Source organism: Helicobacter pylori, from assembly GCF_015904775.1.
In the GTDB taxonomy this organism is placed as follows: domain Bacteria; phylum Campylobacterota; class Campylobacteria; order Campylobacterales; family Helicobacteraceae; genus Helicobacter; species Helicobacter pylori_DM.
Genome location: NZ_JADZNC010000003.1, coordinates 1 through 54,785 on the forward strand (window position 1 = coordinate 1; position 54,785 = coordinate 54,785).

At 40.1% G+C, this 54,785-nt stretch carries 63 protein-coding genes and 1 pseudogene (1 of these 64 running past the window's edge); 33 read left to right on the forward strand and 31 right to left on the reverse strand.

What is annotated here, in order from left to right; translation table 11 throughout:
* Positions 1-677: 677 nt before the first annotated feature.
* The 3 genes from rpsR to rpsF are packed head-to-tail and all read right to left on the reverse strand — an operon-like array spanning position 678 to position 1,942.
* Positions 678-935, reverse strand: a complete 258-nt coding sequence (rpsR, locus tag I6852_RS02400) for a 30S ribosomal protein S18 (RefSeq protein ID WP_000440196.1) — start codon at positions 933-935, stop codon at positions 678-680.
* A gap of 23 nt (positions 936-958) precedes the next feature.
* A complete protein-coding gene (locus I6852_RS02405; protein WP_000482439.1) occupies positions 959-1,504 on the reverse strand; it encodes a single-stranded DNA-binding protein in 546 nt (181 codons plus the stop codon).
* Positions 1,505-1,513: 9 nt separating this feature from the next.
* Positions 1,514-1,942: a 30S ribosomal protein S6 gene (gene rpsF, locus I6852_RS02410; protein WP_001216725.1), complete on the reverse strand. Its 429-nt coding sequence runs from the start codon at positions 1,940-1,942 to the stop codon at positions 1,514-1,516.
* Here rpsF and I6852_RS08165 point away from each other — a divergent pair.
* Positions 1,934-2,116, forward strand: a complete 183-nt coding sequence (locus I6852_RS08165; RefSeq protein ID WP_316500023.1) for a hypothetical protein — start codon at positions 1,934-1,936, stop codon at positions 2,114-2,116. The genes rpsF and I6852_RS08165 overlap by 9 nt on opposite strands.
* Here I6852_RS08165 and holA read toward each other — a convergent pair.
* From holA to I6852_RS02450, 8 genes are all read right to left on the reverse strand, one after another.
* Positions 2,095-3,117, reverse strand: a complete 1,023-nt coding sequence (gene holA / locus I6852_RS02415; protein ID WP_197291910.1) for a DNA polymerase III subunit delta — start codon at positions 3,115-3,117, stop codon at positions 2,095-2,097. The genes I6852_RS08165 and holA overlap by 22 nt on opposite strands.
* Positions 3,107-5,041 (reverse strand): RNB domain-containing ribonuclease, encoded by a 1,935-nt coding sequence (locus tag I6852_RS02420; RefSeq protein ID WP_197291909.1) that lies wholly within the window; start codon positions 5,039-5,041, stop codon positions 3,107-3,109. The genes holA and I6852_RS02420 overlap by 11 nt, the downstream gene beginning before the upstream one ends.
* Positions 5,041-5,832, reverse strand: coding sequence for a shikimate dehydrogenase (locus I6852_RS02425; RefSeq protein ID WP_197291908.1), 792 nt, complete (start codon positions 5,830-5,832; stop codon positions 5,041-5,043). Before I6852_RS02425 ends, I6852_RS02420 begins: the two co-directional genes overlap by 1 nt.
* A 7-nt stretch (positions 5,833-5,839) precedes the next feature.
* Positions 5,840-6,427, reverse strand: a complete 588-nt coding sequence (locus tag I6852_RS02430; protein ID WP_197291907.1) for an SH3 domain-containing protein — start codon at positions 6,425-6,427, stop codon at positions 5,840-5,842.
* Between the two features lie 8 nt (positions 6,428-6,435).
* Entirely contained in the window at positions 6,436-7,482 is a 1,047-nt protein-coding gene (locus tag I6852_RS02435) for a microcin C ABC transporter permease YejB (protein WP_079304634.1), read from the reverse strand.
* Complete coding sequence (locus I6852_RS02440) at positions 7,479-9,260, reverse strand: extracellular solute-binding protein (protein WP_197291906.1); 1,782 nt, start codon at positions 9,258-9,260, stop codon at positions 7,479-7,481. The genes I6852_RS02435 and I6852_RS02440 overlap by 4 nt, the downstream gene beginning before the upstream one ends.
* Positions 9,261-10,241 (reverse strand): tryptophan--tRNA ligase, encoded by a 981-nt coding sequence (trpS, locus tag I6852_RS02445; protein ID WP_197291905.1) that lies wholly within the window; start codon positions 10,239-10,241, stop codon positions 9,261-9,263.
* A 71-nt stretch (positions 10,242-10,312) separates the two neighbouring features.
* Entirely contained in the window at positions 10,313-11,050 is a 738-nt protein-coding gene (locus I6852_RS02450; RefSeq protein WP_197291904.1) for a methyltransferase domain-containing protein, read from the reverse strand.
* Between the two features lie 122 nt (positions 11,051-11,172).
* Between I6852_RS02450 and secG the strand changes: the two genes are divergently transcribed.
* The 22 genes from secG (at position 11,173) to I6852_RS02560 (ending at position 33,211) form a co-directional block, all read left to right on the forward strand.
* Positions 11,173-11,766, forward strand: a complete 594-nt coding sequence (gene secG / locus I6852_RS02455; protein WP_197291903.1) for a preprotein translocase subunit SecG — start codon at positions 11,173-11,175, stop codon at positions 11,764-11,766.
* Positions 11,766-12,323 carry a ribosome recycling factor gene (frr, locus tag I6852_RS02460; protein WP_079308045.1) on the forward strand — a complete coding sequence of 186 codons (558 nt, stop codon included), beginning with the start codon at positions 11,766-11,768 and terminating at the stop codon, positions 12,321-12,323. Before secG ends, frr begins: the two co-directional genes overlap by 1 nt.
* Before the next feature lie 3 nt (positions 12,324-12,326).
* Positions 12,327-12,932 (forward strand): orotate phosphoribosyltransferase, encoded by a 606-nt coding sequence (gene pyrE, locus I6852_RS02465; protein ID WP_120844753.1) that lies wholly within the window; start codon positions 12,327-12,329, stop codon positions 12,930-12,932.
* Positions 12,922-13,386: an RDD family protein gene (locus I6852_RS02470; protein ID WP_197291902.1), complete on the forward strand. Its 465-nt coding sequence runs from the start codon at positions 12,922-12,924 to the stop codon at positions 13,384-13,386. The genes pyrE and I6852_RS02470 overlap by 11 nt, the downstream gene beginning before the upstream one ends.
* Positions 13,383-14,072, forward strand: coding sequence for an SIR2 family NAD-dependent protein deacylase (locus I6852_RS02475; RefSeq protein ID WP_128016228.1), 690 nt, complete (start codon positions 13,383-13,385; stop codon positions 14,070-14,072). Before I6852_RS02470 ends, I6852_RS02475 begins: the two co-directional genes overlap by 4 nt.
* A gap of 101 nt (positions 14,073-14,173) precedes the next feature.
* Complete coding sequence (locus tag I6852_RS02480) at positions 14,174-14,575, forward strand: NAD(P)H-quinone oxidoreductase subunit 3 (RefSeq protein WP_197291901.1); 402 nt, start codon at positions 14,174-14,176, stop codon at positions 14,573-14,575.
* On the forward strand, positions 14,575-15,054 hold the full coding sequence (locus tag I6852_RS02485; RefSeq protein ID WP_001183511.1) for a NuoB/complex I 20 kDa subunit family protein: 480 nt from the start codon (positions 14,575-14,577) through the stop codon (positions 15,052-15,054). The genes I6852_RS02480 and I6852_RS02485 overlap by 1 nt, the downstream gene beginning before the upstream one ends.
* Complete coding sequence (locus I6852_RS02490; RefSeq protein WP_029650154.1) at positions 15,054-15,851, forward strand: NADH-quinone oxidoreductase subunit C; 798 nt, start codon at positions 15,054-15,056, stop codon at positions 15,849-15,851. Before I6852_RS02485 ends, I6852_RS02490 begins: the two co-directional genes overlap by 1 nt.
* Position 15,852: 1 nt before the next feature.
* A complete protein-coding gene (nuoD, locus tag I6852_RS02495) occupies positions 15,853-17,082 on the forward strand; it encodes an NADH dehydrogenase (quinone) subunit D (RefSeq protein WP_165534669.1) in 1,230 nt (409 codons plus the stop codon).
* Complete coding sequence (locus I6852_RS02500) at positions 17,079-17,309, forward strand: NADH-ubiquinone oxidoreductase subunit E family protein (RefSeq protein WP_000819164.1); 231 nt, start codon at positions 17,079-17,081, stop codon at positions 17,307-17,309. The genes nuoD and I6852_RS02500 overlap by 4 nt, the downstream gene beginning before the upstream one ends.
* Before the next feature lie 2 nt (positions 17,310-17,311).
* Entirely contained in the window at positions 17,312-18,298 is a 987-nt protein-coding gene (locus I6852_RS02505; protein ID WP_197291911.1) for a hypothetical protein, read from the forward strand.
* Positions 18,295-20,859 (forward strand): NADH-quinone oxidoreductase subunit G, encoded by a 2,565-nt coding sequence (locus tag I6852_RS02510; RefSeq protein ID WP_197291900.1) that lies wholly within the window; start codon positions 18,295-18,297, stop codon positions 20,857-20,859. The genes I6852_RS02505 and I6852_RS02510 overlap by 4 nt, the downstream gene beginning before the upstream one ends.
* Positions 20,856-21,845, forward strand: coding sequence for an NADH-quinone oxidoreductase subunit NuoH (nuoH, locus tag I6852_RS02515; RefSeq protein ID WP_079299291.1), 990 nt, complete (start codon positions 20,856-20,858; stop codon positions 21,843-21,845). The genes I6852_RS02510 and nuoH overlap by 4 nt, the downstream gene beginning before the upstream one ends.
* A gap of 10 nt (positions 21,846-21,855) precedes the next feature.
* On the forward strand, positions 21,856-22,515 hold the full coding sequence (gene nuoI, locus I6852_RS02520; protein WP_197291899.1) for an NADH-quinone oxidoreductase subunit NuoI: 660 nt from the start codon (positions 21,856-21,858) through the stop codon (positions 22,513-22,515).
* Entirely contained in the window at positions 22,508-23,056 is a 549-nt protein-coding gene (locus I6852_RS02525; protein WP_000464230.1) for an NADH-quinone oxidoreductase subunit J, read from the forward strand. The genes nuoI and I6852_RS02525 overlap by 8 nt, the downstream gene beginning before the upstream one ends.
* Positions 23,053-23,355: an NADH-quinone oxidoreductase subunit NuoK gene (nuoK, locus tag I6852_RS02530; protein WP_000579759.1), complete on the forward strand. Its 303-nt coding sequence runs from the start codon at positions 23,053-23,055 to the stop codon at positions 23,353-23,355. Before I6852_RS02525 ends, nuoK begins: the two co-directional genes overlap by 4 nt.
* A gap of 2 nt (positions 23,356-23,357) precedes the next feature.
* Entirely contained in the window at positions 23,358-25,196 is a 1,839-nt protein-coding gene (gene nuoL / locus I6852_RS02535; protein ID WP_197291898.1) for an NADH-quinone oxidoreductase subunit L, read from the forward strand.
* Between the two features lie 3 nt (positions 25,197-25,199).
* Positions 25,200-26,738, forward strand: coding sequence for an NADH-quinone oxidoreductase subunit M (locus I6852_RS02540; protein ID WP_197291897.1), 1,539 nt, complete (start codon positions 25,200-25,202; stop codon positions 26,736-26,738).
* Positions 26,725-28,197 (forward strand): NADH-quinone oxidoreductase subunit NuoN, encoded by a 1,473-nt coding sequence (gene nuoN, locus I6852_RS02545; protein ID WP_197291896.1) that lies wholly within the window; start codon positions 26,725-26,727, stop codon positions 28,195-28,197. Before I6852_RS02540 ends, nuoN begins: the two co-directional genes overlap by 14 nt.
* Entirely contained in the window at positions 28,187-30,592 is a 2,406-nt protein-coding gene (locus I6852_RS02550; RefSeq protein ID WP_197291895.1) for a DUF7494 domain-containing protein, read from the forward strand. Before nuoN ends, I6852_RS02550 begins: the two co-directional genes overlap by 11 nt.
* Positions 30,593-31,972, forward strand: a complete 1,380-nt coding sequence (locus I6852_RS02555; RefSeq protein WP_156583437.1) for a phosphomannomutase/phosphoglucomutase — start codon at positions 30,593-30,595, stop codon at positions 31,970-31,972.
* 552 nt (positions 31,973-32,524) lie between these two features.
* Positions 32,525-33,211: a glycine-rich domain-containing protein gene (locus tag I6852_RS02560; protein WP_197291894.1), complete on the forward strand. Its 687-nt coding sequence runs from the start codon at positions 32,525-32,527 to the stop codon at positions 33,209-33,211.
* Between the two features lie 2 nt (positions 33,212-33,213).
* Here the strand turns inward: I6852_RS02560 and I6852_RS02565 are convergent, their stop codons facing one another.
* The 4 genes from I6852_RS02565 to I6852_RS02580 form a co-directional block, all read right to left on the reverse strand.
* Positions 33,214-33,828, reverse strand: coding sequence for a thiamine diphosphokinase (locus I6852_RS02565; RefSeq protein WP_197291893.1), 615 nt, complete (start codon positions 33,826-33,828; stop codon positions 33,214-33,216).
* The gene (gene pnuC, locus I6852_RS02570) at positions 33,816-34,478 is read right to left on the reverse strand and encodes a nicotinamide riboside transporter PnuC (protein ID WP_197291892.1); all 663 of its coding nucleotides are present in this window, start codon (positions 34,476-34,478) and stop codon (positions 33,816-33,818) included. Before pnuC ends, I6852_RS02565 begins: the two co-directional genes overlap by 13 nt.
* Positions 34,479-34,663: 185 nt before the next feature.
* Positions 34,664-35,128 carry a hypothetical protein gene (locus tag I6852_RS02575; protein ID WP_097710492.1) on the reverse strand — a complete coding sequence of 155 codons (465 nt, stop codon included), beginning with the start codon at positions 35,126-35,128 and terminating at the stop codon, positions 34,664-34,666.
* Positions 35,129-35,151: 23 nt separating this feature from the next.
* Positions 35,152-35,502, reverse strand: coding sequence for a pantothenate kinase (locus tag I6852_RS02580; RefSeq protein WP_197292969.1), 351 nt, complete (start codon positions 35,500-35,502; stop codon positions 35,152-35,154).
* A gap of 720 nt (positions 35,503-36,222) precedes the next feature.
* Between I6852_RS02580 and tenA the strand changes: the two genes are divergently transcribed.
* Positions 36,223-36,876 (forward strand): thiaminase II, encoded by a 654-nt coding sequence (gene tenA, locus I6852_RS02585; RefSeq protein ID WP_187888446.1) that lies wholly within the window; start codon positions 36,223-36,225, stop codon positions 36,874-36,876.
* Between the two features lie 64 nt (positions 36,877-36,940).
* Here tenA and I6852_RS02590 read toward each other — a convergent pair whose 3' ends face one another.
* The gene (locus I6852_RS02590) at positions 36,941-37,489 is read right to left on the reverse strand and encodes a YceI family protein (RefSeq protein WP_000709811.1); all 549 of its coding nucleotides are present in this window, start codon (positions 37,487-37,489) and stop codon (positions 36,941-36,943) included.
* A gap of 123 nt (positions 37,490-37,612) precedes the next feature.
* Between I6852_RS02590 and I6852_RS02595 the strand changes: the two genes are divergently transcribed.
* From I6852_RS02595 to I6852_RS02635, 9 genes and pseudogenes are all read left to right on the forward strand, one after another.
* Positions 37,613-38,350: a 5'-nucleotidase, lipoprotein e(P4) family gene (locus tag I6852_RS02595; RefSeq protein ID WP_041199451.1), complete on the forward strand. Its 738-nt coding sequence runs from the start codon at positions 37,613-37,615 to the stop codon at positions 38,348-38,350.
* Positions 38,351-38,417: 67 nt separating this feature from the next.
* Entirely contained in the window at positions 38,418-39,476 is a 1,059-nt protein-coding gene (locus I6852_RS02600; protein ID WP_197291591.1) for a glycosyltransferase family 9 protein, read from the forward strand.
* A 231-nt stretch (positions 39,477-39,707) separates the two neighbouring features.
* The gene (trpE, locus tag I6852_RS02605; RefSeq protein ID WP_197291595.1) at positions 39,708-41,210 is read left to right on the forward strand and encodes an anthranilate synthase component I; all 1,503 of its coding nucleotides are present in this window, start codon (positions 39,708-39,710) and stop codon (positions 41,208-41,210) included.
* The gene (locus I6852_RS02610) at positions 41,207-41,791 is read left to right on the forward strand and encodes an aminodeoxychorismate/anthranilate synthase component II (RefSeq protein WP_197291590.1); all 585 of its coding nucleotides are present in this window, start codon (positions 41,207-41,209) and stop codon (positions 41,789-41,791) included. Before trpE ends, I6852_RS02610 begins: the two co-directional genes overlap by 4 nt.
* A complete protein-coding gene (trpD, locus tag I6852_RS02615) occupies positions 41,788-42,795 on the forward strand; it encodes an anthranilate phosphoribosyltransferase (RefSeq protein ID WP_197291589.1) in 1,008 nt (335 codons plus the stop codon). Before I6852_RS02610 ends, trpD begins: the two co-directional genes overlap by 4 nt.
* Positions 42,788-44,146: a bifunctional indole-3-glycerol-phosphate synthase TrpC/phosphoribosylanthranilate isomerase TrpF gene (gene trpCF, locus I6852_RS02620; protein ID WP_197291588.1), complete on the forward strand. Its 1,359-nt coding sequence runs from the start codon at positions 42,788-42,790 to the stop codon at positions 44,144-44,146. The genes trpD and trpCF overlap by 8 nt, the downstream gene beginning before the upstream one ends.
* A 1-nt stretch (position 44,147) precedes the next feature.
* The gene (gene trpB / locus I6852_RS02625) at positions 44,148-45,329 is read left to right on the forward strand and encodes a tryptophan synthase subunit beta (RefSeq protein WP_197291587.1); all 1,182 of its coding nucleotides are present in this window, start codon (positions 44,148-44,150) and stop codon (positions 45,327-45,329) included.
* On the forward strand, positions 45,326-46,114 hold the full coding sequence (gene trpA, locus I6852_RS02630) for a tryptophan synthase subunit alpha (RefSeq protein ID WP_197291586.1): 789 nt from the start codon (positions 45,326-45,328) through the stop codon (positions 46,112-46,114). Before trpB ends, trpA begins: the two co-directional genes overlap by 4 nt.
* A 207-nt stretch (positions 46,115-46,321) precedes the next feature.
* Positions 46,322-46,576 (forward strand): annotated as a pseudogene (locus I6852_RS02635) (hypothetical protein); the annotation flags it as partial.
* Between the two features lie 652 nt (positions 46,577-47,228).
* Here I6852_RS02635 and rplQ read toward each other — a convergent pair.
* The 15 genes from rplQ to I6852_RS02710 form a co-directional block, all read right to left on the reverse strand.
* Positions 47,229-47,579 carry a 50S ribosomal protein L17 gene (gene rplQ / locus I6852_RS02640; RefSeq protein ID WP_001216119.1) on the reverse strand — a complete coding sequence of 117 codons (351 nt, stop codon included), beginning with the start codon at positions 47,577-47,579 and terminating at the stop codon, positions 47,229-47,231.
* Positions 47,579-48,613 (reverse strand): DNA-directed RNA polymerase subunit alpha, encoded by a 1,035-nt coding sequence (locus I6852_RS02645; protein WP_197291585.1) that lies wholly within the window; start codon positions 48,611-48,613, stop codon positions 47,579-47,581. The genes rplQ and I6852_RS02645 overlap by 1 nt, the downstream gene beginning before the upstream one ends.
* A gap of 11 nt (positions 48,614-48,624) precedes the next feature.
* Positions 48,625-49,251 (reverse strand): 30S ribosomal protein S4, encoded by a 627-nt coding sequence (gene rpsD / locus I6852_RS02650; protein WP_000135247.1) that lies wholly within the window; start codon positions 49,249-49,251, stop codon positions 48,625-48,627.
* Between the two features lie 9 nt (positions 49,252-49,260).
* Positions 49,261-49,656 (reverse strand): 30S ribosomal protein S11, encoded by a 396-nt coding sequence (gene rpsK, locus I6852_RS02655; protein ID WP_001129289.1) that lies wholly within the window; start codon positions 49,654-49,656, stop codon positions 49,261-49,263.
* A gap of 22 nt (positions 49,657-49,678) precedes the next feature.
* The gene (rpsM, locus tag I6852_RS02660; protein ID WP_064437988.1) at positions 49,679-50,041 is read right to left on the reverse strand and encodes a 30S ribosomal protein S13; all 363 of its coding nucleotides are present in this window, start codon (positions 50,039-50,041) and stop codon (positions 49,679-49,681) included.
* 3 nt (positions 50,042-50,044) lie between these two features.
* On the reverse strand, positions 50,045-50,158 hold the full coding sequence (gene rpmJ / locus I6852_RS02665; RefSeq protein WP_000868339.1) for a 50S ribosomal protein L36: 114 nt from the start codon (positions 50,156-50,158) through the stop codon (positions 50,045-50,047).
* 77 nt (positions 50,159-50,235) lie between these two features.
* Positions 50,236-50,454 (reverse strand): translation initiation factor IF-1, encoded by a 219-nt coding sequence (infA, locus tag I6852_RS02670; RefSeq protein WP_000090248.1) that lies wholly within the window; start codon positions 50,452-50,454, stop codon positions 50,236-50,238.
* Entirely contained in the window at positions 50,454-51,215 is a 762-nt protein-coding gene (map, locus tag I6852_RS02675; RefSeq protein ID WP_001018117.1) for a type I methionyl aminopeptidase, read from the reverse strand. Before map ends, infA begins: the two co-directional genes overlap by 1 nt.
* On the reverse strand, positions 51,215-52,477 hold the full coding sequence (gene secY, locus I6852_RS02680) for a preprotein translocase subunit SecY (RefSeq protein WP_197291584.1): 1,263 nt from the start codon (positions 52,475-52,477) through the stop codon (positions 51,215-51,217). The genes map and secY overlap by 1 nt, the downstream gene beginning before the upstream one ends.
* A 39-nt stretch (positions 52,478-52,516) precedes the next feature.
* Complete coding sequence (gene rplO, locus I6852_RS02685) at positions 52,517-52,918, reverse strand: 50S ribosomal protein L15 (RefSeq protein ID WP_000522167.1); 402 nt, start codon at positions 52,916-52,918, stop codon at positions 52,517-52,519.
* Positions 52,919-52,937: 19 nt separating this feature from the next.
* Positions 52,938-53,381 carry a 30S ribosomal protein S5 gene (gene rpsE / locus I6852_RS02690; protein WP_001860543.1) on the reverse strand — a complete coding sequence of 148 codons (444 nt, stop codon included), beginning with the start codon at positions 53,379-53,381 and terminating at the stop codon, positions 52,938-52,940.
* A 14-nt stretch (positions 53,382-53,395) separates the two neighbouring features.
* Positions 53,396-53,752: a 50S ribosomal protein L18 gene (gene rplR / locus I6852_RS02695; RefSeq protein ID WP_000991859.1), complete on the reverse strand. Its 357-nt coding sequence runs from the start codon at positions 53,750-53,752 to the stop codon at positions 53,396-53,398.
* 13 nt (positions 53,753-53,765) lie between these two features.
* Positions 53,766-54,302 (reverse strand): 50S ribosomal protein L6, encoded by a 537-nt coding sequence (gene rplF / locus I6852_RS02700; protein WP_000086600.1) that lies wholly within the window; start codon positions 54,300-54,302, stop codon positions 53,766-53,768.
* Between the two features lie 10 nt (positions 54,303-54,312).
* Positions 54,313-54,708 (reverse strand): 30S ribosomal protein S8, encoded by a 396-nt coding sequence (gene rpsH / locus I6852_RS02705; protein WP_000245802.1) that lies wholly within the window; start codon positions 54,706-54,708, stop codon positions 54,313-54,315.
* A 9-nt stretch (positions 54,709-54,717) separates the two neighbouring features.
* Positions 54,718-54,785: the final stretch of a type Z 30S ribosomal protein S14 gene (locus tag I6852_RS02710; protein WP_001085694.1), read on the reverse strand. 118 nt of this gene lie beyond the right edge of the window; the window shows 68 of its 186 coding nt (coding positions 119-186); the start codon falls outside the window, past its right edge; it ends in the stop codon at positions 54,718-54,720.

The following is a 54,785-nucleotide window of genomic DNA, read 5'->3' on the forward strand; positions in this document are numbered from 1 at the left end:
CTTTGGTGTTTTTCACCATTTGAGCGGCTTCACCGATTTGATAGCCCGCACTCATGTAAAAGCCGTCGTCTTCAGCGTGGAGCAAAAACGAGAGAGAGAGAGAGTAAAAGGGTTTTTTTCATAAATTTTCTCCTTGAAATTAAAATAGTTAGGTAAGTCTTTTAAAAGAATAAGATCTTATCACAAGATTTCGTTAATATAGCGTGGATTGATAAGATTTTTGCGCTAATTTGGCGTTTTGTTGTTTCAAAAAAAAAAAAAAAAAAAAGATTTTGGGGTGTTTTGGAACCATTCTCAATAATTAAAAAGGTTTTAAAATTTGTTTTAATAGGGATAGCGGTAAAAATAAGAGTTTAGTTACTCGGTGGGATCGTTTTAGATTTGGTTGTAAAACTCTTAAGGGGGTATTTTAAATGGGATCGTTTTAGACTTGGCTGTAAGACTCTTAAGGGGGCATTTTAAAATAATGTTCTCACTAATAACGCTTAAGAAACCACCGCTAAAATCAAGCTTTTTCATTTTGTCATGAAGCACCCAAACACTAGAGATATTTGGGATTTCTGCTTGGGTGGTTTTAAGGGGGATTTTTATCGTTTTTACCGCTAGTGCTCCATAAAAGCCAAGCCAAGATTAAATAAGATTAAAAGGGGGCATGCCCCCTACTAGCCCTAAAAAATTTAGTGCTGTTTAAAAGGGCTATCCACGACTTTTTTCCTGTCCACAATGTAGGGGATTAAAGCCATGTGGCGGGCTCTTTTGATCGCCACTTCCACCCTCTCTTGCCACTTTTTGCTATTGCCTGTCAACCTCCTTGGCATGATTTTATAGCGCTCTGATAGCGTGTGCTTGAGCATGTCTAAATCTTTATAGTCAATAAAGCTGATTTTAGCTTCAGTGTATTTGCAATAGCGTTTTGAATAGCGTTTTCTTTCCATAATTTCTCCTTAAATTTTAACCCTTAAAAGGGGATTTCTTCTTCATCAATATTGATTTCAGGCACGCTGTTTTGATACTTGGACGGCTGTGCTTGTAAATTCTCTTTAGCGTAAGCGTTTTGTGGATAGCTTTGGGCTTGGTTGAAAGGATCCTGGCTAGGGGCGTTGTAATTAGTAGGATAAGCGTTGTTAAAATTCTCATGCGTCATGCTATCTTGCATGGCGTTTGCTTGGGGATTGTCTGACTTTTTATCCATAAATTGCAACGAGTCCGCTGTGATAGTGTGGCGGGAATTTTTTTTGCCCGTTTGATCCATCCAGCTCTCATAAGTCAAACGGCCTTCTATCAAAACGCTTGACCCCTTGCTCAAATACTGGTTAGCGATTTCGGCCGTTCGCCCAAACAAACGAGCGTCTATGAAGCACACTTCTTCGCCTAGCGTGCCGTCTTGCTTTTTAAAACGCCTGCTTGTGGCTAAACCTATTGTAGCCGCAGCCGAACCGCTAGGCAAATATTTCAACTCCACATTCCTAGTCAAACGCCCTACCATAATCACCTTATTAAACATGATAAGCCCTTATTCGCTATGAGATTCTGTGCTTTTTGCTTCCTCTGCGTGGTGAGAATGCGCGTGTTCGGTTTTTTCATGCTTTTCTTTGGCGTGTGATGGCTTTTTATTAGCCCTATCCACTAACGCATGCCACGCTTCCACTTCCTTCTTGCTTTCGTATTTGATCACAATGAAACGCAACATGTCTTCATTGATGCGATACAATCGTTCAAGCTCTAAAATCATGGACGGATCTGCTTTGAAATACGCCACATAATAATAGCCTCTTTTGTGCTTTTTGATTTCATAGGCTAAATTACGCATGCCCATATCCAGGCTCGTTTCAATCACGCCATGGTGCTTAGTGATCACTTCTCTATAAAACTCAATTTTGGATTTAATCTCTTCTTCTACTAAAGTAGGTTTGAGAATAAACATCGTTTCATAATGCCTCATCCATTCTCCTTGTGGTTGTATAGCCCTTTTTTTACTAAAAAAGAGCAAGGTCTAAAAAACTTTCAATTATACCTTGCTTTCGCTTGTTTTTGGATTAAATTTAGTTTTTTTGAAATATTAAAACTCAAAACGAAAAACGCCTTAGGCATTTTTCAAGGGTTAATGATTTTTTGAATGGGGGTCAAATACAAAAAGCCCAATTCCTTTTGCCCTTGCATGCTTTGAATGTGCCATAACCTAAAAATTTCAAAAACCCTCTTATAGCCGGCTTCTTTCAAACGCAGGGCGTTTTTAGCGTAATTTTCGGCAATTTCTTTAGGGGGAGCGTAGCCTAAAACCTCTTTAGCGTCCACTAAACCGGTCGTTTTAATGTGGGCGAAAAATAAAAAAAGCTGGTAAAAATACCGCTCCAACCCCCTTAAAATATCCGCATCTTTTTTGCCCTCTTTTAACAAATAATCATAAATATCAAGCACGCTTTTTTTCAAAAAAAGCCCTAAAATGAGCTTTTGCAAATCCATATCCCCCGCATTGGAGCTTAATTCTTGAATGTCTTCTAAAGTGATGGGCGCCTTTAAAACCGCTAACTTGTCTAAATCGTTAAACGAAATGCTTAAATCTTCGTTATTAATTTCAAAAAGAGCGTTTAAAAGATGGCTGCTGATGTCTAATTGTAAAACATTAGCCCTTTCTTGCAAGAATTTCAAACTCTCCCAAGTTTTAGGGGTAAAAAAACGCGCGCAAATGGCTTCATCTTTCAAGGGGCTTTTTTGGAAAAATTTAACGATAATTTCGCTAGTGTATTTGTATTTGGTGGTGTCGCTTTTAGAATTATAAAGCCCTATGATAAGCCTGTTATGGCTAGGCCGCTCTAAAGCTTTTAAAAAAAGATTGATATCATTTTCCTTAAATTTCTTATGCAGCGCAAAATCCAGTTTTAAAACGACTAAACTGCTCCCTCCAAATAAAGAATCCTGCTCTAAAAGGGTCGCAATTTGGCTTTTTTCATAATCGCTCGCATAAAAAAGCGAAGTTTCTGTGTCAGGGTTATTGCATTTAAAAAGCGCGCTAATCGTTTGAATGTAATAATGAATGAAAAAATCAAACTCCCCATACAAAAACACCGCTTTAGGGAGTCGTTGTTTCAAATAATTATCCAAATCTTTACGATACATGCTCTTTAATCCTTTCTGTGATTTCGCCTCTAACTTGCCCTAAAATCAAATCCGCATGCGTGATTGTAACGCGCACCTTTTCTAAAGGCTTAAAAACCTTGTTCGTTTTGATTAGAACTTTAAGCCCTATAAATTCTTTTAACCCCACCACTACCCAATCTTTAATCTCTAAAACCACGCCCAAAAATTCTTTTTCTAAAAGTTCTAAAGCTAAGCGAGCGAATTTGCGTTTGATAAAATCCCTTTCAATCAAAGCGGCCTTTTTTTGTGAAGCGTTCAATTCAGAACACAACTCAGGCGTTTCTTCTAACAAATACGAGCAACTTTTAGCTTGATGGAATAATAATTCTTTTAAAAGCCTGTGCAAGGCTAGATCGCTGTATCGTCTAATGGGCGAAGTGAAATGCGTATAGCTGGCAAACCCCAAACCAAAATGGCTTTCTTGCATGGGGCTATAAAGGGCTAAATTTTGAGACTTGATGATTAGGCGTGAAACTTCTCTTTCTATACTCTTTTCTTGGGCTATCTTTAAGGCATGCTCTAAAAAAGGAAAAAAGCCCATGTTTTTAGGGCGCACAATCTCATAATCAAAAAGCTTAGCGTAGAGGCGTTTTTGCTGCTCCAAACTGGGCTCTTTATGGGTGCGGTATATCCCCCTATTTTGAAAATACTCATCTAATAACCTAGCACTAGACTGGTTGGCTAAGAGCATGGCTTCTTCTATAAGGGTGTGTGCGTTACTTTCTTTTTCTGTTTCAATTTTTTCTATACGCCCTTCTTCATTCAAATACAGCTTGTTTTCAAAGGAATTGAAATTAAACCCCTTTTTTAAACGCTCCTTTTTTAGTTTTAAAGCCACCTCTAAAAACCCCAAAAGGCTTTGTTGCAAATCTTTATCTAAAGAGCTTTGTTGAGCGCTTAAAAAATGATTGATTTCTTCATAAGTGCAATTAGCCCTAACTTCAATGACGCCTTGAGATAATCGGGCGTTTTTCAAATTATCTAAAGGGATTTCATACACTAAAGCCAGGCGTTTTTCAAACGCTTTTAGTGAGCATGCCCCTTGAGACAAACTCAAAGGCAGCATGGGATAGACGCTGTTAGGGAAATACACGCTAAAGCCCCTAATCCTAGCTTCTTTATCCAAACTGGAATATTTCGGCACAAATTCGCTCACATCAGCAACCGCCACAAACAAAACCCTTTTTTCTTGATCATAAAAAATCGCATCGTCAAAATCTTTAGCGTCTTTGGGGTCAATGGTGATAAAAGGGAGGTGAGAATAATTGATCCTATCTTTAAAATCGCTCGCTTTAAGTTGCGCGTAATGTTGGGCTAAATTCAAACAATCTTTTGAAAAATCCTTAATCCTGTCAAAAAGGCTTAAAGAAAGATTTTCATCTATTAAAGGGTCTTCTAAAGCCCCTAAAATTTCGCTGATTTCACGCTTTTTAAGATCGATCTTCACCACGCAATGCCTGGGCAATTCTAATAAGGATTTTTGGCTGTGCTTTAAAGAAACAGGTTTTTTAAAAGGCTCTCTAAAAGGGATAGCCACAATCTGGTTTTTTTCTTTAGCCAAGTAAGCTATCATCGTGTGATCTGCATTTAAAAGAGCGGCTTTAAAAAAGGCTATGGGGCGTTTTTTAGAACATTCTATTTGGCATAAAATCAAAGCGTCTGTTTTAAAAAATGGGGGTAAGTTTTTGATTAAAGGGTCTTTAGGGTAATTTTTCGCTAAAGAAACGAAAAACGCCTTATTTTCTGCCCATTCAATCCTACCTATATCAAAGCCTTCTTTTAAAAAATAGTGCTCCTTTTTCAATTGAAGTGCTTCTTTTAAAACGCCCTTTTCTATTAGAGGAGCGAATGGTTTAGGGATCTTTTTAACCCCAAAAAACAGGCTTCTTAAAAACCCTTGCATCAAAAAACACTTCGCATGACTTCAAACGCTTTTGAATAAGGGATTTGAGAAGCGCTGAATTTTTCAAAACTTAAAGCAGCTTGATAAATGAGCATGTCTTTCCCGTCTTGAAAGGGGGTTTCTAACTCTTTAGCCAGAGATAAAAAGGGCGTTAAAAACCCATACGCCAAATCATAAGCGAGCTTGCCCTCTTTAAAATACCCTTTCAAAACCTCTTTATTTAAAGGCAATTCGTGATGCAAACTCGCTGAAGTGGCGTTAATAATCAAATCAAAAGCGCTTTTAGGAGGCTCCATGAAACAATCACAGCCCAGGCGTTGGAAAAAATCCAATCCCCTAGAAGAGCGGTTCAACACGCTCACTTGTAAGCCTTGTTTTTGTAATTCGCACGCTAGGGCTTTAGCGCTCCCCCCAGCGCCTAAAATCAAAGCGTTTTGGTAGTTTTTTTGCTTTAAAGAAAGATAAAACCCTAAAGCGTCGGTATTGTAACCCACAAGCTCATCATCTTCCAAAACAAGCGTATTGACTGAAGCGCATTCAAGCGCGATACCTTTGATTTTGTCGCAAACCTGAAACGCCCTTTCTTTAAAGGGTAGGGTTACATTAGCCCCACTCAATCCCAAATGCAAAAACTCGTTTTTGATGTGGCTTTCTAAAGGGAGTAATATGGGGTGGTAATGCCCCAAAAACCCTAATTCTTTTTGAAAAGTTAAAAAACAAGCGTTATGGATTAAGGGCGATTTGGAATGCTTAATGGGATTTCCCAAAACCCCAAAAGATTTTAATTTCATTATTCTTTCATTCAGCCTTTTTTAAAAGTTTTAAAGACACATAGCCCTTTGTTTTATTAGAAAATTCAATTTCAGCCCAATCGTTTTGGATTTCTAAAACCTTCACGCTTTTATTTTTTAAAAGCAATCCCAAGATTTTACCTTTTGTGCTAGGAAAAGCGCGCACATTCACGCCACTGACTGCGACCTTATACTCTAAAGGTTTTTTTCCTATTAAGGGGGTTGTAGGGGTTTTTTGATCATTTTGAATGGGCGAGACGCTGTCTTGTTTGGGTTTGTTTTCTTTTTCTTGCTCTTGTTTAGTTTCTTGTTTGGTTTCTTGTTTTTGCGCGGCTGTGTCTAAAGGTGGCGCTGTGTCTTTGGTGGGGTTTTCTTCTGTGGCGGTTGTGGTTGCGTTGGATTCTTCTTTGAGCGAAAGCGCGCTGTTTTGAGACTCTGTCTCGGTTTTTTCTGCATTTGGGCTTATTGGAGCGCTGTCTTTTTTCACATAAAAACCAAGTGCAGCATGCGCTAAAGCATACAACAACATGAACGCTAAAACCACTAATGATGGCCGCATAAAAAGTTTTAAAGAAGATTTCATCTCAGTTTTCATTCCTACCCTCAACGCTTTTCAAAATCAATCCTAGGGTCAATCACCACGCAGAGCAAATCGCTTATCAAACTCGCCACCAAACCTAAAAGCGTGAAAATATAAAGCGAACCAAACACAACGGGATAATCCCTACTCACAATGCTTTCATACCCTAAAAGCCCTAACCCATCCAAGCTAAAAACAATCTCTATCAACAAACTTGAGCTAAAAAACATGCCCAAAAAAGCCTGCGGGAAACCCGCTACCACTAATAAAATCGCATTGCGGAACACATGCGCATAAAAAATACGCCCCACTGAACAGCCCTTAGCCTTAGCGCTCAGTACATAGAGCTTGCCCATTTCATCTAAAAAAGAGTTTTTCACTAAAAGCGTGAGGCTTGCAAAACCCCCCAAAGAAATGCAAAGAACGGGCAAAGTGATATGCCATAAATAATCCTTGATTTTGCCTAACGCGCTCAAACTTTCAAAATTATCGCTCACCAACCCTTTTAAAGGGAACCAGTGCCAATAATTCCCTCCAGCAAAAAACACGATCAACACCACCGCAAACAAAAAAGCCGGGATAGCGTTAGCGACAATGATCACCACGCTGCTTAACACGTCTAAAGGCTCGTTATTGCGTTTGGCCTTGAAAATCCCTAAAGGGATAGAAATAAGATAAATCAAAAGCGTGCTAAAAAGCCCTAACGAAATGGATACGGGCAATTTTTCCTTAATCAAATCTACCACTTTAATCTGGCGATAAAAGCTCTCCCCAAAATCAAATTGCGCGTATTTTTTGAGCATGAGAAGATAGCGCTCCCCTATGGGCTTGTCAAAACCATAGAGTTTTTTTAAATTTTCTAACAAATCGCTCTCCAACCCTTGAGACGCCCTATACGAACGCTCTTTAACAACGCCTTGAATCTCTTTGGACTGCGTGTTATTGATTTTAGCCATCATCTGCTCTATAGGGCCTCCAGGAGCGGATTGGATCAGAAAAAAATTGATCGTCATGATGGCCAATAAAGTGGGGATAATTAAAAGCAAGCGTTTGAGGATGTAAGCAATCATTGAAGATCCTTTTCTTTTTTTATCCACCACAAATACGGCGAAAATCCATAGCTAGGGCTAACTTCAGGCATGCCAATGTAATTATACGCTGCGATCCTGTAATTAGGCAAATAAAAATGCGGTATCACATAAAACCCCCACAATAGCACCCTATCCATCGCTTGAATGGCGGCTAGTTGTTCCTTGTAATCTTTAGCGTTAATGATTCTTTCAATCAAATCATCTACCGCTTTACTAGAGATTCCCGCATAATTCCTTGTGCCTTTTTCCTTAGCACTCAAAGAGCCAAAATAAAAGCGTTGCTCATTACCCGGGAAAGACGATTGGCCTATCACTCCTACAATCATGTCAAAATCATAGCTTTTGATCCGATTGACATACTGGCTTAAATCCACCCTTTGGATTTTCATTTCAATCCCTAACACCCTTAAGTTTTTAGCAAAAGCTAGGGCCAGTCTTTCAAAGGCCGGGCTGTTTAAAAGCAAAGTGAAACTGAAAGGCTTGTTATTCTTATCCACCAAACGCATGTTTTTGTAAGAAAAGCCCGCGCTCTCTAAAAGCTTTTGGGCGTATTTTAAATTTTCCCTCAAATTATAGCCCAAAACATCAGGCCCATCGGTTCTAGGCACGATATAAGGCTCTTTAAAAACCCTTTCATCCAAACTCTTTTCATAAGGGGCTAGCAAGGCTTTTTCTTCAGGGCTTGGGAGGGGAGGGGACGCATAAATAGAGTTACTGAAAAAACTGGTGGTGCGCTTGTATTGCGAAAAAAACAAATTTTTATTCGCCCATTCAAAATCAAACGCATAAAACAAGGCTTCACGCACCCTTTTATCCTTGAAAATTTCTCGGCGCGTGTTGAAGAAAAACCCTTGCATGCCGCTTGGCATTTTATGGGCTATGAGGTATTTAGTGATTTTTTTATTATCCATAGCTTTCCCCACATAGCCCCTAGCCCAAATTTTAGCCGTGCTTTCAAGACGCCAATCATACGCCCCGCTTAAAAAAGCCTGTAAAGCAATGGTTTCATCTTTGTAATACTCAAATTTGATCTCATCAAAATTGAATTGCCCCTTTCTGCTGGGCAAATTCCTCGCCCAATAATTAGGGTTTCTTTGGTAGGTGATTTTCTTGCCCACATCAAAAGAAGCGATCACATAAGGGCCGCTAGAAACAGGAATGAGTAAGGGGTTTTTTTCAAAATAATCCTTTTGAAACGCTTTTTTGGAAAAGATCTGCAACTGCCCTAAAATGAGAGGCAATTCTTTATTTTCAGTGGTTTTGAAAATGAATTTAACATGGTGTTTGTCTAAGATAACCGCCTTTTTAACATCTTGGTAATACTGCCGATAAAGGGGCGATCCTAATTTCATGATCGTATCAAAACTAAACTTCACGTCGCTCGCTAAAATGGGAGCGTTATTGCTAAACCTCGCTCTTTTATCTATCGTAAAAATCACATAGCTGTTATCCTTAGCCACTTCTGCGTCTTTAGCGATTAAGGGGTATTCGGCAAAAGGTTCGTCTAAACTTTGCACCATTAAAGTGTCATAAATCAAATCCAAGCCTTCGGCTTTAGTGCCTTTAAGCGCGAAAGGGTTAAGGCTATCAAAAGTCCCTATAGCATCATTCCTTAAGACACCGCCTTTTCTGGCGTTAGGGTTAGCGTATTCAAAATGCGTGAAATTGTCTTTATATTTAGGCTCTTCGCCCAAGTATAAATAAGGCGTAGCCTTAAGGAAACAAAACACCCCTAACCATAAGCCTAAAATTTTCATCTAAACCAACCCCATCAATTCTTTAGCTTTTTGGTAAGTCATTTGCGCTAAAGGTCTGGCTTTTTTGACGCCGCCATTTAAGACGGCTTTCACTTCATCATCGCTGATTTCTTTGTATCTTTCTTGGATGGGTTTTAAAGATTGGATCACCACTTCAGCTAATTCCTTTTTAAAATCCCCATAGCCTTTATTTTTGAAACGCTCTTCTATGTTTTCTGGGCTTTCATCGCTCAAAAGCATGTAGATATTTAAAAGGTTAAAAATACCCTCTCTTTTTTCATCAAATGCAATAACGCCCATAGAATCAGTGGCCGCTTTTTTGATTTTTTTTACAATAATGTCTGGCTCATCTAAAAGAAAAATCGCATGGTTAGCCCCTTGATGCGATTTACTCATCTTCACTTTTGGATCGTCTAGCCCCATAACCCTTGCCCCCACTTTAGCGATCAAAGGCTCTGGCACTTTAAAGCAGTTCCCAAAATCCCTGTTAAATTTTTCTGCAACGTTTCGTGTGAGCTCTAAATGCTGTTTTTGATCTTCGCCCACTGGCACTAAATCGCTTTGGTATAATAAAATATCTGACGCCATCAAAATAGGGTAATTGAAAAGCCCCACGTTCACGCTTTTAGGGTTTTTTAAAGACTTGTCTTTGAATTGCGTCATTCGTTGCATTTCCCCCATAGACACCTGACAATTTAATAGCCATGCTAAAGCTGCGTGCTCATCCACTTCACTTTGAATGAATAACCCCGATTGCTTAGGATTAATCCCGCAAGCTAAAAGCAATTTGACTAACTCATAGGTTTGGGATTTTAAAAATGCAGGCTCTATGGGTAGGGTGATCGCATGCGAATTGACGATGCAAAAAAGGTTTTCATATTCATCTTGCAATTCTACCCAATGCTTGATCGCTCCTAAATAGTTGCCCAAGTGGATTTGCCCGGTAGGTTGGATGCCTGAAAAGACTCGTTTTTTGTGCATGTTGTTTCTCGCTCATTAGTTTAGCGTTTATTGTAACCACCTAATTTTAATATTTTAATTTATCTTGGTTTTTAAGAGCGCTTGATCCCAGAAAAGAGTAACACTTCATAGCTCAATTTTTCAAACGCCATGTTTTGGAAAAAATGTTTTTTTTGCTTGAAACTCAGCGTTGAACCCCCCAAAAGACCGCATTTTTTAAGGTAATTCAAGCAGTCTTGTTTGCGGTTGAAATAAAGGGCGAAGCGTTTGTTTTCCAATTCTATTTGAAAATTTTTAAAGGCGTTTTTGATTAAGGATTTGAGCGTTTTAAGATCCCTTAAAGGCGAAGGCGTGCCTAAAAACTCATGCACTTCATGCAAACTAAAATCCGTATGGATAGCTAAAGCGGCCTCCTTACTAAAAAGAGCGATTTTTTCTAAAACGCTTTTTAAATCCCTAGCCCATTGTAAAGAGGAAGAGGACACGACTAGATCGTAATCGCAAAAAACATGTTCTTCAAAATTTGCATGCTCTAAAGAGATTTTTTGAATGTTGATAGAATGCGTGGGGTGTAATTTGAGCATGTTTATGGAATTATCCAAAGCGATAAAATTTTCAATCACAATATTTTGCCGCTCTAAAGCGTTAAAAACAGCCCCACTCCCTGATCCTAAATCCAAAACTTTAGCGTAATGTTTTTGTTTTAAAAATTGAACAAGACAGATAGCGATTTGTTGCTGGATATGAGCAAAGAGGTGATAAGTTTTGGCATGCTTATTGAATGCATGCTGATTGAATGCATGCTGATTAAATGAATAAAAAGAGTCCAACACCACCGCCTTAACGCACTACCTTGAAAATTAAAACTAAATTTTAGTGTATTCTTAGCAAATTTTAGATAAGATTAAGCCTAATTTTTTCTAAATTTTAGGGATTTAAGGAATCAGTGTTTATGACAAACGCTCTGTTAGGCTTACAAATTGTTTTAGCGGTATTGATTGTGGTGGTGGTTTTGTTGCAAAAAAGTTCTAACATCGGCTTAGGGGCTTATAGCGGGAGCAACGATTCTTTATTTGGCGCTAAAGGGCCCGCAAGCTTTATGGCGAAATTGACCATGTTTTTAGGCTTATTGTTTGTCATCAACACCATCGCTTTGGGCTATTTTTACAACAAAGAATACGGCAAGAGCGTTTTAGATGAAACTAAAACTAAGCTTTCGCCCTTAGTCCCTGCCACCGGCACGCTTAACCCTACGCTTAATCCCACATTAAACCCAACGCTCAATCCTTTAGAGCAAGCCCCCACTAATCCTTTAATGCCACAACAAACGCCTAACAAACTCCCTAAAGAGCCAGCCAAAGTGCTTTCTGTTGAAAGCCCCAAAAAAAATGAAGAGAACGAAAAAAATGACGCCAAAGAGAATGGCATAAAGGGTGTTGAAAAAACCAAAGAGAACGCCAAAACGCCCCCAACCACCCACCAAAAGCCTAAAACGCATGCGACACAAACCAACGCCCATACCAACCAAAAAAAGGATGAAAAATAATGTTACAAGCCATTTATAACGAAACCAAAGATTTGATGCAAAAAAGCATTCAAGCTTTAAACAGAGATTTTTCCACTCTAAGGAGCGCGAAAGTTTCAGTCAATATCTTAGATCACATCAAAGTGGATTATTACGGCACGCCCACGGCATTAAATCAAGTCGGATCCGTGATGAGTGTGGATGCGACCACTCTTCAAATCAGCCCATGGGAAAAAAACCTGCTCAAAGAAATTGAAAGAGCCATTCAAGAAGCCAATATCGGCGTCAATCCTAATAACGACGGCGAAACGATCAAGCTTTTTTTCCCGCCCATGACAAGTGAGCAAAGAAAACTTATCGCAAAAGACGCCAAAGCGATGGGCGAAAAGGCTAAAGTGGCTGTAAGGAATATCCGCCAAGACGCCAACAATCAAGTGAAGAAATTAGAAAAAGACAAAGAAATCAGCGAAGATGAAAGCAAAAAAGCCCAAGAGCAGATCCAAAAAATCACCGATGAAGCCATTAAAAAAATTGATGAAAGCGTGAAAAACAAAGAAGACGCGATCTTAAAGGTCTAAACCATGGATATTAAGGCATGTTATCAAAACGCTCAAGCGCTATTAGAGGGGCATTTCTTGCTCAGTAGTGGGTTCCATTCCAATTATTATTTGCAATCCGCTAAAGTCTTAGAAGATCCCAAACTGGCCGAACAATTAGCGCTAGAATTAGCCAAACAAATCCAAGAAGCTCATTTGAATATTGAATGCGTTTGCTCGCCTGCGATTGGGGGGATCTTGGCTGGGTATGAGCTTGCAAGAGCTTTGGGCGTGCGTTTTATCTTCACCGAAAGAGTGGATAATACCATGACATTAAGGCGTGGTTTTGAAGTCAAAAAAAACGAAAAAATTTTAGTGTGCGAAGACATCATCACCACAGGAAAATCCGCCATGGAATGCGCTAAAGTCTTAGAAGAAAAGGGCGCTCAAATCGTGGCTTTTGGCGCTTTAGCCAATCGGGGCATTTGCAAACGCACTCATTCTCATTTAAAAGCCCAAGAGGGTGCGTGTTTGCCTAGCCATTTGCCCCTGTTTGCTTTAGAAGATTTTGTTTTTGACATGCACAAGCCTAGCTCTTGCCCTCTATGCGCTACTAGCACTGCTATAAAGCCAGGAAGTCGTGGCAACTAAAAAAACCAAAAAAAATAAAACCCCAGAAAAAAAGCAAGCGTTAGAAAGCCCTTTGAAAGGGCTGTATCTCTCTTTACGCTTAAAAGCCTTTATCACCGATATTTTTATGATTTATACCCCCATGCTTTACATAATGACTTATGCGATTTTAGGGAGCGCGAAGGATTTTAGGGAAAACCAGAGCGCGATTTTTTTATGCCTGCTTTTTTACGCCCTAACGCACAGCTTTTTTATCGCTTTTAAATCCCAAAGCCCTGGCATGCGTTACGCTCAGTTTAAATTGGTCAAAAATAATGGCGAAGAAGTGGGATTTTTTTTAGCTTTGTGGCGCTTTGTTTTGTGGGTGTTGAGCATGGGGTTACTTGTAGGGTTTGTTACGCCTTTTATTTTTAAGTTTTTTTTGCATGACAAACTCAGTGGCACTCATATTGAACTCATCAAGGAGGAAACATGAAAAATTTAGTGATTTTAAGCGGGGCTGGCATTTCAGCAGAAAGCGGGATTAAAACCTTTAGGGACGCTGATGGCTTGTGGGAAGGGCATGACATCATGGAAGTCGCCTCGCCTTATGGCTGGAAAAAGAACCCGCAAAAGGTGTTGGATTTTTACAACCAAAGGCGCCGACAGCTTTTTGAAGTTTATCCTAACAAAGCCCACAAGGCTTTAGCGGAATTGGAAAAACACTATCAAGTTAATATCATCACCCAAAATGTAGATGATTTGCATGAAAGGGCGGGTTCTTCTCGCATTTTGCACTTGCATGGGGAATTATTGAGCGTTCGCAGCGAAAAAGATCCTAATTTGGTTTATAGGTGGGAAAAGGACTTGAATTTAGGCGACTTGGCCAAAGACAAATCGCAATTACGCCCTGATATTGTGTGGTTTGGCGAAGAGGTGCCTTTGCTTAAAGAAGCGATTTCTTTAGTCAAACAAGCGCATCTTTTAATCATCATTGGCACTTCTTTGCAAGTCTATCCAGCCGCTAGTCTCTACACGCATGCGCATAAAGACGCTCTCATTTATTACATTGACCCTAAGGCTAAAAACGCCCATTTACCCCAAAATGTCCAATGCATTAATGAAAGCGCGGTGCATGCCATGCAAGATTTAATGCCCAAACTCATAGAAATGGCTTCTTAAGAGATGTTGAAATAATTTTTATTTTTTCAGCTAACGATTAGCAAAAACATGGTTTAATTGGCTTCATCATTTGCTAGTAATTAAAGGAGTTTGAGAGTCTGATGCAACAAGCCACAGAAGCATTGAATCACCCCTATTTTGGCGTTTTTGTTTTGTTGGTATTCACCTTTTGGGTGTTTAACTTAACCTTAAGGATTCAAAGGTTTTTAAGCCGTAAAATGGCTCAAAAAAAGGGCGAAAAGCTCAAGCTCGCTCCTTATGAATGCGGGCCTGTGACTCTCAAACAGCCTAATAGGGTGTCGCACCATTTCTATATCATGGCCATGCTTTTTATCTTATTTGATGTAGAAATCGTTTTCATGTTCCCTTGGGCGATTGATTTTAAAAAATTAGGCTTGTTTGGGCTCATTGAAATGCTAGGCTTTGTCTTCTTTTTAACCATTGGTTTTATTTACGCTTTAAAGCGAAACGCTTTGAGCTGGCAGAAATTAGAGGTGAAATAATGCAACAAGCACCGGTTGTTCTAAGCACTTTGGATAAATTATTGAATTGGGGGCGTTCTAATTCGCTCTGGCCCTTAACTTATGGCTTGGCGTGTTGCGCGATTGAGATGATGGCGACAGGGGGTTCAAGGTTTGATTTTGACAGATTTGGCACGATTTTTAGAGCGAGCCCTAGGCAATCTGATGTGATGATCATCGCCGGCACGCTCACTAAAAAACATGCCGAGTTTATGCGTAGGCTCTATGATCAAATGCCTGAACCTAAATGGGTGATTTCTATGGGGAGTTGCGCTAACACGGGCGGGATGTTCAACACTTATGCGACCGTTCAAGGAGCGGACAGGGTTGTTCCTGTGGATATTTATTTGCCCGGTTGCGCGCCGCGCCCAGAGACTTTACAATACGCTCTTATGGTTTTACAAGATAAAATCAGACGCTCTAAAGCGATCAAACAAGACGCTCCTAAAAGGTTAGTGTGATGGTAAGAAAACAATCCCCCTATGAAGATGTGCAAAAACAATCGCGCCAGCATGACCCCTATAAAATCATAGAACCCACCCCTAAAAAATATTTAGAGGGCAGTGCTTATGAGGTCATTTATAACCACCTTTCTTACAAGCATGAGGTTTTAGACAAATATATAGAAACTAACACGGCGGTGTTTTGGATCAAAAAAGACGATATTTTTTCTGTCGCTACGACTTTAAGGCATTTGGGTTATGAGTGTTTGAGCGAAATGAGCGCGATAGATTTGTGCGCTAAAAAAGGGCATTTTGAATTGTTTTATCAATTTGTGGGTTTTAGCGATAGTTGTAAGAACCGCCGTAGGGTACGCGTGAAATGCGTTTTATTGCCTAATGAGAGCGTGGATTCTTTGAGTTTTTTATATCGATCGGCTAATTGGAGCGAAAGGGAAGCGTATGACATGCTTGGCATTGTGTTTGACAAACACCCCTATTTGAAGCGCCTTATCATGCCGCATGATTGGGTAGGCCACCCCTTATTGCGCTCTTACCCGCTCAAAGGCGATGAATTCGCTCAATGGTATGAAGTGGATAAAATTTTTGGCAAAGAATACCGAGAAGTGGTGGGTAAAGAGCAACGAGACAGCGCGAGGGTGGATGAAAAAGACACTTTTAATTTCGCCAAAATCGGCTATGAGCAGGGCAAGGGCGAGGAATTAAAAGAAACAGAAGAAAAGCATGCGTTTAAGAAAATCCCTTTTGTCAAAGATTTGCACAAAATCGCCCCCACTATCTTAAAAAAGAGGCTATAAAATGGCTCAAAATTTCACGAAACTCAACCCTCAGTTTGAAAACATCATTTTTGAACATGACGACAACCAAATGATTTTAAACTTTGGCCCTCAACACCCCAGTAGTCATGGGCAATTGCGCTTGATTTTGGAATTAGAGGGCGAAAAAATCATTAAGGCTACCCCTGAAATTGGCTACTTGCATAGAGGCTGTGAAAAGTTAGGCGAAAACATGACCTATAACGAATACATGCCCACTACTGATAGATTGGATTACACTTCTTCTACCAGCAATAATTACGCTTACGCTTATGCGGTAGAGACCTTGCTCAATTTAGAAATCCCTCGTCGAGCGCAAGTGATCCGCACGATTTTACTAGAGCTTAACCGTATGATCTCACACATCTTTTTTATCAGCGTGCATGCTTTAGATGTGGGGGCGATGAGCGTGTTTTTGTATGCGTTTAAAACGAGGGAATACGGCTTGGATTTGATGGAGGATTATTGCGGGGCTAGGCTCACGCATAACGCTATAAGGATTGGGGGCGTGCCTTTAGATTTACCCCCTAATTGGTTAGAAGGCTTAAGAAAATTTTTAGGCGAAATGAGGGAATGCAAAAAACTCATTCAAGGCTTATTGGATAAGAATCGCATTTGGCGGATGCGCTTGGAAAATGTGGGCGTTGTAACGCCAAAAATGGCACAAAGCTGGGGCATGAGCGGTATCATGTTAAGAGGGACTGGGATCGCTTATGATATTAGGAAAGAAGAGCCTTATGAGCTTTATAAAGAGCTTGATTTTGATGTGCCGGTGGGCAATTATGGCGATAGTTATGATCGGTATTGTTTGTATATGCTAGAAATTGATGAAAGCATTCGCATCGTTGAACAACTCATTCCCATGTATGCTAAAACCGATACGCCTATCATGGCTCAAAATCCGCATTATATTTCTGCCCCTAAAGAAGATATAATGACGCAAAACTACGCCTTGATGCAGCATTTTGTTTTAGTGGCTCAAGGCATGCGCCCGCCCGTTGGGGAAGTGTATGCCCCCACAGAAAGCCCTAAAGGGGAGTTAGGGTTTTTTATCCATTCAGAGGGCGAGCCATACCCTCACAGATTAAAAATCAGAGCCCCTAGCTTTTATCACATTGGGGCTTTGAGCGATATTTTAGTGGGGCAATATTTAGCGGATGCAGTAACCGTGATTGGCTCAACCAATGCGGTGTTTGGCGAGGTGGATAGATGAAACGCTTTGATTTACGCCCCTTAAAAGCAGATATTTTTGAACGCTTAGAAGAATTGATTGAAAAAGAAATGCAACCTAATGAAGTCGCTATTTTCATGTTTGAAGTGGGGGATTTTTCTAATATCCCTAAGAGCGCTGAATTTATCCAATCTAAAGGGCATGAGCTTCTCAATTCCTTGCGTTTCAATCAAGCGGATTGGACGATTGTCGTGAGAAAAAAGGCTTGATTTTGAGCGGCTTTAACCCCTTAAATTCTCCCTTAAGCGCAAGCTCTTCAATTAGTTTGAAAGAAGCTTATTATTTAGAAAAATTATCTCTTCAAAAAGGGTTTAAGATCAATTACAAATTGAGCGAAGATAGCTTAAACCTTTTAGAAAAAAGCGATTTGTGCGTTTTGTTTGGGGGGTTTTCAAACGCTTGTTTGAATGAAAATGAACGATTGATTTTAGGAAGCATTAACCAATTAAAACGCCCCTACGCTCTATTAAGACCCTTACAAGATACAAGAGACTTGCAAGAAAATTGCCTTTTTGCGTCGTATGAAATCCACACGGAAGCGGCGATTTTGGCCTTGATTTTAAGGGGTATTTTAGAACAAACTTCCCGATTAAAAGGGCATGTTTTAGAAAAAATAGATGTGGGGTATTTAAGCTCTGAAGCGAACATGAGCGAAGAGGAATTACAAGATCTTATCGCGCTTATCATTAAAGCAAAAAAAAGGGCACTTGTTTTAAACAGAGAAATCACTAAGCATGCTCATAGCGCTTTTTTATACACCCTTTTAAGCGGGTTGCAAAACTACCTAGAAATTTTACACATCCCTTGCTATGATTCAAGCGCAACGACCGCTTTTTATGATTCTAAAGATCAAGAATGGTTGCTAGAAACAGCCCTAAAAGAGGGCATTTTGCCTTTTGAATCAGAGCTTCAATCAAAAGATTTAGAACTTTTAGAGCGAATGGGTGAGGCTAACGGCTCGTTTGTCTATGTTTCTTACAAGAGCCTTGAAACCCCCAAATTATCTTTTTCCAAACAATTTAAGATCGCTAATAAGATCCAGCATTCTAAAGCGGGGTTTCAAATCTCCAATCAAACGCTAGAATGCGAGTTAGAAGAAAGCCCCCATTTGAAGGGCTTGATTGCGATTTTAGAAGGGGCGTTTTTTGACGCTTACCCTTATATCCCTATTTTATCCCACTCTCAAGGAATTTCATGATCACAATGAATATCAATGGCAAAACGATTGAATGCCAAGAGGGACAAAGCGTTTTAGAGGCCGCTAGGAGCGCTGGGATCTACATCCCTACTATTTGCTATTTAAGCGGTTGCTCGCCCACAGTCGCATGCAAAATGTGCATGGTTGAAATGGATGGCAAACGCATTTATAGCTGCAACACGAAAGCCAAAAATAACGCCACCATTCTCACTAACACCCCCACGCTCATGGATGAAAGAAAAAGCATCATGCAAACTTATGATGTCAACCACCCCCTAGAGTGTGGCGTGTGCGATAAGAGCGGGGAGTGCGAATTGCAAGACATGACGCATTTAACCGGCGTGGAGCACCAACCTTATGCGGTGGCTGATGATTTTAAAGCTCTAGATTCATGGGCAAAAGCCTTGTATGATCCTAATTTGTGCATCATGTGCGAAAGGTGTGTAACCACTTGCAAGGACAATGTGGGCGAAAACAACCTCAAAGCCACTAAAGCCGATTTGCATGCTCCGGATAAATTTAAAGACAGCATGTCCAAAGACGCTTTTAGCGTGTGGAGTCGTAAGCAAAAAGGCATTATTTCTTTTGTGGGCAGTGTGCCTTGTTATGATTGCGGGGAATGCATTGCGGTATGCCCTGTGGGCGCTTTGAGCTATAAAGATTTCGCTTACACGGCTAACGCATGGGAACTAAAAAAGATCCATTCCACTTGTTCGCATTGCTCAGCCGGGTGTTTGATTTCTTATGATGTGCGCCATTTTGATACTCTAGGCGAAGAATCTAAGATTTTTAGGGTGCTTAATGATTTTTACCATAACCCTATTTGTGGGGCAGGCCGGTTTGCTTTTGATGTGAGCTCTAGCCCTAAAGGCAGCGCTAATCTTAAAGAAGCGCAAAACGCCCTCAAAGAATGCGAAGCGGTGCGAATAGGTGGGGATATTACGAATGAAGAGGCGTTTTTAATAGAGCGTTTAAGAAAAGAATTGAATTTTAAAATCTATAATCAAGAAGCGTATCGTTTCCAGCAATTCTTAAAGGTATTGGGCGAAATTAAACGCCCTAGCGTTGAAGAAATTAAAACTTCCAATTTGGTCGTTACGATAGGATCTTCTATCAAAACGGAAAACCCTTTGGTGCGCTATGCCATCAATAACGCCCTCAAACTCAATAAAGCTTCTTTGATCGCTATGCACCCTATTAAGGATAACGCGTTAGCGAATTTGTGCCGAAGCTCTTTTTGCATCACCCATGAAGTGGGGGCTGAAGAAATCCTTTTAGGCATGCTTTTAAAAATGCTTAACATTGAAAGCGTAGCTCTAAAAAGCTTAGAAGATTCCAAGCAAAATATTGTAGATGAAGCGGCTCTTAAAGCCTTAGAAGAAGAGCGAAAAAAAGCTTTAGAACAAGCCGAGCAAGGGTGCAGTATTGGAGAAAATAAGGCAGAAAATCAAGAAGAGGATAAAACAGAAGCGACTACTCCAAAAGAAGAAAATCAAGAAGAAGCAGCTGCCACAAAAGAAAATCAAGAAGAAAACAAGACAGAGGTTAAAGAAGAAAAAACTGAAGTCCCTACCAAAACCACTTATTTGTTGCTTGAAGAAGCGGGCATCAATTTAGAAACTTATGAAAAAATTCTCGCTCTTTTGCAAAAATCAAACAACACCTTGCTGGTGGTTGGCGAAGAAATCTATAGCCACAAACAAGCCCATAACATCGCTAAAATGTTGCGTTTGTTAGCCCAAAAAAGCGCTATTAAACTCATTCTTATCCCCCCAAGCGCGAACGCTTTAGGCATCGCTTCTATTTGTCAATTGAGCGAAGAAATTTTTGAACATGAAAAAATTGTAGGCATTCGTGCTCAAGGGGATTTCACTATCAATAGCGATGATAGGGTTTTTGGGAAAGACACTGTGAGTAAAGTGGATTTTATTTTGCCCAGTCTCAACCAGCTAGAAGGCACGATCACCAATATTGAAGGGCGTGTGTTGCCCTTAAAACCGGCTTTGAGGTTTGAGGGCTATGATTTGAGCGATATTGTGCAAGGCTTTGGCTTTGTGGAAGAAAATCTCACAGAATGCACCCACAAACTCCCTACAGAAGCGGGCTTTAAAGCCATGGAATTTGATCATCTAACCAACTATTTCACTAATGACAGGGTCAATCACAGAGGCTATTTATTAGGGACAAGCCATTTTGAAAACAGCGCTAAAGAGCATGAAAAAACAGAATGCGAACCTATCAAGCCTTTAAAAGAAAAAATCGTTTTCAACGCGTATTTAAAATACCCAGAAACGCAATTCAATAACGCTACCAATAAAAGCGAGAATTTGCAATTAAAGACTGGTATTTATGTGTCTAAAGCTTTCTTAAAAAAATTGGATAAAGAAGTGGGGCAAAACATCACTTTATCTAAAGAAGAAGAGGAACTAACGGGCGTTTTGTATCTTGATGAAAGCTTGGATCAGGAAGTGTTTGTCATCTCGCCTTCTCTTTTGACAAATCATTCTGGCTTTTTTAGAGAGGGTGTGTTTGATAGCGTGGATTTAAAGGAGCAAGCATGAGCGCTTATGTCATTGAAACCCTGATTAAAATTTTGATTTTAGTCGCTGTATTTTCGGCTTTAGGAGGCTTTGCCACTTATATTGAAAGGAAAGTGTTAGCCTATTTCCAACGCCGTTTAGGGCCTTGTTATGTGGGGCCTTTTGGGCTTTTGCAAGTCGCAGCAGACGGCATTAAGCTTTTCACCAAAGAAGACATTATCCCTCAAGGCGCGAACAAATTCATTTTCACGCTAGCGCCCATTATTGCGATGGTGAGCGCGTTTGTGTCCATGGCGCCTATCCCCTTTTTCCCTAATTTCACTCTGTTTGGCTATGAGATCAAGCCCCTTATTTCTGACATCAACATTGGCTTTTTGTTTTTCTTAGCCGTGGGTTCAGCAGGGATTTATGCGCCTATTTTAGCTGGGCTTGCCTCTAATAACAAATACTCTTTAATTGGTTCCGCAAGAGCGACGATCCAACTGCTCAGCTTTGAAGTGGTCAGCACTTTAACCATTCTAGCCCCCTTAATGGTGGTAGGATCGCTCTCTTTAGTGGAAATCAATCATTACCAAAGCGGTGGGTTTTTAGACTGGCTTGTGTTTAAGCAGCCTCTAGCGTTTGTTTTGTTTTTGATCGCAAGTTATGCTGAATTGAATCGAACCCCCTTTGACTTGTTAGAGCATGAAGCCGAGATCGTGGCGGGGTATTGCACCGAATACAGCGGCTTGAAATGGGGCATGTTCTTTTTAGCGGAATACGCGCATTTATTCGCTTTTTCCTTTGTGATTTCTATTGTGTTTTTTGGCGGGTTTAACGCATGGGGCTTTATCCCTGGGGGAATAGCGATTTTAATCAAAGCGGGCTTTTTTGTCTTTTTATCCATGTGGGTTAGAGCGACTTATCCGCATGTAAGGCCCGATCAGTTGATGGATATGTGCTGGAAAATCATGTTGCCTTTAGCGTTATTGAATATCGTGCTAACAGGCATTATCATTTTAATTTAAAGGAGGTTTTATGGCCAAACAAGAATACAAGCAACTTCCTAAACGAGCCGAAGTCCATAGCGCGACCGAGCAGTTTAAAGACACCATTAAAACAAGCTTGGGTTTGGATCTATTCAAAGGGTTAGGGCTTACAATCAAGGAATTTTTTAGCCCAAGCGTAACCATCCATTACCCTATGGAACAACTCCCTTTAAGCCCACGCTATCGCGCGGTGCATCATTTGCAACGGCTTTTAGACTCAGGCTCTGAAAGGTGTATAGGTTGTGGGCTGTGCGAAAAGATTTGCACGAGCAATTGCATAAGGATCATCACGCATAAGGGCGAAGACAACCGCAAAAAGATCGATTCTTACACGATCAATTTGGGGCGTTGCATTTATTGCGGGTTGTGCGCGGAAGTTTGCCCAGAATTAGCGATTGTTATGGGGAATCGGTTTGAAAACGCCAGCACCCAACGCTCCCAATACGGCTCTAAAAGCGAATTTCTAACGAGCGAACAAGACGCTAAAAACTGCTCGCATGCCGAATTTTTAGGCTTTGGTGCGGTAAGCCCTAATTACAACGAACGCATGCAAGCCACCCCTTTAGATTATGTCCAAGAGCCTTCAAAAGAAGAATCCAAAGAAGAGTCTCCAAGCCCAGAAAGTAATAAGGGAGATGAAAATGTTTGAAACCATTGCCTTTTATTTCTTTGCGATCCTTACTTTAAGCATGGCGTTAGTGGTGATCACCACCACGAATATCCTCTATGCCATTACCGCTCTCGCTAGCAGCATGGTTTTTATTTCCGCTTTTTTCTTTTTGCTAGACGCTGAGTTTTTGGGCGTGGTGCAAATCACGGTGTATGTGGGCGCGGTCATTGTGATGTATGCGTTTGGCATGATGTTTTTCAACTCTGCTGCGGAAGTGGTTGAACGCAAGCAAAGCCCTAAAATCTTGTGCGTTCTTTCATTTGGCGTGGCGCTATTGCTCACCTTGATTTTAAGCGCTCCTAGCATTGGCGAAAACCTTTCTAATCAAGTCAATTCCAACGCTATTGATGCGCAAATCCCTAACATTAAAGCGATTGGTTATGTGCTTTTTACTAATTACCTCATCCCTTTTGAAGCGGCGGCTTTAATGCTTTTAGTCGCTATGGTTGGAGGCATCGCTACAGGGATTCAAAAAATCCATGGGAAAAATCACACGCAATTTATAAAGGAATCTCTATGATAGGGTTAAACCACTATTTGATTGTTTCAGGGTTACTCTTTTGCATTGGTTTAGCGGGCATGCTGAAACGCAAAAATATTCTGTTACTCTTTTTTTCTACAGAAATCATGCTCAATGCGATCAATATCGGTTTTGTAGCGATCTCTAAATACACGCATAATTTAGACGGGCAGATGTTCGCGCTCTTTATTATCGCTATTGCCGCTAGTGAGGTGGCTATTGGTTTGGGCTTGGTGATTTTGTGGTTTAAGAAATACAAGAGCTTAGACATTGATTCTTTAAACGCTATGAAAGGTTGAGCATGCAGTATTCTTCTTTGCTGTCAGTGGTGTTGTTTTTGCCTTTAATCGGCGCAGTTTATGCGGGGCTGTTTGGGGCTAAAGCTAAAGCGTTGCATGTGGGCGTTTTCAATTCTTTGTGCGTGCTGGTTTCTTTCATTGGTGCGGTGGTTCTTTTCATTCAAGCATGGCATCATCAAAGCTATGAAAAATATTTATTTGACTGGATCGTGGTAGGGAATTTTAAAGTCGGCTTTTCCCTCATGCTGGACAATATCAATGCAGTCATGATTGTCGTGGTTACTTTAGTTTCTTTCTTAGTGCATGTGTATTCTATAGGCTATATGGAGCATGATACAGGGTTTAACCGCTATTTTTCCTACCTCAGCGGCTTTGTGTTTTCCATGCTGGTGTTGGTGTTGAGCGATAATTTTTTAGGGCTTTTCATTGGCTGGGAAGGGGTGGGGCTATGTTCTTACTTGCTCATTGGCTTTTGGTATCATAAAACAAGCGCGAACAACGCTTCTATTGAAGCCTTTGTGATGAATCGGATCACGGATTTAGGCATGCTCATGGGGATTATTTTGATCTTTTGGAATTTTGGCACTCTTCAGTATAAAGAAGTCTTTAGCACACTTAATAACGCCGATTATTCCATGCTCTTTTTCATCAGCGTGTTTCTTTTCATTGGCGCTATGGGGAAGAGCGCTCAATTCCCTATGCACACATGGTTAGCCAACGCTATGGAGGGGCCTACCCCTGTATCCGCACTCATCCATGCAGCGACGATGGTAACCGCTGGGGTGTATCTGGTCATTAGAGCCAATCCCTTGTATAGCACGGTGTTTGAAGTGGGTTATTTCATCGCATGTTTAGGGGCGTTTGTGGCTCTTTTTGGAGCGAGCATGGCTTTAGTCAATAAGGATTTAAAACGCATTGTGGCTTATTCCACGCTTTCTCAATTAGGCTATATGTTTGTAGCGGCCGGTCTTGGGGCTTATGCGATCGCGCTTTTCCACCTCTTTACGCATGCGTTTTTCAAATCCCTCCTTTTCTTAGGCTCAGGGAATGTCATGCATGCGATGGAAGACAATTTGGATATTACTAAAATGGGCGCTTTATACAAGCCTATGAAAATCACAGCGATCTTTATGATTATAGGTTCAGTGGCTTTGTGCGGGATCTACCCTTTCGCAGGATACTTTTCTAAAGACAAAATTTTAGAAGTGGCTTTTGGGATGCACCACCACATTTTATGGTTTGTTCTTCTAATTGGGGCGATCTTTACCGCTTTTTATAGCTTCAGGCTCATCATGCTGGTGTTTTTTGCACCCAAACAGCACGAAATCAACCACCCCCATGAAGCCAAAAATTTCATGCTTTTAAGCATGCTGCCGTTAGGGGTTTTAGCGGTCATTGCCGGGTTTTTTGAAGAGCCGTTTTTTCATTTTATTTCTCAAGTGATCCCCAGCGTTGAAGAATATCCCGTCCCGCTCGCTCTTTTAATCAGTATCACCACCATAGTGGTGTTATTGAGTATCGCTTATGCCATATTTAAATATAAAAATGGTATCACTTCTAAAAAAGAGAGGGGCTTTTTATACAAGCTCTTGCTCAACCAATACTATATCCCGCAGCTCTATCAAGGGATTGCAAAAGTTTTTAGCACCATCGCTTCATTCTTGCACCAGGTCGTGGAATTGAAAATCATTGATGCGATAGTGGATACCATAGGAAGAAGCGTTTTTGTTATAGGGCGTGTGTTTAGAATCAGTCAAGATGGGAATTTAACCTCCATGCTGCGCTTCATGGTGGCCGGGGTTTTAATCTTATTAGCGTTTGTAGCTTTTTTTGGGAGATAAGAAATGCAGTTTTTACATGCGCATCTTTTAAGTGTGGTGATCTTTTTCCCCATGCTGAGCGCGCTATTAGCGTTCTTTATGAGCGATCAAGCGAGCAGGGCGTATGCGATTGTCATCGCTTTGATTGAATTGTTATTAATCTTGTTGCTGTGGCATGGGTTTGATATTCAAACAGCAGGCATGCAGTTTGAAGAAACAAAGGAATTAGTCTATCAAATTGGCGTGAATTACCATGTGGGCGTTGATGGCATCGCGCTCTTTTTGTTGCTCTTAAACGCTATCGTGGTGTTATTGTCCGTGATTTATGTCAAAGAGCGTCGTAAAGACTTTGCGATTTGTTTGTTATTGTTAGAGGGGATTTTAATGGGCGTATTTTCTTCTCTCAATATGATCTTTTTCTACGCTTTTTGGGAAATCTCGCTCTTGCCGGTCTTATATCTCATCGGTCGTTTTGGCCGTAATAACAAAATCTATTCCGGCATGAAGTTTTTTCTCTACACCTTTTTAGCGTCGTTGTGCATGCTTTTAGGCATTTTATACATTGGGTATTACTACGCTAGCAATTACGGCATGATGAGTTTTGATATTTTAGACTGGTATCAATTGAACTTTTCTAGCGAGATTAAAACCTGGCTCTTTGTGGCTTTCTTAATAGGGATTGCGGTTAAAATCCCGCTCTTTCCCTTACACACATGGTTGCCTTATGCGTATTCTAACGCCCCTACTTTAGGCTCTGTCATGCTTTCGGCCTTGCTTTCTAAAATGGGGACTTACGCCTTATTACGCTTCTTGCTCCCACTTTTTCCTGATCTTTCAGAAATCTATCTAACCCCCATAGCCATTGTGGCGCTGTGCATGATCATTTATGGAGGCTTTTTAGCCTACGCTCAAAAAGATTTAAAAACCCTCATCGCTTATAGCTCGTTCTCGCACATGGGAGTCGTGGTGCTTGGGGTTTTTTCTTTCAATGTTGAGGGGGTTTCAGGGGCGGTGTTTATGATGTTTGCGCATGGTATTATCGTCATGGGATTATTTTTGCTCGCTGGTATCTTGGAAGAGCGCACCAGCAGTTTAGAAATCGCTCGCTTTGGATCGATCGCTAAAAGCGCTCCTGTTTTTGCAGCCTTTTTTATGATCGTTTTAATGGCGAATGTGGGCATGCCTTTAAGCATTGGTTTTGTGGGAGAGTTTTTGAGCTTGTTGGGGTTTTTTGCTACTTACCCTCTTTTGGCTATCATTGCCGGGACAAGCATTATTCTCTCAGCGGTTTACATGCTCACTTCATATAAAGATGTCTTCTTTGGTAATTTGAAAGCCGGGAACAATCAAATCAGCGTGTTTGAAGATTTGAACGCTCGTGAGGTAGGGGTTTTGAGCGTGATTTTAGCTTTGATTTTAATTTTAGGGATTTATCCTAAAATCCTTTTAAAACCGATTGAGCAAGGCTCTAAGCAGCTTTTAGAGGTGATAGAAATCCGCTCGCTCCCTTTTTTAGGTTCATTGGACACTAAGATAAAAGAGGTCTCTTATGTTAATAGATAGTCTCCACGTCTCTTTTGATAGCTTTAATTTTGAGAGCATTTTACCCATGCTGGTGTTGGTGTGTGGGGGGATTTTCACGCTCTTAATCAACGCTTTCACTTCTAGGTTTTCACGCAATTTGAATGTGTTTTTATGCATGCTCTTTTTGGTTTTGGATTTTTTGGTGGTTTTAGGGTTAGAAGAGCAAGAAAACGCCTTTTTTGGGTTTTTAAGCTTGGATACGCTCTCGCTCATCTCTCAAAGCATTGTCTTGATTTCAGCCTTTTTGCTCATTTTCTTAGCCCTTTCCAAAGAGCGCTTCAACGAATTTCAAACCGCTGAATTTTATTCCTTATATTTGTTTATTGTTGCTGGCTTTCAGTTCATGGTTTCAAGCAACCATTTATTGTTAATCCTTATTGGGTTAGAGACAGCGTCCTTACCCCTTTGCGTGTTAATGGCGTTGAGCGATAAACGCTACGGATTAGAAGCAGGGATCAAATATTTCACTATGGGAGCGATGGCGAGCGCGTTTTTTGCTATGGGGGCTATGGCTTTTTACTTGCTTACAGGGAGCTTGAATCTTGAAGTCATTACCCTATACTTACACACTGAGGGCGTTACAAACCCCATGCTCTTTGCGATGGGCGCTATCTTTTTGATTGGAGCGATTGGCTTTAAGGTTTCTTTAGTGCCTTTCCATACCTGGATGCCTGATGTGTATGAGGGCAATAACCCGGTCTTTGCGAGCTATATTTCCATTGTGCCTAAAATCGCTGGCTTTGTGGTAGCGACTCGCCTTTTTGGGGCGTTTATAGACACCCGCATCGCTTGGGTAGAAGACATTTTTTATGTTTTGATCCTTATGACTATCACCATCCCTAATTTCATTGCTTTATGGCAAGAAGATGTCAAAAGAATGCTCGCTTATAGCTCCATTTCGCATTCTGGGTTCGCTTTAGCGTGCGTGTTTATCCACACTGAAGATAGCCAACAGGCGATGTTTGTTTATTGGTTCATGTTCGCCTTCACTTACATTGGGGCTTTTGGCCTTTTATGGCTCTTAAAAAGCCGGGAAAAAACATGGGATGAACGCTACGATCACCCTTATTCCAAATTCAACGGCCTTATCAAAACCCACCCTTTAGTGGCGATCTTGGGCGCTATTTTTGTTTTTGGGCTTGCAGGAATCCCGCCTTTTAGCGTGTTCTGGGGGAAATTTTTAGCCGTTGAAAGCGCTTTAGAGAGCAATCACATTCTTTTAGCGGTGGTGATGTTAGTCAATAGCGCGGTGGCTGCGTTTTATTATTTCCGTTGGCTCGTGGCGATGTTTTTCAATAAGCCCTTACAAAGCTACGCTCAAAACGATATTTACACCCAAAACGCTACCATGCCCATTTATGCGGTCATTATTACTATGGCGTTAGCGTGCTTGTTCTCTGTGTTTATGATGCGAGGGCTTTTAGAGTTTGTGGCTTAAGTCAAAAATCTTTCTTTTAATGGGCTTGCTCTCCCATTCGCTCAACGCCTTAAGCCTCACGCTCACGCAAGGCAAAGAAGGGGGGGAAGATTTTTCGGTTTTAACCTTACAACACAATAAGGCGTTTTCTTGTTTTTATACCAATGAAAAACCGCCAAGCGGGATTGAAACCTCTCTATCCATTATACACGCTAAACGCCCCATAGAATGCGTGATAGACTCTATCCCTAAGGAGGGTTTTACCCCTTTAGAAAACGCTTTTTTCAATATCACCTATTCCATGCGCCAACAACAATTCATTTTACACATCAAACCCAAAGTGATGCGAAGGCTCACCCTTTTTTCTTTTGACAGGGATTATAAAAAAGCGATCCCCCTTTTTGTGGAAAACGATCCTAAAGCCAAGATGTGGCAAATCATAGGCTATGATCAAAATATCCCTTTTTTGAGTGGAAAAGACAACGCTCAAAAAGGCTTGAATTTCCCCATTGTCATTAAAGACGCTCAAACCCCTATCATTCAAGAACTAGACGTGAATAACAAACCCCTACTCACCACAAAGGGCTATGACTTAAACACTTATTTAGAGGCTAAAAAACAAATGGATTCGCAAGCCTATTTTGACGCCCTACGCACGATCAGCCGTGCGTTTAAAAACTACCCTCAAACGATGTTTAAAAAAGATTTGTATTTATTAGAAATTATCGCATTAGGCCAATTAGGCATTAAAAAATCCTTACTCATAGATATTGGCACCAAGTGGATTAAAAATTACCCGACTGATCCTAATATCCCTGAAGCGCTATACTATGTCGCCAAAGCTTTAGATGAAAACAACAATTACAAACAGGCCATGCGTTATTACAAACGCATTCTTTTAGAATACAAAAACTCCCGCTACGCTCCCTTAGCCCAAATGCGTTTAGCCATTGAAGCGGCTAACGCTTCTAATTTGAGCAACGCTAACATGCTTTTTAAAGAAGCTTTTTCTAACGCCAAAGACAAAGAGAGTGCGAGTGAAATCGCGCTTAATTGGGCTGAAGCAGAGATAAACTATCAAAACTTTAATAACGCTAAATACCTCATTGATAAGGTGGTCCAATCCAACCCAGATTATATTTCTAAACACAGCGAATCAGCCCTAGACTTGCTCAAATTATTGAAAAAAAACCAGATGAATGCAAGCGCGATTGAAATCGCTCACTTGCTCCTTAATCAAGATGATGATGTGAAAGCTAAAGAGCAAGCGCTCTATGATTTAGGGGCGTTGTATGCAAGGATCAAGGATTTTAAAAACGCCCACCTTTACAATCTGCAATATTTGCAAGACCATGCGGAATTGGATAAAGCTTCTGTCGTTAGAGCGCGCGATGAAAAAGCCCTTTTTTCCATGGAGGGGAACACGCAAGAAAAAATCGCCCACTACGATAAAATCATTCAAAATTTCCCTAATTCTAATGAAGCCCTAAAGGCTTTAGAATTGAAAGCCCAACTCTTGTTTGAAAATAAGCGTTATGCTGAAGTGTTAGGCATGCAAAAAAATTTGCCTAAAGATTCTCCTTTGATCCAAAAAACGCTCAATGTCCTTGCTAAAACCCCATTAGAAAATCATCGTTGTGAAGAAGCCTTAAAATACTTATCCCAAATCACCGCCTTTGAATTTACCCCCAAAGAAGAAATCCAAGCCTTTGATTGCTTGTATTTTGCATCGCTCAAAGAAAAAGCGCAAATCATTGCCCTAAACGCTTTAAAAGCGGCTAAAACCCCTAGCGAGAAATTGGTATGGCTTTATCGTTTGGGGCGCAATTACTACCGCTTAGGGGATTTTAAAAATTCCACTCTGGCCTCTAAAGACGCTTTGATTCTCGCTCAAAGCTTGAATAAAAAAGAATTTTATGATATCGCTTTTGTTTTATTTTCAGATTACATGCAAAGCAATGAAAAAGGATTGGCTCTCAATTTGTATGCGTTTTTAGAAAAGCATTTCAAAGATGATAAACGCATGGCGTTGGTTTATTTTAAATTGCTAGAAAATGAAAAAGATCCTAAAAGCGTCAAAATTTATGCCACAAGCTTACTCAAACTCCAAGACGCTTACAAGGACTATTCTTACACGCCTTTTAGCGAATTTGCTCTCATTGACGCTTACAGGACCACCAAAGACTATTCAAAAGCGTTAGAAACGCTAGACAAGCTTTTAAACCGCAGGCTTTCTTTAGAAGATCACCAAAAAGCCTTATACTTGCAATCCAGCTTATTGGATTTAACCAACCAAAAAGCAAAATCTAAAGCCAGTTTAGAAAAATGCGTTCAATTAAAACAAAAAGATCAAACAAACGCATGGCAAAATTTATGCGAACAGGGTTTAAATTTATTCAAAAACAAGGAGTCATGAATGGACATTAGCATTTTTAGAGAATACGATATTAGAGGCATTTACCCCACCACTTTAGATGAAAAGAGCGCCTTTAGTATCGGCGTGGAGTTGGGGAAAATCATGCGAGAATACGATAAAAGCGTGTTTGTAGGGCATGACGCAAGGGTGCATGGGCGCTTTTTGTTTGAAGCTTTGAGCGCGGGGCTGCAATCAAGCGGCTTGAAAGTGTATGATTTAGGGCTAATCCCCACACCGGTAGCGTATTTTGCGGCCTTTAATGAAATCAATGGCATTCAATGCCCTAATTCCATCATGATCACTGGCTCTCACAACCCCAAAGAATACAACGGCTTTAAAATCACGCTCAACCAAAACCCGTTTTATGGCAAGGATATTCAGGCTTTAAAAGACACGCTTTTAAACGCCAAGCATGAAATAAAACCCCTAAAAGAAACGCCAGAGAAAGCCAATGCCCTAGAAGCGTATCAGCGCTATTTGATCAAGGATTTTAAGCATTTAAAAAATCTAAAATACAAAATCGCCCTGGATTTTGGTAATGGCGTGGGAGCGTTAGGATTAGAGCCGATTTTAAAGGCTTTAAACATTGATTTTAGCAGCCTTTATAGCGATCCTGATGGGAATTTCCCTAACCACCACCCAGACCCTAGCGAAGCGAAAAACTTAAAAGATTTAGAAAAACACATGCAAGAAAACGCTATTTTGATAGGCTTTGCTTTTGATGGCGATGCGGATAGGATTGCGATGTTAAGCTCTCATCATATCTATGCGGGCGATGAATTGGCGATTTTATTCGCTAAACGCTTGCATGCTCAAGGCATCACCCCCTTTGTGATCGGCGAAGTCAAATGCTCTCAAGTGATGTATAACACGATTAATACTTTTGGTAAGACGCTCATGTATAAAACCGGGCACAGCAATTTAAAAATCAAGCTCAAAGAAACCCATGCGCATTTTGCGGCTGAAATGAGCGGGCATATCTTTTTTAAAGAGCGCTATTTTGGCTATGATGACGCTCTTTATGCATGCTTAAGGGCTTTAGAATTATTGCTTGAACAAAGTCCAAGCGATTTGGAAAACACCATTAAAAACCTCCCCTATTCCTACACCACGCCTGAAGAAAAAATCGCCGTGAGCGAAGAAGAAAAATTTGAAATCATTCATAACCTACAAAAAGCGCTTAAAAACCCGCCAAGTCATTTCCCTAAAATCAAAGAAATCATCAGCATTGATGGCGTGAGAGTGGTTTTTGAACATGGTTTTGGGCTTATTCGCGCAAGCAACACCACCCCCTATTTAGTCAGCCGCTTTGAAGGCAAGGATGAAACAACAGCGTTAGAGTATAAAAGGGCGTTGCTTGGGCTATTAGAAAAACTTTAAAATAGAGCTTGGGATAATCTCATTTCTTATCCCTTACTCTTAAAAAATATTAGATCAATTAAACAAGTCGCTTTAAAACTACACATAAAATCATAAGATCTCAAATTTTTTGCACTATTTAAGCTAAGTTGAAGTTGAAGTTGAAGTTGACTATACTACCGCATGCTATCTAGGTTAGATTAGCAAAACCAAAAAAAAGGAAGTTAGCATGGGTGATAAAAAAAGTAACACCATTAAATGCATGGGCAAGTTGTTCATAGTCGTGATGGAGAGGTTGTCAATACCTACGAAACAAAAACGGTTATGTTTCAATGCAAAGAAGAAACAGAAAGCGCGATTCGAACATTAGTGGATGGCATTAACCAACTTACTAAAGATAGCGAAAAAGAATAGATACTAAACCATAACATACGGAGAAATTTCAAATGACACAAGAAAATTTTAAACAAGCAGTTGAGAACATTGAAAATAAACATCAAGTTAAATTGATTTTTGAAGCAAGCGGTTGCAAAAGTTTTTATCCAACATGCGATAATGACACATGTAAAATAGATGCACCAGAATGCGAGAAAGGCTGGTAAGGTTTTGCAAACCACGAATGCTGAGTTTCTTGGTTTTTTAAAAAAATTAAACTACCAAGTTCATAATTATAAAACTTCTAGTCCCTTTAGGCTAGAAGAAGTGATTAAAGACCGCACAATGTTTAAAAAACATGTTAGCGAGATAGAGAATCTAGCTCATTCTTCACCATTTTTCTTAAAAAAAGTGGGTGATAAATGGGAAAAAACTTATAGAATTGAAGAAATAGCTCAAAGAACCTTAAAAGAATTGCAAAAAGATAATTTGCATAAGCAAGTTATAGAGATGTTAGAGAATAATCTGCTCATTCTACACCAAGAATTTGAGCGTTGGTTAAATACCAAACATCAAGGAATGATTTCTACAATCATAGATAAATATTGGCATAACTTTATTATCTATACTTATGAGTATCAGTCTTGGTGTTTAGACAAGTATGATCGTTTTATCCATCATCTCCCTACTCCAGAATACGAAAAAGAAAGCTCTGACAATCTTGATAATTTAAAGAATATTGCATATTATTTCAAATCCTACCAACAACAATACCCCCTAGATAGAAATATCCTACTTTATAATTTTCCATACAAATTACTCTATCAAGAAAAATCTTTTGAGACAATAAGGGCTATTATTATAGAATTTAGCGAACTTGTATAAGCTCATAAGAATTTTTGATACACCAACACCACCGATTTAGGTGTAGAGCTAAGGCTAAAAAAATTATCTGTAGCTTCATTGAGCGAACCAGAAAAGAGCGTTTTTAAACGCAAGTTTTTTAAGGGGTATTTGAGGTTTTTGGAAGTGAATCGGGCTTTAAGATCCAGGCTAAAAAGCGAGATTTGCTCCCCTTTAAAACTAGGTAAAGTAAAAGGGGTTTCTAACACCCTAAAAAGACCATAGTCGCTTATGGCTTGGATTTTTTGGCAAAATTTAAAATACTCCAACAATAAAAAAGTGTTCGCTAAAGCGTGATCTTCTCGCTTGCCATTCAACCCTAAAAAAATAAAGTCATCAAAGCCTTTATTCAAAGCATAAAAAAAGGCTTTGGACAAATCGTTGCTGTCTTGTTCGCTCACGCATATAGGGTTATACAAGACTTTCAAATGCGAATCAATGCTATCTAGATCGCCTATAACAACGCTGGGTTTGAATTGAAGCGCATGCAATGATATAACAGCCCCATCGCATGCGATTAAAAAGGGAGCGTTTTTTAAAATGTCTAAGCATTTTTGAGATTTAGGAAACTCCCCATTCGCTAAAATCACTGCTTGCATGACTTATTCCACCGGTTAAAATAATACAAGCCAATAAAAAGGTATAGGATCGTTGTGAAGAGTTGCACCAAGCTTTCTGTAGAAATTTGGAAAATACAAAACCACACGATAATGGACACGATATTCCCCAAAGTGACTAGCGCATAATTCTCCACATAGCGCAAAACCTGTAAAATAAAAGCAATGATAAAGATGACGAAATTAAAACTCTCTGCCCATAAAAAATTCGTTTTAATCTCTTTAAAAAACAAAGCGCTCACATAAGTTAAAACCCCTATGCCTAAAATGAGTATAAAACGCCAATTTTTGGGAAGTTTTTGAGCCTTGATAACGCCTTCATGCTGCTCTGTCTTTTTCCATGCGAATATCCCATAAATCGTTACTGGCATATACAAAAAAAGGCATAAAATCACATCAGCGTTTAATTTCCATTGATAAGCGACATAAGCGTAACTCAAATTATAAACAAGACCAAACACAAAGCAAATCGTTTGCCTTTCTCCGGCAAAAAACGCATACAAAACCCCACTAAGCCCTGCTAGTAGGTTAATAAACGAGCCTTTGACAAGGATGTTAGTGATGGTTAAAAACACGCAAGAAAGAATGAGCGTGGCGTAAAATCGTTTGGATAGTTGGGTGGTTATTAACATGCTATTTCCTTACGCAAGAATTACCTTGACAAGTTCTATGGGTTTGATCTCAGCCTTTTAAAAACTTGAGCGTTTTAAAAAGCACCCCTTAAATGCTCCTCATTGTAACACAAATCAGTGAGAACGCGCTTTAAAGTTTCTTTAATTTTTTACTCCCCCTCCATATTAATGCCATTTGGGTTAAATCACCACCCTAATTTAGCGCAAAGCCTACAACAAATCCCAAAACACACAAGAAAGCCAAGCATAACCAAACCCTCTATAAGGAAGGTGCTAGGATGCCCACAATACGCCGAAATTTCATGCATAGCGGCAATAAAGGGCATCGTTAAAAGCACCATATAAAAATCCCTTAGTCTTGATCCTAACACAGCGTCATAAAACGCGCCAAAAAACCTAGCCTTAAAAATGGCTTTGAGAAACCTAGGGTATCTTACTTGGAAAGATTTATAACAATCCCTACCTCGTGGGTCAAATAAAAGGTTAGACAATAGGGTTGCTATTAAAAGCGTTAGCCATGCGTAATAGCTATCTTTAGGGTTAAAAAGGATATCGCCTTGGCTCCAAGGAAATGTAGACAGACATCCCGCATAGACTATGGCCACTGCCCATTGATATTCCCAGTCGCTCAAACGCTTTTTGATATTCATGCTCTCTCCTTTCTTGCCCAAAGCTACCTATCATACACGAAATGACGATCATAGGTGGGTTCTCTTGGAGCTTGTGGCTCTCTATCAACGCCACGGATGTAATCTTCTACCCTATCGCCTATTTCACGACCAAATTCTCTCCCTACTCCACCACCAACAAATCTCCCTAATCCAATACCCACTGGACCTCCAGGAGCCCCAATTGCTCCGCCCATTGCACCACCCACTGCACCCCCAACAGCTCCTCCTAAAAATCTGCCTAATTCACCCCTTGCCTCTATTTTAGGACTAGCTACAGCCACATTAGCCATTGCACCGCATAAAACCACTACACAACTAAATGTTCTTAATCCGCTCATAACAAATCCTTTCATAAAATTGAGATTCAAAAATTGAGATTCAAGGCATGTTTGGCACACCTTGATAAGAATATTTATACCACAACCCTATTAAAAGCATTGTTACAGATCAGCAAAAGATCACAAAAAACTCAATAAGTGTTTTGTTTATTCACAAATTACAGGATTAAAGTAAATGATTAGTTTTATGGTTTTAGCATTTTTTAAGCGTTTTAGAGCGTTAAGTTTCAAGCATTAAAGCCTTTAATTGCGTTTTTACACCAACCGCTTAAAAATTGAACGCCTATTTTGAATATATTAGACGCTTTTTTATTTTTATGCTAAACTATTTGAAGTTTTGGCCGATATGACTTCATACAGAGGTTAAACCAATCATAAATAGTAGGGTTAATTCCATCTCGCTCTGTAATAGGTTTGAAACCATGCATCTAAGATTGACTCCTATCTTGTAAGTGCCATACTACAAGTTCCCATAATAAAAACTTCTAAAAATCAAAACCTACAGAGCGAGATGGAATTAACCTTTGTATGATTACAAAGGATAGCCAATCTTAAACAACCAATACAAGCCCTATAATATCATTAATCGCTATTCAAAATCACAGATATTTTAATACAGCGTTCAATTTTTGAAAGCAAGAGCCTGCTCACAAATCTTTTTAACAACAAATTTTTATACCATGTTGCGGGCTTTCGTGTTAGAATGCGTATTGAATTGATTTTAGGAGTGTAAAAATGCAAGTTTCACAATATCTGTATCAAAACGCACAATCTATTTGGATGGATTGTATTTCCCATCCGTTCGTTCAAGGCATCGGGCGTGGGACTTTAGAAAGAGATAAATTCCGTTTTTATATCATTCAGGATTATTTGTTTCTTTTAGAATACGCTAAGGTGTTTGCTTTAGGCGTAGTTAAGGCTTGTGATGAAGCGGTGATGAGGGAGTTTTCTAACGCTATACAGGATATTTTGAATAACGAGATGAGTATCCATAACCATTACATTAGAGAACTTCAAATCACTCAAAAAGAATTGCAAAACGCGCACCCCACTCTAGCGAATAAATCCTATACGAGCTACATGCTCGCTGAAGGGTTTAAGGGCTCTATCAAAGAAGTTGCGGCGGCTGTTCTATCCTGTGGTTGGAGCTATTTAGTGATCGCACAAAATTTAAGCCAAATCCCCAACGCTTTAGAACATGCCTTTTATGGGCATTGGATTAAGGGCTATAGTTCCAAAGAATTTCAAGCGTGCGTAAATTGGAATATTAATTTGCTTGATTCCCTCACCCTCACTTCTTCAAAACAAGAAATTGAAAAATTAAAGGAGATTTTTATCACTACAAGCGAATACGAATATCTGTTTTGGGATATGGCGTATCAAAGTTAAAGTAAAAGTTTTTGTGCCGTTAGAAAAACGCAAGAGAAGAAAACATCTATCTCTTGCAAAAAGTTTATTGAGCGTAAGCTTCTAGTTTGAGCTCAATCTTTACCTCATCTCCAACGACAGCATCGCTAAAGGTTTTACCGATACCAAAATCCTTGCGGTTGATTTTGCCTTCAGCTTGTAACACCATGAATTCTTTTTTGTTCATGGGGTTTTGTAAGGGGGCTTGGATTTTGGCTTCCAATACGACAGGTTTGGTTACGCCACGAAGAGTCAAATCCCCATAGATTTTACCATCTTCGTATTTGGTCATTTTAAAGCTCCCTTTGGGGTATTTCATGGCATCAAAAAACTCTGCTGTCCTTAAGTGGTCGTCTCTTTTTTTGTTCCTGGTGTTAATGCTTTTAATATCAATTTTACCTTCAAAAACATTGAGAGCCTTGGTATTAGGATCGGCATCAATTTTGCCATCAAAATTATCAAACACGCCTCTTGTTTCATTGAATTTGAAGTGTTTGACCTCAAACCACACGCTAGAGTTTGCCTTATCAATCGTATAAGGTTTTGCAAACGCCAAACTAACGCCCAAAAGGGTGAACATTAACGCTTTTTTCATTGTTTCCTCACTTCATTTTGAATTAAAAACGCCAACTATACAACAAATTGGTTAATGGTAAAATACTCCTAATCGTCTGTTTTAAGGTATAATACAAAAAATCCCCATTAGGTAGGTGTTGTTATGATAAAAAAGACCCTTGCATCGGTTTTATTAGGATTGAGTTTGATGAGTGTGTTAAATGCCAAAGAATGCGTTTCGCCCATAACAAGAAGCGTTAAGTATCATCAGCAAAGCGCTGAAATTAGAGCCTTGCAATTGCAAAGTTACAAAATGGCGAAAATGGCGCTAGACAATAACCTCAAGCTCGTTAAAGACAAAAAGCCAGCCGTCATTTTGGATTTAGATGAAACCGTTTTAAACACTTTTAATTATGCGGGCTATTTAGTCAAAAATTGTATTAAATACACCCCAGAAACTTGGGATAAGTTTGAAAAAGAAGGCTCTCTCACGCTCATTCCTGGAGCGCTAGACTTTTTAGAATACGCTAATTCTAAGGGCGTTAAGATTTTTTACATTTCTAACCGCACGCAAAAAAATAAGGCATTCACTTTAAAAACGCTCAAAAGTTTTAAACTCCCCCAAGTGAGTGAAGAATCCGTTTTACTAAAAGAAAAAGGCAAGCCTAAAGCCGTTAGGCGAGAGTTAGTCGCTAAGGATTATGCGATTGTTTTACAAGTGGGCGATACTTTGCATGATTTTGACGCGCTTTTTGCTAAAGACGCTAAAAACAGCCAAGAACAACGAGCTAAAGTCTTGCAAAACGCTCAAAAATTTGGCACTGAGTGGATCATTTTACCCAACTCTCTCTATGGCACATGGGAAGATGAACCCATAAAAGCATGGCAGAATAAAAAATAAAATTTATCCATCGCATAAGAACGATTTTTGCTAACATGACAAAAAATTTGATCTCTTAGGCGGAGTTATGGATTTTGTAGGGTTTGAAGGTTTAAAATGCAAAGATAAAGAAAACTCTCAAAAAGTTTTTGTGATCCGTAACGACAAGTTAGGCGATTTTATTTTAGCCATACCCGCTTTAATCGCTCTCAAGCATGCTTTTTTAGAAAAAGGCAAGGAGGTGTATTTGGGCGTGGTTGTGCCTAGCTATACCACCCCAATCGCTTTAGAATTCCCTTTCATTGATGAAGTCATTATAGAAGATAGCCACTTAGCCGCCACTCTTAAAAATAAATCCATTGACGCTCTTATCTTTTTATTTTCTAATTTTAAAAACGCCAGACTCGCTTTTAGTTTGAGGAAATCCATTCCTTATATCCTAGCCCCAAAGACTAAAATCTATTCTTTGCTGTATCAAAAGAGCGTGCGCCAAAGCCGATCGCTATGCCTAAAAACCGAATACGAATACAATTTGGATCTCATCCATGCTTTTTGTAAAGATCACAATCTCCCTAACGCTCCACTTAAAAAAATCGCATGGGAGCTTAAAGACAAATCCAAAGAGCGATTGATTATCGCTTCAAAACTCAACGCTGATGCTGGTTTATTGTGGATCGGCGTGCATATGCATAGCGGAGGCAGTTCGCCCGTATTGCCCGCTCCACACTTTATCAAACTGATTGATTCTTTACACAAAAATTTGAGTTGCGAGATCATTCTTATTTGCGGGCCAGGCGAGAGGAAAGCCACAGAGGAACTCCTTAAAAAAGTCCCTTTCGCTCACCTCTATGATACGAGCCATAGTCTAGTGGATTTGGCCAAATTGTGTGCGAATTTGTCTGTTTATATCGGGAACGCTTCAGGTCCTTTGCATGTGAACGCTTTATTTGACAACCAATCTATCGGGTTTTATCCTAACGAACTCAGCGCCTCTATTGCCAGATGGCGGCCTTTCAATGAGCGTTTTTTAGGCATCACCCCGCCTAATGACTCAAACGATATGGGTTTGATTGACATTGAAAAAGAGAATGAAACCATCCTTGAATTTATCGCGCCAAATCTTTCTTGCCACACACAAGAAAGATAACGGCACCAAGTGCCACACAAATAACCTTAACAACGCTCAAAAGTTTGATCTGATTAAAGTGGTTTTTCGCATTCCTAATTAAAATTTCTCATTCTCTCATGAATTGAGTCTTGAAAAATCCAATTGAGTTTGAGTTAGATTAGTCCTTATAAGCTCTATAAGGCTATTAATTTATTGCCCATTTATCTATTTCTTGTAAAATACAAGTTTATTTTTAGCGTGAAGAAATTGATGATCAGTCTAGTAGAAAAAGCCCCTTATATTCCTTACCCCCTAGCTCTTTATGAAAAATTAGAGCGCGAGCACACCTTGCTTTTTGAAAGCGCTGAGATTGAGAGCAAAGCGCACACCAAATCCCTTTTAATGGCTAAAGCCTGTTTGAAGCTAATTTGCAACCACAATATCGTAACTATCACTAGCCTAACGCCTAATGGTGGGGCGTTTTTGCAAAAATTGAGCGCGTTTTTTAAGACGCCTATACAAGACAACGCCCTAACTTTAACCTACACCAAAAATAAAAAAACGCAAGATGAGTTTTTAAAACTCTTTGAACCTAGCCCTTTTGACGCTTTAAGGGGGCTTTTTAAAAGCGTTAAAACAAAACCCAAACACCCCTTTACGCTCTTTAGCGCTGGCGTTTTTTCTTTTGAAATGCTCAATTTTTTTGAAGATTTACCCCACTTAAAAGCAAAAGACAACACCGCGCATGATTTTATATTTTATGTTGCGCAAAATTTGATCATCATGGACCATAAAGAAAAAAGCGCTGAAATCTTGGGGGCGTGTTTTGATGAACGCTTTAAAACAGAGATAGCTAAAGAGTTGCAGGATTTAAAAGAGTTGGCTAAAAACATTAAAAGCGATTTTATCCCTAAAAAAGCTAAGCAAAGCACAGAAGTTAGCGTTAGTTGCAGCGATAATGAGTTTGAAAAAAGAGTGCTATCCTTACAAGAAGAAATCAAAAAGGGCGAGATCTTTCAAGCGGTGTTGTCGCGCAGCTTTTACATGGAGTGCTTGGAGGGTTTGAGCGCGTATTATCATTTAAAGCTAACTAACCCTAGCCCCTATATGTTCTATATCAAAGACAGCGATTTTGTTCTTTTTGGGGCAAGCCCTGAGAGCGCCTTAAAATACAACGCTTTAACCAATACGGCTGAAATTTATCCCATTGCTGGCACTCGTTTAAGGGGTAAGGACAAACAAGGGAATATTGATTACGATTTAGATAGTAAAATGGAATTTGATTTGCAACACGATTATAAAGAAAGGGCTGAACACATCATGCTAGTGGATTTGGCCAGAAACGACATGGCCAGAGTTTCAAGAAAACGCTATTGCGATAAGCTTTTAAAAGTGGATAAGTATTCCAATGTCATGCATTTAGTCTCAAGGGTTGTTGGGGAATTGAAAAAAGGGTGCGATAGTTTGCATGCTTACAGGAGCTTTATGAACGCCGGCACGCTTAGCGGGGCCCCTAAAATCTCTGCGATCAGGCTCATTTACCAATTAGAAAACCAAAGGAGAGGTTCTTATGGGGGGAGTGTGGGGTATTTAAATAGCGAGGGTTCTATGGATTCTTGCATCACTATCCGTTCATGTTTTGTCAAAAACAATAGAGCCGTGATCCAAGCAGGAGCCGGTATTGTGCTAGACAGCGTGCCACAAAACGAAGCGAATGAAACAAGAGCCAAAGCGCAAGCCCTTATTGATGCGATCAGGAAAACAATTTTATGAAAATCTTTTTTATAGATAATTTTGATTCTTTCTCTTATAACTTGGTGTATGAATTAGAATGTTTGGGTTATGAAGTGGCTGTTTATCAAAACGATATTGATCCGAGTTATCTTATGGGTTTAATGGATAAAGAATCAAAAACCCCTTTATTGTTCATTTCACCCGGGCCTGGTAACCCTAGCAGTTCAGGCAATCTTTTAAAAATCATTGAAATGGCTAAAAAGAAATTCCCCATTTTAGGGGTTTGTTTAGGATTACAAGCTTTAGCGCAAAGCTATGGGGCTAAAATCATAAGAAGTAAAGAAATCGTGCATGGCAAAGCGACGACTATTGCGCTCAAAAAGCATGCCGTTTTTAAAGGTTTAGGGGAGAGCATGGTGGTGGGGCGTTACCATTCTTTAATGGCAAGCGGGTTACCTAAAAATTTAGAAGTGATCGCTGAGCATGACAATATCCCTATGGCTATTATCAATGAAGAAGACAAGATTTTAGCCTATCAATTCCACCCCGAAAGCATCATGACTTTACAAGGGAGGGCGTTGTTAGAGCAAAGCGTGGGGTTTTTAAGAGAGTTATCATGAAAGGTATTTTAAACGCTCTGTACCATCAAAAAGATTTAAACGATGAAGAAGTCAAAAAATTATTCACCCTTATTATCAACGAAAAAGTAAGCCCGGCGCAACTTGGGGCGATCTTGTGCGCTTTAAAAATCAAGGGCGAGAGCTTTAAGGAAATTAGCGTTGCTGCAACCACGCTTTTAGAGCATGCCCCTAAGCCTTTTGATAGCGGCTTGGATTTGATAGACAATTGCGGCACAGGGGGCGATGGACTAAAAACGATTAACATCAGCACGATTGCTGCACTCATTGCCAGCTCTATGGGATTATCTATGGCCAAACACGGATCAAGGAGTGTTTCTAGTCATAGCGGGAGCGCGGATTTGTTGGAAAATTTAGGCGTGAATATTGAAATGAATCCCACGCAATTAGAGAATTGTTTCAAACAAACGCATTTTGGGTTTTTATTTGCGCCTTTATACCATCAAAGTTTTAAAAAATCCGCCCCTTTAAGAAAAGAGCTTTTCACTAAAACGATTTTTAATTGCTTAGGGCCTTTAATCAACCCCTTAAGGCCCAAAATCCAGCTTTTAGGCGTGTATGACAAATCCTTGTGCAAGACTATGGCGCTAGCATTAAAGGCTTTAGGCGTTAAAAGGGCGATGGTGGTTAATGGAGGAGGGACGGATGAAATCGTGTTGCATGGCATTACGCATGCGTGTGAATTGAAAAATAACGGAATTTTAGAGTATGACTTGAGCGCTAAAGATTTTGATTTGCCCCCCTATGATTTGAAAGAATTGCAGATTGAAAACGCGCAAGAAAGCGCTCAAGCGTGTTTAGATATTTTAGAAAATAAAGGCAAGGATTCGCATACAATGGTGGTTGTGGCGAATGTGGCGAGTTTGTTGTATTTAAGCCATAAGGCTAAAGATTTAAAAGAAGGCGTGAACATGACTTTAGAGCATTTAAAAACCAAAGCGCCTTATACGCATTTGCAAAAAATCATAAGAATAAGCCATGCCTAGCGTGTTAGAAAACATCCTTAAAGACAAGCTCCTAGAAGTTTCTGTGCTCAAAAAAAATCACGCTTTAGCGACAAACATAAACCCAAGCGATAGGGATTTTAAAAAGGCGTTACTAGAAAAAAAGACCAGCTTTATTTTAGAATGCAAAAAAGCATCGCCCTCTAAAGGTTTAATCAGAAAAGATTTTGATCTGTTGAAAATAGCCAAAACTTATGAAAAATTTGCCTCCTGCATTTCAGTTTTAGCCGATTCTAAATATTTTTTAGGCTCTTATGAAAACATTAAGATTGTTTCGCAACATTCCATTAAGCCCATTTTATGCAAAGATTTTATCATTGACGCTTTTCAGATCAAACTCGCTAGAATGATGGGGGCTAATGCGGTGCTTTTAATGTTAAGCGTATTAGACGATAAGAATTATTTAGAGCTTTTCAACCTCGCTAAATCCTTAAACATGAGCGTGCTGACTGAAGTTTCTAACCAGCAAGAAATCAAGCGCTTGCTCAAACTCCAATACGATATTATCGGCATCAATAACAGGGATTTGCACACCTTAAAAACCGATATTGATCACACGCTCAAATTACGCCCCCTTTTGCCTAAAGACGCGCTCATTATCAGCGAGTCCGGTATTTATTCGCACACACAAATCAAAGCCCTAGCCCCTTATGTGAATGGCTTTTTAGTGGGCAGCTCTTTAATGAAAGAAAAGGATTTGAAAAAAGCGTGTATTAAATTGATTTTAGGCGAAAATAAAGTGTGCGGGCTTACAAGAATTAAAGACGCTAAAGCCGTTTATAAAAACCATTTTATTTATGGGGGTTTGATTTTTGAAAAATCTTCGCCCAGATACATCAAGCCTAAAGAAGCCCTAAAGATCACAAAAGCGGTTAAAAAATTGGATTTTGTGGGCGTGTTTGTGAAAGATAAGATTAAAAAAATTCAAAAAATCGCTAAAAAGCTTGATTTAAAAGCGGTGCAGCTTTATAGCTATTCGCAACAAGAAATCGCTCAATTAAAAAAATCGCTCCCTAAAACTTGCGCGATTTGGCAAGTAGGGAGTGTGATGAACGCTAACGATTTAGCGCCTAAAGTTAAAGAAGCCTCTCTAATCTTATACGACACTAAGGGGGATAAAATGGGAGGCAATGGCGTGAGTTTTGATTGGGGTATTTTAGAAAATGTCAAAACGCCTTTCATGTTAGCTGGCGGGCTTAATTTGGATAATATTCAAAAAGCCTTGAGAGTTAAAGCGTTGGGTTTGGATTTCAATTCAGGTTTGGAAACAAGCCCTGGGATTAAAAATAAGGATAAAATCAAGCGATTAGCCCGAATTTTAAGAGAGTATTAAAATGAATAAAAAAGCGTATTTTGGGGAGTTTGGAGGGAGTTTTGTTTCAGAATTGTTAGTGCCTGCATTAAGAGAGTTAGAACAGGCGTTTGATGCGTGTTTGAAAGATGAAAAATTCCAAAAAGAATATTTCCATCTTTTAAAAGATTTTGTGGGCCGTCCTAGCCCCTTAACCTTGTGTCAAAATATCGTTTCTAACCCTAAAGTTAAGCTTTATTTAAAACGAGAAGATTTAATCCATGGCGGGGCACACAAGACTAATCAGGCTTTAGGGCAAGCCCTTTTAGCGAAAAAAATGGGTAAAAAAAGGATTATTGCTGAAACAGGCGCTGGGCAGCATGGCGTGGCGACGGCTATTGCTTGCGCGTTGTTGGGTTTAAAATGCGTGATTTTTATGGGGGCTAAAGACATCAAGCGCCAGGAAATGAATGTTTTTAGAATGCGCTTATTAGGCGCTGAAGTCAGAGAGGTTCATTCAGGGAGCGCGACGCTTAAAGACGCTGTGAATGAAGCCTTAAGGGATTGGGCGAGCAGTTACAAGGACACGCATTATTTGCTAGGCACAGCCGCTGGGCCACACCCTTACCCCACGATGGTTAAAACCTTTCAAAAAATGATAGGTGATGAGGTTAAAAGCCAAATTTTAGAAAAAGAAAACCGCTTGCCTGATTATGTTATCGCATGCGTTGGAGGGGGGTCTAACGCTATAGGGATATTTAGTGCGTTTTTAAACGACAAAGAGGTTAAACTCATAGGCGTAGAGCCGGCGGGCTTAGGGCTAGAGACTAATAAACATGGGGCGACTTTGAATAAGGGGCGTGTGGGGATTTTGCATGGGAACAAAACCTATCTTTTACAAGATGATGAAGGCCAGATTACAGAAAGCCATAGCATTAGCGCCGGGCTTGATTATCCAGGGGTGGGGCCAGAACACAGCTATTTAAAAGAGAGTGGGCGCGCGGTTTATGAAAGCGCAAGCGATGCTGAAGCGCTAGAAGCCTTCAGGTTGTTATGCCAAAAAGAGGGCATTATCCCGGCATTAGAGAGTTCGCACGCCTTAGCGTATGCCTTAAAGCTCGCTCAAAAATGCGCACAAGAAAGTATCATCGTAGTGAATTTAAGCGGTCGGGGGGATAAGGATTTAAGCACCGTTTATAACGCTTTAAAAGGAGGTTTAAAATGAGGTATCAAAACATGTTTGAAACCTTAAAAAAACAAGACAAAATGGCGTTTATCCCGTTTGTAACCTTGGGCGATCCTAATTATGAATGGAGTTTTGAAATCATTAAAACCTTAATTATTAGTGGGGTGAGCGCTTTAGAATTGGGCTTTGCTTTCTCAGACCCTGTAGCGGATGGCGTTACCATACAAGCGAGCCATTTAAGGGCGTTAAAACACGCTAGCATGGCTAAAAATTTCCAGCTTTTAAAAAAGATTAGAGGCTACAACCATGATATTCCCATAGGGCTTTTAGCGTATGCGAATCTCATTTTTTCTTACGGCGTTGATGGCTTTTACGCTCAAATCAAAGAATGCGGCGTGGATAGCGTTTTAATAGCGGATATGCCCCTAATAGAAAAAGAATTAGTCCTAAAATCCGCTCAAAAATACCACATCAAACAAATCTTTATCGCCAGCCCTAATGCGAGTGATAAAGATTTAGAACAAGCCGCTATGCATTCGCAAGGCTATATCTACACTTTAGCCAGGAGTGGGGTTACAGGGATAAGCCATGCTCTAGAGAACGATGCAAGCGCGATCATCAAAACCCTAAAGACTTTTAGCCCCACCCCCGCCTTATTGGGCTTTGGCATTTCTCAAAAAGAACACATCACAAACGCTAAAGGCATGGGAGCTGATGGCGTGATTTGCGGCTCAGCGTTAGTCAAAATCATAGAAGAAAATTTGAATGATGAAAACGCCATGCTGGAAAAAATTAAAGGGTTTATAGGAGGAATGATTTTTTAAGGCTTTTAGGCTTTGTTGCGTTAAAAATTAAAGATCATAAATTAACAATCATCATTAGGTTTTATTGCATGCGCGTTATTATGGCGTCAGCATAGAAAATACCGCCATAAGCCTAACAACAATATAAAAGTAACCTTGTAGTGTGGTTGATAGCGGCTTAAAATCGCAGGTATTTTGATAATAAAAAAGGCTAATTTTTATACATACCAAGCCATAAGCGACTATGGTCTTTTTAGGGTGTTAGAAACCCCTTTTACTTTACCTAGTTTTAAAGGGGAGCAAATCTCGCTTTTTAGCCTGGATCTTAAAGCCCGATTCACTTCCAAAAACCTCAAATACCCCTTAAAAAACTTGCGTTTAAAAACGCTCTTTTCTGGTTCGCTCAATGAAGCTACAGATAATTTTTTTAGCCTTAGCTCTACACCTAAATCGGTAGTGTTGGTGTATCAAAAATTCTTATAAGCGGGTTTTGTTAGGCAAGTTTTTGTCTGTATATTGTGTCAAGTTAAGAAGCATTTAAGTGAGCAAGTAGAGAAAGATTGATTCAGTTTCGCTTTGCGTGGAGATGGTAGGTTTAGTGTTTTTAATGTGCATTGTGTGGCGGACACAATGATAGGAGTTTGTATCTTGTGTCTTTTTTATAAAACCACTACAAAGCGAACAAATCAACCCATCACTTATATCGGCTAAAATCCAAAGCAGTTTAGCATAAAAAATAACCAAGATCTAGCATGTCTAAAAAAACAATCCATCTAACTTAATCTTCAGCAGTTGGATTTCTTAAAATCATCAAACCAATTAGAAGTCTTAATAAAAATGTAAGGAATACCGCTCAATTAAAGGGTGGGATAAAAGCCAGTGCGAGTTTTGAGTTTATTTTGATTTTTTAAAAATGGGGTTTTTAGTTACTTTATTTTTGCAGTTTGGAGATTATCGCTTAACTAAGCTCTTTTATATTTTGATTACAGAAAACGCCTTTTAGCATTTTAAATTTTATCACCAATACTCAATAGGAGCAAAGTCAAAGCTTTTGAGTGCTTCTTTTAAAATAAGATCAAATCAAGGCGATAAACCACCAACCAAGACTAAATCTTGGCTAGCAGTTCATCAAATTTCATACAAATTCAATGGTGGCTAGAGTGGAAGCGTCCCCTCTTCTAAAAGTGGTGCGTTGGATCCTGGTGTATCCGCCATTCCTTTGCGCGTATTTGGGCGCGATTTCAGTTACAAGCTTGTGGGTGGCTTCTTTGTTTTGCAAATACGCAAAAACATGGCGGTGCGCATTAAAATCGCCCACACGAGCCGCTGTCGTTAATTTCTCAATGTAACTGCGCAACTCCTTAGCTTTATAAATCCCTGTTTCAATTTTGTTATGCTCAATCAAAGCGATCGCTAAATTCTTTAATAACGCCTTTCTGTGCGAGCTGGTTCTCCCAAGCTTGCGGTATCCGTGTTTGTGTCTCATCAGTCATTACCTCCTTTATCTTCTAATTTTTCTAATCTTTTCTTTAAACTCTCTCTTTGTTCAGGGCTTAATTCTGTGCCTACCGGATAGCCCAAATCATTCAATTTTTCAGCGATTTCATCATAGGATTTTTTACCCATGTTTTTCACGCCCTTAAGCTCTTCTTCGCTCATCAAAACCAATTCGCCCACATACTTGATGCCGATTTTATCCAAGCAATTAAAACACCTAGCGCTCAAATTCATGCTTTCAATCTTAGCGCTCAAGTCTTTAGCGTCATCTCTTTGAGCGTAATCGCCTGAATACTCCGTGTTAGCAATGGGCCTTTCACCAAAAACGTCCAGTTGCTTGCTCATCACTTTCACCGCTGATAAAAACGCTTTATAAGGGTCAATCTGCCCATCCGTTTCAATATCAAAAATGATTTTTTCATAGTTGGGATCGCCCTCAACCAAAACATTTTCAATCTCATAAACCACATTTTTAATCGGCGTGAAAGAGCCGTCTAGCGGCATGTAACCTTCAGGCATCAATTCCCTTGTGTTTTCGCTTGGGACATACCCCATTCCCTTATAAATGATGAGCGAAAAATTCAACTGAGCGTCTTCGTTGATCGTGGCTAGGGGCATTTCCGGATTGACGATTTCTATTTGCTCAGAATTCAAATCCCTAGCCCTAAGCTCCATAGGCCCTTTAAAAGAATAATCCACCACAACCGATTGGTTTTCTAAAGAGCTATCCTGCCCCACTAACGCCTTGGCTATAAAGCGGATATTCTTTAAATTCATGATAAAAAGCGACATATCTTCAGTAACCCCCCTTAAAGAGTCAAACTCATGATGCACACCTTCAATCTTTAAACCCACAGGAGCATACCCCACAGAGCTTAAAAGCAAGAGTCTTCTAATAGGGTGAGCGAGCGTAACAGCGTAACCAAACTCAAATGGAGCCAGAGAAATCTTAACCCGATTGCCCTCTTTCTCTAGCACCTTAATTTCTGATGGGATCAAAGGTGCTGTTTTGATAATTTTCATGCTCTAACCCCTTACTTAGAATACAATTCTACAATGAGTCTTTCTTCAATAGGGACAACCACTTCTTCTCTTTCAGGGTAGCGGGTGAAGATGCCGTATTTTTTATCTTTTTCCACATCAATCCATGGCACAATCCCTGTTTGAGCCGTCAATTCCATCGCGCGCACCACTTGAGGGTTGCTCTTGGTTTTTTCTTTGATCTCAATTTTTTGCCCTGAACGCACGAAATAAGAGGGAATATCCAAACGCTTGCCATCCACAAGCACATGCCCATGCGTTACCAATTGCCTAGCAGAGCTTCTAGTGGTCGCAAACCCCATGCGATAGACGACATTATCCAATCTTCTTTCAATCAAACGGATAAGGTTTTCACCCGTATTGCCGTCCAAGCGATTGGCTTCCACAAAAATACTCCTAAATTGCTTTTCAGAAATGCCATACATCATTTTAGCTTTTTGCTTTTCTTTCAATTGCAACCCGTAATCAGAAGTCTTAGCGCGCCTTTGCCCATGCTGGCCTGGTCCATAAGCCCTTTTATCTAGCGCACTCTTCCCGCTCAATCGCCTTTCACCTTTTAAGGCTAAAGAAACCCCAAAACGCCTTTCTAGTCTTTCTACTGCACCTCTATATCTTGCCATAAAGCCTCCTTACACTCTTCTTCTTTTAGGGGGTCTGCAACCATTATGAGGGAGCGGGGTGATGTCTTTAATCCAAAGCACTTTAACGCCCTCTGTCGCGCCCACGCTCTTAATAGCGGTCTCACGCCCACTGCCTGGCCCTTGAACCTTAATGCCCACTTCTTTAACGCCATGCTCTTTAGCCTTGCTTAGAGCGCTTTCTACAGCTTGTTGGGCCGCATAAGGGGTGGATTTTTTAGAGCCTTTAAACCCTAAACCGCCCGCTGTGCTCCAGCAAATCACATTACCCATTTCATCAGTGATAGTGATGTTGGTGTTGTTAAAGGTCGCTGAAATATAAACAACCCCTCTAGCAATATTTTTTTTGACTACTTTCTTTTTAGCCGTTACATTTCTCTTAGCCATTAAATCATCATCTCCTTATCCGCTACTTGCTACCCACGGTTTTTTTCTTACCCTTACGAGTCCTAGCGTTATTTTTAGTGGTTTGGCCTCTTACAGGAAGACCCTTACGATGCCTGATCCCACGATAATTCCCTAAGTCCATTAAAGATTTAATATCCATTTGAACTTTTTTACGCAAATCGCCCTCTACTAAGTAGCTTTGCTGGATTTTTTTAGCGATATTAGACACTTCATCTTCGCTCAATTCATGCACGCGCTTGTCAAAAGAAATGCCTACCGCTTCTAAAATCTCTCTGGAACTCTTAAGCCCAATCCCATAAATATAGGTAAGGGCATACTCCACTCTCTTCTTTTTTGGTAAATCCACACCAGCAATCCTTGCCATGCTTTATCCTTGTCTTTGTTTGTGTTTAGGGGTAGCGCAGATCACTCTAATAACGCCCCTTCTTTTAATGATTTTGCACTTATCGCACATCTTTTTCACTGATGGCCTGACTTTCATGATTTTTCTCCTTTGAAAAAATTAGGCACTACTAAAAACTTTTATACTAACATATTTTCATTGAAATAACCCTTAAATTATTTATATCTAAAAGTTATCCGACCTTTGTCTAAGCTATAGGGCGTAAGCTCTAGCTTGACCCTATCGCCTAAAGCAATCCTAATATAGTGCATGCGCATCTTTCCAGAAATACGGCACAACACCACATGCTTATTGTCCAACTCCACCTTAAAAGTGGCGTTAGGCAACGCCTCAATCACTTTCCCATCCACTTCTATAACATCATCTCTTGCCATTAACGCTCCGTAAGAATCACTGCTTTATTGCCAATTATGGCGATAGTATGCTCATGGTGGCTTGTGTTAAGCCCATCCACTGAAACCACGCTCCACTTATCCGCTAGTATTTTAGGCTCGCCTTGTTTTTGACACACCATAGGCTCTAAGCAAAACACCATGCCCTCTTTGATTTTAGGGCCACTATTAGGCTTAACGCCTTTTTCTAGGTAGTTGGGGATTTCTGGTTCTTCATGGGGTTTTTTACCAATGCCATGCCCGCAAAATCCTTTCAAAGGCACAAAGCCCCTTTCTACAATAGCGCTCTCTAAAATCTGACTCAACTCCTTAAAATGCATGCCCACTCTGATTGAATTAATGGCATGCATCAAGCTCTCTTTGGAGCAAGCGAGCAATTTTTCATCTTGCAAGCTTATTGCACCTATAGGAAGCGTGAGAGCCGAATCGCCATAATAGCCATCCACTTCCACCCCCAAATCCAAGCCTATAATATCCCCTTCTTGCAAAACATAATCCGTAGGAATGCCATGAATAACCACTTCATTTAAGGACATGCACACAGAGTTGGGGAATCCATACAGCCCCTTAAAAGCCGGCCTGGCATGAGAGGATTTGATAAAATCTTCAGCCATTTTATCCAGTTCTAAAAGTGAAACCCCAGGCCTTACTTCTCGCTCTAAAAGGGCTAACGCTTGAGCGGTCAATTCCCCGGCTTTTCTTAGAGCTTTGATTTCTTTTGGGCTTTTAATAGAGATTGCCATTAAAAGCCTACCGCGCTTAAAGTTTTATACTTGCTCATATAAATTTGCGCTTCAATCTTTTTCATGGTATCAATAGCGACCTGAACCACAATCAGCACCGCCGTGCCTCCAAAGTAAAAAGGCACGCCCATAGCCTTAACCAAAATCCAAGGCACGGTAGAAATGAGCGCTAAATACAATGAACCCCACAAAGTGAGCTTACTCGCTACAGAATTTAAAAACGATGAAGTCCCCTCTCCAGGCCTAAGCCCTGGAATATACCCGCCATTACGCCTCAAATTATCCGCAATATCCTTAGAATTGAACACGATAGAAGAATAAAAGTAAGCAAAAAAGATAATGAGCAAGAACATCAAAATATTATACGCATACCCTTGCGGGCTTAAAAAATCTGCAATCGCTTGCAAGGCTTTGTTGCTTGTGGCTTGTTGCAAAATCGTAGAAGGGAACACGAGCAAAGCTGAAGCGAAAATAGGGGGGATCACCCCGCTTAAATTCAACTTAATAGGAATGTAATTCATGATGCGCTTGTTTTGGTTTTGCATCACCACTTTACGCGCATAAGAAATAGGGATTCTGCGCTCGGCTAATTCCACATAGATGATCGCAAAAATAGTCGCTAAAACAATCAGCACAATACCGATGAGCATTAAGATATTGATCACGCCCGTATTGACCAAATTGAATGTGCCTGAAATAGCTGATGGGATCCCTGAAACAATCCCGGCAAAAATAATGAGACTGATCCCATTCCCCACGCCCCTTTGCGTGATTTGCTCCCCTATCCACATGAGTAGCATCGTCCCTGTAAGCATAGAAAACGCTGAAACGATCATAAAGACTTGCATATCAATCATGATCGCTCCATTCGCACCACCGCTAATACTCCTTAAACCCACTGAAACGCTCACCGCTTGGATTAGAGTGATTAAAATGGTCAAATAGCGCACGATTTGCATGTATTTTTGCATGCCGTCTCGCTCTTTTTTCATTTTAGCCAGGTTGGGGAAAGTCGCGCTCAAAAGCTCCATGATAATGGAAGAAGTGATATAGGGCATGATACCCAAAGAGATGATGCTCAAGCGAGAAACCGCATTCCCGCTAAACATGTTAAACAACCCCAAAGCGTTGTTGGAGTTGCTGTCAAAAAAAGCCTTGATCGCTGCTAAATCTACGCCAGGAATGGGGATATAAGCTAAGACTCTGTAGAGAAATAAAAAACCCAAAGTGATGAGTATCTTACTAGCAATGGCTTTATTCATAACTTATTCCTCTTAAATCAAGCTGATACAATAGGGGCATTATTTCTGCCCGCTTGTTTTGATTCTCTCATCTTTAATTTTAGAAGCCAAGTTTTTAGCGTCTTTACCGATCAATTTCACGCCCTCAATATAAAGGGGGAAATGGTGCAAAGCGCGCAAGCTTGAAAAAGTAATCTCTTCTAAATTTTTAATCGCTTCATTCTTTTCTACATTGATAGAATAGATATGAGAATCTTTAGTCCTAAAACCTATTTTAGGCAAACGGCGTTGTAAGGGTTGTTGCCCTCCTTCAAAGCCTCTTTTAGCCTTATAGCCTGTCCTTGCAGTTTGGCCTTTACCGCCCCTTGTGGCAGTTTTTCCCATGCCGCTTCCTTGACCACGGCCCACTCGTTTGATTTTCTTAACGCTACCTTTAGCCGGTTTTAAATTTTCTAATCCCATTATCATATCTCCTTTTTAACTACGCCTTGATTTTCGCTAAAGCGTCAAAAGTCGCGCGCACCACATTATAGGGGTTGTTGGAGCCTAAAGATTTGGTTAGAATATCCTTAATGCCTGCTAATTCCACGATAGGGCGCGTTGAACCCCCAGCAATCACTCCCGTTCCCTCACTTGCCGGTTTGAGCAAAATACGGCTTGCGTTGTATTTATGCTCAATATCATGAGCGATAGTCGTGCCTTTAATCGTTACATGAATGAGGTTTTTAAACGCATCATCTACCGCTTTTTTAATCGCATCAGGGACTTCCTTAGCCTTGCCCAAACCAAAGCCTACAAGCCCATTTTTATTGCCAACAACCACTAAAGCGTTAAAACGAAACCGCCTACCGCCCTTAACCACTTTGGTTACACGGCCAATATTCACAACGACTTCTTGAAACTCTTCTCTGTTAATCTCTTCCATACCTTTCCTTTCTGTCATAGAGCGATCCCGTTCTCTCTCAAGCTTTCAGCAAACGCTGCCACCACGCCATGATAGAGGTAACCATTCCTATCATAAACCGCTCGCTCAATCCCTGCTTTTTTCAATTCTTCAGCAAAGAGAGCGCCTAATTTTTTAGCGTCTTCTTGCGTGTTTTTAAAGCCCATTTTCCTGCCGTCAATATGCGTTATGGTGCTTTGTTTAATATCATCAATCGCTTGCGCATAGAAATAGCGATTCGAACGAAAAACGCTCACCCTAGGTCTTAATTTATCGCCCAAGAGTTTGCTTTTAATCCTTAATTTTCGGCGATCTCTTAAGGCTTTCTTTTTATACAATGCTTTTGCGTTCATCACTCCACCTTATTTATTTTTTAGCTGTTTTACCAGCTTTTCTAATAATGACTTCATCGCTGTATTTCACGCCCTTGCCCTTGTATGGCTCTGGGGGTCTGAAGCTCCTGATTTCAGCGGCGACTTGCCCTACTTTTTGCTTATCGCTCCCTTTGATTGTGATCGTGTTTTTTTCCACCACCATTTCAATCCCCGCTGGAATGGGGTATTTCACCGGGTGGCTAAAACCCAAACTCAAATCCAAAGTTTTATTGCCCAAAGCCACCTTATAGCCCACGCCATTGACTTCTAAAGTCTTACTGAAACCGGCACTTAAGCCTGTTACAATGTTGTTGGCTAACGCCCCATAAGTTCCCCAATAAGCCCTAGACTGCGCGTCTTCGCCCACAGGTTGGAAGCTCAATTGGTTGTTTTCAAGCGTGATTTTCACTCGGTTGTGAGTTTCTAACTCATGCTTTTCTTTGCTGTTTTTAAAAAGAAGCTTACTCCCTTCCACGCTCGCTTGCACAGAGCTTGGGATTTCAATGATTCTTTTTCCGATTCTTGACATTTTTAATCCTTTACCAAATGCTACAAAGCACTTCGCCACCGACATTTTGTCTGTAAGCTTCTTCGTTGGTGATCACCCCCTTAGAAGTGCTTACCACAATCACGCCATAGCCATTTTTAAAGCGCTTCAACTCGTTTTTTTGCTTATACACACGACGACCGGGTTTGCTTAGGCGCTTCACTTCGCTGATTTTTGAATGCCCTTTTTCATCATAAGCCAACTGCACATAAACCGATTGTTTCTTGTCTTTATCTTTGATATTGAAATCTTTAATGAAACCCTTTTCTTTAAAAATCTCTAAGATAGAAACCACGATTTTTGCGTAATAAAGTTGCGTGAATTCTAAGCGGCGCATAGAAGCGTTTCTCAAACGAGTTAATGAATCTGCAATTATATCATTTACCATATCTTGTCCTTACCAACTGGCTTTTCTCAAGCCTGGGATGAGTCCCTCACTGCCCATTTTTCTAAGGCACACCCTAC

Coding starts and splice junctions, on each gene's coding strand:
- I6852_RS02565 (WP_197291893.1), bottom strand. CDS start 33,828: ATGCAAGCAGTGATTTTAGCGAATGGGGAGTTTCCTAAATCTCAAAAA.
- I6852_RS02435 (WP_079304634.1), bottom strand. CDS start 7,482: ATGATTGCTTACATCCTCAAACGCTTGCTTTTAATTATCCCCACTTTA.
- map (WP_001018117.1), bottom strand. CDS start 51,215: ATGGCAATCTCTATTAAAAGCCCAAAAGAAATCAAAGCTCTAAGAAAA.
- trpE (WP_197291595.1), top strand. CDS start 39,708: ATGATCAGTCTAGTAGAAAAAGCCCCTTATATTCCTTACCCCCTAGCT.
- I6852_RS02475 (WP_128016228.1), top strand. CDS start 13,383: ATGAAAAATTTAGTGATTTTAAGCGGGGCTGGCATTTCAGCAGAAAGC.
- holA (WP_197291910.1), bottom strand. CDS start 3,117: ATGTATCGTAAAGATTTGGATAATTATTTGAAACAACGACTCCCTAAA.
- trpD (WP_197291589.1), top strand. CDS start 41,788: ATGAAAGGTATTTTAAACGCTCTGTACCATCAAAAAGATTTAAACGAT.
- rplQ (WP_001216119.1), bottom strand. CDS start 47,579: ATGAGACACAAACACGGATACCGCAAGCTTGGGAGAACCAGCTCGCAC.
- I6852_RS02560 (WP_197291894.1), top strand. CDS start 32,525: ATGCACCAGAATGCGAGAAAGGCTGGTAAGGTTTTGCAAACCACGAAT.
- frr (WP_079308045.1), top strand. CDS start 11,766: ATGTTACAAGCCATTTATAACGAAACCAAAGATTTGATGCAAAAAAGC.
- rpsR (WP_000440196.1), bottom strand. CDS start 935: ATGGAAAGAAAACGCTATTCAAAACGCTATTGCAAATACACTGAAGCT.
- rpsF (WP_001216725.1), bottom strand. CDS start 1,942: ATGAGGCATTATGAAACGATGTTTATTCTCAAACCTACTTTAGTAGAA.
- I6852_RS02490 (WP_029650154.1), top strand. CDS start 15,054: ATGGTAAGAAAACAATCCCCCTATGAAGATGTGCAAAAACAATCGCGC.
- I6852_RS02525 (WP_000464230.1), top strand. CDS start 22,508: ATGTTTGAAACCATTGCCTTTTATTTCTTTGCGATCCTTACTTTAAGC.
- I6852_RS02430 (WP_197291907.1), bottom strand. CDS start 6,427: ATGAAAACTGAGATGAAATCTTCTTTAAAACTTTTTATGCGGCCATCA.
- I6852_RS02575 (WP_097710492.1), bottom strand. CDS start 35,128: ATGAATATCAAAAAGCGTTTGAGCGACTGGGAATATCAATGGGCAGTG.
- I6852_RS02610 (WP_197291590.1), top strand. CDS start 41,207: ATGAAAATCTTTTTTATAGATAATTTTGATTCTTTCTCTTATAACTTG.
- rpsD (WP_000135247.1), bottom strand. CDS start 49,251: ATGGCAAGATATAGAGGTGCAGTAGAAAGACTAGAAAGGCGTTTTGGG.
- rpsM (WP_064437988.1), bottom strand. CDS start 50,041: ATGGCAAGGATTGCTGGTGTGGATTTACCAAAAAAGAAGAGAGTGGAG.
- trpS (WP_197291905.1), bottom strand. CDS start 10,241: ATGCACAAAAAACGAGTCTTTTCAGGCATCCAACCTACCGGGCAAATC.
- I6852_RS02485 (WP_001183511.1), top strand. CDS start 14,575: ATGCAACAAGCACCGGTTGTTCTAAGCACTTTGGATAAATTATTGAAT.
- trpCF (WP_197291588.1), top strand. CDS start 42,788: ATGCCTAGCGTGTTAGAAAACATCCTTAAAGACAAGCTCCTAGAAGTT.
- rpsE (WP_001860543.1), bottom strand. CDS start 53,381: ATGGAAGAGATTAACAGAGAAGAGTTTCAAGAAGTCGTTGTGAATATT.
- rplR (WP_000991859.1), bottom strand. CDS start 53,752: ATGAACGCAAAAGCATTGTATAAAAAGAAAGCCTTAAGAGATCGCCGA.
- infA (WP_000090248.1), bottom strand. CDS start 50,454: ATGGCAAGAGATGATGTTATAGAAGTGGATGGGAAAGTGATTGAGGCG.
- I6852_RS02580 (WP_197292969.1), bottom strand. CDS start 35,502: ATGAAAGGATTTGTTATGAGCGGATTAAGAACATTTAGTTGTGTAGTG.
- I6852_RS02480 (WP_197291901.1), top strand. CDS start 14,174: ATGCAACAAGCCACAGAAGCATTGAATCACCCCTATTTTGGCGTTTTT.
- nuoN (WP_197291896.1), top strand. CDS start 26,725: ATGTTAATAGATAGTCTCCACGTCTCTTTTGATAGCTTTAATTTTGAG.
- rpsH (WP_000245802.1), bottom strand. CDS start 54,708: ATGGTAAATGATATAATTGCAGATTCATTAACTCGTTTGAGAAACGCT.
- I6852_RS02500 (WP_000819164.1), top strand. CDS start 17,079: ATGAAACGCTTTGATTTACGCCCCTTAAAAGCAGATATTTTTGAACGC.
- I6852_RS02645 (WP_197291585.1), bottom strand. CDS start 48,613: ATGAAAATTATCAAAACAGCACCTTTGATCCCATCAGAAATTAAGGTG.
- I6852_RS02510 (WP_197291900.1), top strand. CDS start 18,295: ATGATCACAATGAATATCAATGGCAAAACGATTGAATGCCAAGAGGGA.
- secG (WP_197291903.1), top strand. CDS start 11,173: ATGACAAACGCTCTGTTAGGCTTACAAATTGTTTTAGCGGTATTGATT.
- nuoK (WP_000579759.1), top strand. CDS start 23,053: ATGATAGGGTTAAACCACTATTTGATTGTTTCAGGGTTACTCTTTTGC.
- I6852_RS02595 (WP_041199451.1), top strand. CDS start 37,613: ATGATAAAAAAGACCCTTGCATCGGTTTTATTAGGATTGAGTTTGATG.
- nuoI (WP_197291899.1), top strand. CDS start 21,856: ATGGCCAAACAAGAATACAAGCAACTTCCTAAACGAGCCGAAGTCCAT.
- I6852_RS02590 (WP_000709811.1), bottom strand. CDS start 37,489: ATGAAAAAAGCGTTAATGTTCACCCTTTTGGGCGTTAGTTTGGCGTTT.
- secY (WP_197291584.1), bottom strand. CDS start 52,477: ATGAATAAAGCCATTGCTAGTAAGATACTCATCACTTTGGGTTTTTTA.
- trpA (WP_197291586.1), top strand. CDS start 45,326: ATGAGGTATCAAAACATGTTTGAAACCTTAAAAAAACAAGACAAAATG.
- I6852_RS02405 (WP_000482439.1), bottom strand. CDS start 1,504: ATGTTTAATAAGGTGATTATGGTAGGGCGTTTGACTAGGAATGTGGAG.
- I6852_RS02540 (WP_197291897.1), top strand. CDS start 25,200: ATGCAGTTTTTACATGCGCATCTTTTAAGTGTGGTGATCTTTTTCCCC.
- nuoD (WP_165534669.1), top strand. CDS start 15,853: ATGGCTCAAAATTTCACGAAACTCAACCCTCAGTTTGAAAACATCATT.
- I6852_RS02440 (WP_197291906.1), bottom strand. CDS start 9,260: ATGAAAATTTTAGGCTTATGGTTAGGGGTGTTTTGTTTCCTTAAGGCT.
- nuoH (WP_079299291.1), top strand. CDS start 20,856: ATGAGCGCTTATGTCATTGAAACCCTGATTAAAATTTTGATTTTAGTC.
- rpsK (WP_001129289.1), bottom strand. CDS start 49,656: ATGGCTAAGAGAAATGTAACGGCTAAAAAGAAAGTAGTCAAAAAAAAT.
- pnuC (WP_197291892.1), bottom strand. CDS start 34,478: ATGTTAATAACCACCCAACTATCCAAACGATTTTACGCCACGCTCATT.
- trpB (WP_197291587.1), top strand. CDS start 44,148: ATGAATAAAAAAGCGTATTTTGGGGAGTTTGGAGGGAGTTTTGTTTCA.
- pyrE (WP_120844753.1), top strand. CDS start 12,327: ATGGATATTAAGGCATGTTATCAAAACGCTCAAGCGCTATTAGAGGGG.
- rpmJ (WP_000868339.1), bottom strand. CDS start 50,158: ATGAAAGTCAGGCCATCAGTGAAAAAGATGTGCGATAAGTGCAAAATC.
- I6852_RS02420 (WP_197291909.1), bottom strand. CDS start 5,041: ATGCAAGGGTTTTTAAGAAGCCTGTTTTTTGGGGTTAAAAAGATCCCT.
- I6852_RS02425 (WP_197291908.1), bottom strand. CDS start 5,832: ATGAAATTAAAATCTTTTGGGGTTTTGGGAAATCCCATTAAGCATTCC.
- I6852_RS08165 (WP_316500023.1), top strand. CDS start 1,934: ATGCCTCATCCATTCTCCTTGTGGTTGTATAGCCCTTTTTTTACTAAA.
- rplO (WP_000522167.1), bottom strand. CDS start 52,918: ATGGGATTAGAAAATTTAAAACCGGCTAAAGGTAGCGTTAAGAAAATC.
- nuoL (WP_197291898.1), top strand. CDS start 23,358: ATGCAGTATTCTTCTTTGCTGTCAGTGGTGTTGTTTTTGCCTTTAATC.
- rplF (WP_000086600.1), bottom strand. CDS start 54,302: ATGTCAAGAATCGGAAAAAGAATCATTGAAATCCCAAGCTCTGTGCAA.
- I6852_RS02600 (WP_197291591.1), top strand. CDS start 38,418: ATGGATTTTGTAGGGTTTGAAGGTTTAAAATGCAAAGATAAAGAAAAC.
- tenA (WP_187888446.1), top strand. CDS start 36,223: ATGCAAGTTTCACAATATCTGTATCAAAACGCACAATCTATTTGGATG.
- I6852_RS02555 (WP_156583437.1), top strand. CDS start 30,593: ATGGACATTAGCATTTTTAGAGAATACGATATTAGAGGCATTTACCCC.